Source organism: Nocardia acididurans (assembly GCF_016741815.1).
GTDB classification, from domain to species: domain Bacteria; phylum Actinomycetota; class Actinomycetes; order Mycobacteriales; family Mycobacteriaceae; genus Nocardia; species Nocardia acididurans.
Map to the genome: position 1 here is coordinate 1 of NZ_JAERRJ010000020.1, position 56,370 is coordinate 56,370.

A 56,370-nucleotide genomic window follows, 5' to 3' on the forward strand; every position below is an offset into this window, starting at 1 on the left:
GTCGGCCACACCGGAGGTGGCCAGGCGGAACGCGTCCACCGCCCATTCCAGGTAGGCGGCCTGGTCGGCCTTGCGCAACGGCAGCAGCTCGCGCAGCGCGGGCTCGTCCACCTGGATCACCGCGATACCGGCGGCCTCGAGGTCCACCGTCTCGTCCCGGATGGCCAGGGCGATCTGACGGGCGGAATCGGCCGGAGGCTGGTCGTCGCGGACGAAGGACCAGGCCAGGATGGTGACCGGGCCGGTGAGCATGCCCTTGACCGGCTTGCTGGTCAGCGACTGCGCGTAGGTGCTCCAGTCGACGGTCATGGCGACCGGGCGCACCACATCGCCGAACAGGATGGGCGGGCGCACGCAGCGGGTGCCGTAGGACTGCACCCAGCCGTTGACCGTCGCGGCGAAGCCGTCCAGTTGTTCGGCGAAGTACTGCACCATGTCGTTGCGCTCGGGCTCACCGTGCACCAGCACGTCCAGGCCGATTTCCTCTTGCAGCGCAATGACTTCGGCGATCTCGGCGCGCATCCTGTTGTCGTACTCGGCGGTATCGATCGCACCCTTGCGCAGCTCGGCGCGCGCCACCCGGATCCGGGAGGTCTGCGGGAACGAGCCGATGGTGGTGGTCGGCAGCAGCGGCAGATTCAGGCGCTCCTGCTGCACCACCCGACGCGCGTCGGCCGGGGTGCGGCGGATGGCGTCGGAGTCCAGGTCGGCCAGCCGCGACCGCACCGACTCCACCCGCAGACGCGGATCGGCCTTGCGATCCAGGACCGCGGTGCGGGCGATCTCCAACTGCTCGGCGACCGCGTCCTGCCCCTCATGCAGGGCGGTGGCGAGCATGCGGATCTCGGCGATCTTCTCCGCGCCGAAGGCCAGCCAGGACCGCAGACGCGGGTCCAACTCGGTCTCGGGCGCGAGGCTGTAGGGCACGTGCAGCAGCGAGCAGGAACTCGACACGGCCACCGGAGCGCCCGCGTCGCGCAGGGCCCGCAGGCGCGGCAGCGCGACATCGGGATCGACCCGCCAGATGTTGTGGCCGTTGACGATTCCGGCCACGATCAGCGTATTCCCGTGCGGCGCGGGCACTTCCACGTCACTACCCTCGGCCAGGTCGACGGCGATGCCCTCGACCCCGGCGTCCGCGAGGATCGGCAGCATTTCGTCCAGGGATCCGAAGTAGGAGGCCACCAGGAGCGCGGGCCGCGCCGGGACCGCGGCCAGGCGGCGATAAGTCGCGTAGACGGCCGCCTGCTCGGTCTCGTTCAGATCGGTGACGAGCGCGGGTTCGTCGAGCTGCATCCACCGCGCACCGGCGGCCGCGAGCTGTTCGAGCAGCTGCTCGTAGAGCGGCAGCAGATCAGGCAGCCGGTTGAGCAGGTCGCTGCCGTCGACGGATTTGGCCAGCTTCAGGAAGGTGACCGGCCCGACGATCACCGGTCGCGCCGGAACGCCCAGGGCCAGCGCCTCTTTCAGCTCGGCGAGCGGCTTCTCCGGATGCAGCGTGAACTCGGTGTCCACGGACAGCTCGGGCACCAGGTAGTGGTAGTTGGTGTCGAACCACTTGGTCATCTCGAGCGGTGCGATATCGGCGGTGCCGCGTGCGGCGGCGAAGTAGCGGTCCAGGTCGTCCTCGATGCCGCGCACCCGCTCCGGCAGCGCGCCGAGCAGCACGGCGGTGTCGAGCACCTGGTCGTAGTACGAGAAGGTGCCCACCGGGACGGAGTCCAGTCCGGCCGCGTGCACGGCGGTGAGCTGGTCGGTGCGCAGCCCCCGGGCGATCTCGTGCAGCGCGTCCGCGTCGATGCGCCCGGCCCAGTAGGACTCGACGGCCCTCTTGAGTTCCCGCGCGGGCCCGATGCGCGGTAGCCCGAGCACCGTTGCGGTGAAAGCGTTTTCAGGGTTCAGCATGGTTGAACTCCATGGTCGACAGCCAGATGGCCACCACCCATTCGAGTGCGCGCTGATCGGAGCCCACAGCATCATTCCCGTGCCCGGGTTCCACTCGGCGCGACGCCCGATCCACGAGGCGACGACCGCCGGATACGGCGTATCCGGCGCGACTGGCAGGTCTTCGGACTCGCGCGCATCGATCCGGTGTGGATCGACCCGGCACCATGTCCGGGCTCTGCCTACCGGCCGTCGCTTCCCAGGACAAATACATACCCAGTGCGTAGTTGACGGCTGTCGTTCACGCTCACCGCTGCGGGACAGTCCCGGATTCCCACCGGGTTCCCTCTCACCCGGTTACCCCCGCTCACGCGAGGTATCCGGACTTCGACGCCGTCGTGTGGGTCAGGGGCTCCTTCGACACCACCACGGCGAACCAGCTGCGAGGCAGGAATATATAGCACCGCGGCACCACCGCGAAATCCACCCCGCCCCGGCTGCCCGGAGCTGGGGCGAACTGCATATGCACAAAGCGATCGGACCGATTCCATCCGAACGTCAACCGGTGTGCTCGCAATTCTCTGAAACCATCCCGAACCATGAGGAACAAGCTGTGGGCGCAACGAAGCGTCCGACTGGCGACCGCGTTCGCGATCGCCGTCGGCGCGGGGTTTGCGGTCGATCCCGTGGTCGGGCACGCGGATCCGGAGCAGGCAAGCGCCGCGACGGATCGGCAGGAACAAGTACTGGAGACGCGAGACGGCGTCGCAGTCTCGTATGTGAGCTATCTGCTGCCGCTGCCGGCCAACGCTCCGGCGCATCCCGCGGCCTGTGATCGGGTCGGCTATCTGCGCTACCGCGCGATCGACGGACCCGCCGATTCGGCGGGGGCCGAACACGTCGTGATCCAGGAGCAGGGGCTCGGCGGCGGGGCCGTCAACTCCGACAGCGTGGGCGCGAACACCGTGCGCTCGGCGCGAAACATGGGGCAGCACATCGAGTTCTGGGCGCTGGCGCGGCGCAGCTCCTGCCTGGACGAGACCTTCGGTTTCGACTACGCGCTGCGCAGCGGCGACTACCTCGACGCGGTCGACTACTACTTCAACGGCAAAGTCCTCGACGGACAGCGGTTCCCCGGGTTCCGAACCAATGATCAGCTCGCGATCCTGGACTGGATGGGGATGGAGCGGGTGGTGTGGGACCAGTTCGAGGTCATGCGCCATGAGGTCCCGGAACGTGCTGTGCGGCAGCAGAAGTATGTGTGCACCGGGATCTCGCTGGGCGGTCTGGTCACCGGGTTCTTCGCCGATTGGGATTTCGGGGCGGCGGGTGCGGGGGCCGATCAGTGCGCGGCGTTCGCGGCGCAGGACTCCATGATCTCGTCGGATCCCGTGATGCTGCAGCACATTCCGGTGCTGCGCGATATCGCGAACGCGCTCGTCACGCCCACCGACGCCGTCCTGCAGGCCGGGCTCGGGGCGGGTGTGCTGCCGCGCACCCTCGGCGGGATCCCCGCGATCGGCACCGAGGCCTTCATGATCATGCGGCTGGCCGGGCTCGCCGCGCATCTGGATCCCGACGCGGAGAGTCGACTGCTGGCGCATCTGCCGCGCGAGTTCGTCATCGACGCGACGCTCAACTATCTCACCGCGCCGACCTGGACATCCTTCGCCACCAATGGCGCGGACGGGTCGGGCAGCATCCGCGACTTCCGGTTCACCAACACCGCGATGCTGGGCATGCTGATCGACAACAACTCCAACAACTTCTCGATCGAGCAGCAGGGTGCGGGCGCGCTCGACGGCGGTCCGGTGATGACCAAGTCGTTCCCCAATCCCGGTGAGGTGACCGAACTTCCGCTGTTCGGTTCGTTCCTGCGGATCAGCGCGGGCAACCAGCAGCGGGTCTACCCCACCGACCGCACCGTGCTCTACACCTGGCGCAACTACGACGAGGTGCGCGGCGTCCCGTTCACCACTCCGAATCACGAGGTCGCCGATATCCGCGACGCCGCCCGGCAGCTGGCCACCGGATCGCCGGGCGCGTACTGGGAGACCTACTTCCCGAACCGCCTGGTCATCGATATCGCCGCCGGTTACGGCGGTTCCCGCAGTGGTGAGATGGCCCCGCTACGCGGTCGCGGACTCGCCCGCACCAAGCCGTATTTCGTAGCGTTCGCCGGGGACAGCCCGGTGCAGGCCGGCATGGCCACCTTCTTCCCCGCCCCGTCCACCGCGCAGGTCGTCAGCCTGCCCGGCTATGCCCACATCGACACCATCGGCGCGGCCGCGGTGCAGAACGACGGGCAGCCCGACTACAGCGGCCAGCAGCTGGCGCTGTTCGTCAGGAGCCTGGGATGAACCGGGCCGCACGAACTCTGGCGGTCGTGATCGCGGCGCTGTGCGCGGCGGCGGTGCTGACGCCCCCGGCCCGGGTGGCGGCGGCCCCCGCGCTCGGCGCGCCCGATCGCGTGGAGACCACGCCGATCACCGGCGATCCGGGTCTGGGTGACGATGTGGAGGCCACCTATGTGCGCCTGCACTATCCGAGCCCGTACTCGACCATGGCGCATCCGGAAGCCTGCGACTGGATCGGTTTCGTGCGCTACCGCGCGAAGTCCGGTCCCGAGCACAGCGCCGACGCCGAGGCGGTGCTGACCGTTCAGCCCGGCACCTACTCCGGCGCGGCCAATCTGAACATCCAAGCGCCGCAGGTGGTTCGCAAGGCCGCCGCGAAGGGCAAGTCCGTCGAGTACATCTCGCTCGAGCGCCGCGCCAACTGCGCCGAGGACCGCACCGGATGGGAGGCCGCCCAGCGGGCGGGCGACTATCGCGTCGCGGCGGGCTACTACTTCCAGGGTGCGGCCGTCGACGGCCGCACCTACCGGTACCAGACGCCGCAGGATCTGACCTACCTCGGGGAGTACGGCCTCGCGCTCACCCTCGACGACTGGCGGGTGGTGATCGAGCATCTGCTGCCCGATCCCGCGCAGCGCGTCAAGAGCTTCTGCGGCGGCCACTCCCTGGGCGCGTTCCTCACCGGCCCGATGATGGCCTGGAACTTCGCCGGCGATCCCGGCGTCTCCGATGCCTCCGGATTCAACCTGTGCGGCGGCGGCATCATCCCCGAGGACGGATTCGCCATGACCGATCCGGCCGGTCTGTCCGGCACGGGGCTGATCGACCAGTTCGCGTCCGCGGCGGGCGGTCTGGTCAAGAACGCGATCAACCTGCTGCTGCAGAACGGCCTGGGCAGCGCCCAGTGGCCGGTGCTGGCCGCCTCGGAGATCATGAACACCTACCAGCTCGCCGCCATGGCCGCGGATCAGGATCCCGATGGTGACAGCGATATCGGCGCGCTGGTGCCCGCGGAATTGCGCACCGAACCGTGGATGCGCGCGTTCTACGGCAAGGACTATCTGGATCTGTTCACCGGCGCGAACCTGCCCCGCGATTTCACCCTGAGCAATACCGCCGCGCTGGGCATGCTGTTCGACCAGAACTCCGCCGAATACGTCTTGCAGGCGGGCCTGGGCTTCTACGACTGCCCGGTCTCCGGCAAAACCTACCCGGTTCCCAATGGCCTGGCCTCGGTGCCGATCCTCGGACCCACCCTGTTCGTCATTCCGCTGCGCGTCGGCTACGGCCAGAACTATGTCCCCGCCGACCACGCCGCCCGCTGTGGCTGGCGCAACTACGACCAGGTCTGGCCCAGTTCCATCGACGGCCCCGATCTCGGCCGCGGCGCACCCACCGACCGCGACCACGAGGTGACCGACATCGGCCAGTTCGCCCGCTCCATGAACCCCGGCTGGCAGCCGGTGGACTTCTTCGAGCAGTACACCCCGATCCGCCTGATCACCGACATGGTCTTCGCCATGGGCCTGGGCCGTGACGGCGACCTGTCGAATATGCAGTACCGCTCCGGCGGCATCCTGAATTTCCTGCTGCACGGCGACCGCTGGCAGTCCACCCCGGCGGGCCGCCGCAACCTCACCCTGCTCTCGGGTGATTCACCGGTCCAGAACGCGGGTCTGGGCGGGCTGCTCCCCTACAACGCGAAATTCATCGCGGGATACCGCCACTACGACATCGTGACCGCCGCCGAAACCCAGAACAGCGGCGTCCCCGAGTTGGCCAGCACCTATATCGCCAACTTCCTGATCGCCCCCGCATAACCCCACACGCGGTGGGCCGACGAGGCCGCCCGGTCGTTCATCCGCGCGTTCTCGGGCGTCGGCTGCTCGTCAGGCGGTGAGTGCCACGGCGGAGAGGACGAGAGCGGCTGCCGCGAGGAGTCCGGCGAACAGCCGGAGGTGGTCGGCCGCTCTCGTCAGCGACTTCTCCGCCCAGATCAGGCCGGTGAGGAAGAGCATCAGCGGGAGGGCGGCGGCGTGGGGCGCGAGGGCCATCGGGAGCATCATCGGGGCGCAGGAACCCATGCAGTGCAGGCCGTTTCGGAATCCTGCGCGCAGGCACGCCCGGTCGGCGCGCGGGCCGTCGGGTGGTATGGGCGGGATGCGGTGGCAGGCCCGCAGGAAGTGACGTTTCCAGCGGGTCGACTCCCAGAGCGCCGCGAGCAGCAGTGCGGCCGAAACCAGCAGTAGGTCAGGTGATTTCGGGCCTGCCACGCGTATCGCGTACAGCAGGACAGCTCCGAACGCGGTCCAGGTTGCCAGGTAGCCGAGGGCGAACAGGGCCGGGCCGCGGCGGCGGCGTTTCCATTTCCCGTTGCGGGCAATCGACCGTGCGGCAGGAAGCACGGTGGGGAGCATCATCGCCGTCGCCATCAGGAACCAGACCGTCACGGAGTACGGAAACGGCGGCGGGCCGATCGAATTCGCTGCTCCACGATGGTGTGTCGCAGGGGCGTGCGCCACCGGGTGTCCGGCCCGGAGGTGCAGGAGGACCACCGCGACCCACGCGGACGTTGCGAGGATCGCCAGGGACAGTTCGGGGTGATTCCACCGGAAGCGTTGCCGGAGGCCAGGTTTCGGCGCGAGCGCGGTCATTGCAGGAATACGCTCACGCGGCCGACGCGGACGTTGCCCGGGTCCTGGGTGGCCGGTTCCTCGTCGTCGGGCAGGTCGAAGGCCTCGTCGGGCGGGTCCACGCGCTGGGCCACGAAGGTGACGGTGATCCGGTCGGTCCAGCGGCCCTCGGCGACCAGGCGGTGGTAGAGGTCGGTGATGTCGAAGCCGAGACGCATTCCGGCGTGCGGAGTGTCGGGGTTCCGGGTTTCCTCGATGCCGAAGAAGGAGGCGACGCCGACATAGTGGGCGTCGTCGGTGGCGGGGTCGCCGTCGGGGGCGTCGAGGTACACGCCGTAGGTGACACCGGCGGGGGCGTCGGAGGTGACGTGCTCGAGTTGCAGGTAGGCGTGGGTGACGGGCAGGGCCGCCTCGGCGAGCGGGCCTTCCGGTGCGGAGATGCCGAGGCCGACGGTGGCGGTGTCGCCGACGAGCGCGAGCGCGGTGTCGGTGGCGCCGATCAGTTCGGGCGGATGCTCCGGTTCGGATGCGGGGGCCACGGCCGCCTCCAGGGCCTCGGGGGTGGAGATGTCCTCGTAGCGGTAGCGCAGCTGCGCGGGGGTTTCCAGGACGTGGCGGCTCTGCTCGGTGAGCGGGGTCGCGTTCTCGTCGTGGAAGTGGAAGGTCACGCCGGTGAGCCAGGCCGGTTCGGTGGTGTCGGCGCGGCCGGGCAGGGTGCGCCAGACCTCCCACAGGCGATCGATATTCGCGTGGTGCAACCAGAAGATCGGGTCGAGGGCGGCGGTGTTGAACGCGCCCATGAGGCCGCCGACCTGGACATGCACGGCGCCGTGCGGCGTGCCCTCCAGCGGCCCCATGGCCGAGCCCGGATCCTCGCCGGAGTGGCTGAATCCGGTACGGCCACCGGCGAATCCGCCGATCCCGGCGAACGGCACGGGGGCGAGCGCAGCGGCCGTCGCGACCGCCGACGCGGGCAGGGCCGCCCCGTTGTTGAGGGTTCTTCCGTTGACCCGCAACGGGTTCGGGGTCACGCCGTCGCGCAGGGTGGGGTCGAGGAAGGCCTGCGGCAGCCGACGGCGGGCGATGTCGTCGCTGCTGTAGTCCCAATACGGCAGCGCCCAGGTCAGTTTGGTGACGTCGTCCACATCGGCGGCCTCCTGGAGGGCGGCGCGGATGATCCGTTCGAACCAGCGCAGATACATCCGGTGCCAGGACAGGAAGAACCAGGACTGGTGCTGGCACCGGTTGCGGAAGTTGTCCGGGTTGACGGTGGTGCCGTGGATGGCGGCCTGGTAGATCCAGCCGGTCGGGTCGAACTGATCGGCGGCGGCGCGGTCCCGCATGATCGCCACTCCGCGCGCGTACGCGTGGATCACCGGATGCCAGGGGGCCGTGTCGTGCAGGGTCCAGATATTGCGCCGCACACGGGTGAACACGAAGGCGATGATCTGCCCGGGGAAGATCCGGTTCGGATTGCCGATCTGCGGGTTCGCCTCGTTCAGTTCGGCCGCGCGCACGCCGAACCGGGCGGCGATGGCGCCGAGCGTATCCCCCGACTGCACGACGTATTCCGGACCGGGCACGGCGGCCTTCCCCGGAATGACCAGGATCTGCCCGCGATGAATCACATTCGGATTCGAAATCTGTGGATTCGCGGCCGCCAGGGCTGCGGTGCCGAGGCCGAATCGAGACGCTATGGCATTCAACGTATCCCCGGATTGCACCACATACCGTGAACCGAACCGGCCGTTCGGCCCGGGAATCGATACGATCTGCCCGGCGAATATCAGATTCGGGTCGGTGAGTTGCGGATTGACCGCCACGAGTGCCGCGGTACCTACGCCGAAGCGAGACGCTATGGCGCTCACCGTATCCCCCGCCTGCACCACATATCCCGCCCCGGCTCCGGCGGTCTTCCCCGGAATTACCACGATCTGCCCGCGGTGCACGATGTTCGGATTCGACATCTGCGGATTCGCGGCCACCAGAGCCGCCAACCCCGTGCCGAGTCGGGAAGCGATAGCGCTCAGAGTGTCCCCCGAGCCGATGATGTACCTGGCCATGGGCCTGACGGTAGGACGCGCCCGGGTGCGGCGGCACGCGTAGCGCACTACCCGAATTCGGGTAGTCGAATACTCACGATGATCATGGGCGATCGGGCGCACACTGAACGTGCTCGCACAGGACATCGTGAAACGAGGTGCGCCATGCCTCCGAATACCGGCCCCTTCGATCATTTCCCGACGACCGGTGGCTTCCGCGCCCCGTTCTACACACTCCGATTCGATGCCGACGGCAGATCGACGAGCCCGCTGACGCAACAGCATCTGATCGACGCATTGCGCACCGGAACATTCACCGACGCCTTCGTTTTCAGCCACGGGTGGAACAACAGCTGGAACGAGGCACTCGGAAAGTACCGGGAATTCATCGCCGTGTTCCAGAAGCTGGTGCGCGACCATCACCTCGAACTCGACCGCGAATACCGACCAGTTCTGGTCGGAATCTTCTGGCCGTCGACAGCAATGGAGCTGCCGTGGGAGAAGGGGCCTGATATCGCCGGTGTCAACGACGCCATCGGTGAGCCGGGCATCGCGCTCGAGTCGGCCTTCGCGGGGCTCGTCGAGCCCGGCGAGCGCGCCGAGTTCTACCGGCTGGCGGAGCCCGCCACCGTGGACGAGGCGGACGGGCGGCGACTGGTCGGGTTGCTGCACGGGGTATTCGCGGGCGGCGACGCCGAGTTGCCCGGAGATGACAACCGCGACACCGACGATGTCCTCTCCGCCTGGGCCACCCTCGAGGCGCGGCTCGCCGACCGGCCGCCGTTACCCGCTTCACCGGGAGATTTCGGCCGCCCGCTCGCGAGGCCGCTCGGGACCGCCGAAGCCGCGGGATTCCTGGACAAACTCAATCCACGCACTCTGTTCCGGATGCTCACGGTGTTCCAGATGAAGGATCGCGCCGGCGCCGTCGGCGTGGCCGGGGTGGGCACGCTGCTGCGCGAGATGCTCGAAGCGACAAGCGCCGCAACGCGATTGCACCTGACCGGACATTCCTACGGTGCACGGGTGCTGCTCAATGCGGTGTCGCGGCCCGCGGGCGGTCCGCTGCCACGGCCGGTCGATTCCCTGCTGCTGCTCCAGCCCGCCGTGAACCATCTGTGCTTCTCCGCCGCGAATCCCGAGGGCGGCTATCGCAGGGCGGTCGAGTTCGTGCGACAGCCGATCATGAGCACCTTCAGCGTCCATGATTTCGCGCTGCACAAGACCTTCCACCTCGCGCTGCGGCGCGGGAAGGACCTCGGCGAGATCGGCATCGCGGCCGACGAGCCGCCGAACGAGTATGCCGCGCTGGGTGGTTACGGTCCGCGTGGCGCGGTGTCCTTCACCGAGGTCCCGATCAAGGATCCGGGTGACCCGTACCCGCTCGACGGGCCGGAGGTGCTGGCGATCAATGGATCCCGCACCATCCGCGGGCACGGCGATATCGCATCCCCGTCGACGGCATGGGCACTGTTCACCCTGGTGCGGGGGTGAGCGATGGCCTTCGAGATGCAGCGCGAGTACTCGCTACCGGTGGTGGCGGTGCGCCTGAGCATGGAGCACAGGACGCCGTGCGCCCAGCTGCGACTGCTCGTCAATGTGGACGGGCAGCCGGAGGTGCACGACGAACGCACCCTCTGGCTGTCCGAGTTCGGTTACGGCGCGACGACGAAGTCGGTGGCGTCGGGACTGTTCGTTCCGCCCGGCGTGGCCGCATGGATCGGCGGCTGGACGCGCGCGAAACTGGTCGACGGCGATCCGCTGTGGCTGCATCTGGTCAAGCCGTACGGCACGCTGGGCGCGATCCCGTGGGAGCATGCGCTGCAGCCCGCCACCGATCGGCCACTGCTTCGGCTGCCCGACGTCTTCCCGGATCCCGAACAGTCCACGACCACTTATGATCTGGTGTTCGTGGCCGCCGCGCCCGCCGGTGCGCTGCCCGGCGAGATACCGGATGCGCTGGCGGCGCTGGCCCGGGTGGAGCACATCCGCCTGCACGTCTTCTGCGATACGCGGGTGGGCGCGAGTCTGCGCGCCATCGTCGCCGCGGCCCCGAACGCCACGCTGTATCCCGTCGAGCCCACCGAAAGATTGTCCTACACAGGAGAATTGCGCAATCCGTGGTTCCGGTGGATCCGACGGGCGCTGGCCGGGCGGAGTGCCGACGCGGTGCATTTCGTCGTCCCGGGCGCGCAGCTGGGCGCGCAGGGCGCGCTCACCCTCCCCTATCGGCCCGACGACCCCGACACCGCACCGACCATGGTGCAGGCAGGCGAGATCGCCGCGTTCCTCACCCGGATGGGCGCGCTCACTGTCGGTTTCACCCGGCCGGCGGGCAACTACTCCGATTACGGATTGCGCCGTGTCGCGGACGATCTCGGCGCGATGCGGGCGGGCCCCGTGCTGCTGCACGAACCGGCGGACGCGACCGGGACCACCGAGCTGACCGAATGCTATGACTTCCTCGCCGACTTCCGCCCCGCCGCACCGCCCGCCAGCCCGCGGATCCTGCTGTACGCCCAGCCTCGCCGTGTCCGCAGACCGGCGGGGCGGGAACCGGCCGAACCGCTGTCCAACCGTGCGCCGATGACCAGATCCGCCGCTGTCAGCAAACATTTCGACCGCGACGCGACCCCCGCCTGGCTCGGGGCGGCACAGCGATACATCGAGCAGAAAGAGGGCGAACTGCGCCGGTTCCACGACTGGGCCGATAGTTCGAATCCCAACGAGGCCGCCTACTACGCCGGAATCGAATCCGGCCTGGAGAAGGTGCGTGCCGTGGTCGAACGACATGCCGAGCGTGAGCCATGAAGAAGATCGTCGTCAATATCCAGCCCTCGCTGGATGATGGTGAGCCACCCACCTATTTCGTCGAGGCCGACGGCGTCGACCGGGCTACCAAGCGTCTCGATCTGTCCGGGATCACACCGCTCGAGGGACCGCAGAGCATTCTGAAAGTCGGTGAGGCGCTGGCGGATCTGCTGGTGAAGCACGACCGAATCGAAAAGGCCTTCGACCGGGCGCTGGCGGTCGCCGTCGGCGAACCGAGTGTGCCGATCTATTTCTTCATCGGCGTCGACACCGCGGTGCCGCTCTCGTGGGAGGCGCTGCGGCGCTCCAAGCAGTTCCTGGCCTTGGATCCGCGCTGGCCGATCGCGCGCTTCCCCCGGAGCGGGAGTATCGATTCCGCCACCGAGGTGCCTTTCGCGCCGCCGTTGCGAATGGTCTCGGTCATCTCCGCGGTCGGCGTGGACGGAAAAGCCGAGTGGGACAGTATCTTCGGCGCGGTCCAGGCCGCACCCGCCGAGCTGCCGATCGAGCTGACCGTGATCACCGGCGACAGAAATGTGGTCGCCGCCGCGCGCGGGCACCTCCCGCCCGAGCGCATCATCCCGCTGCCCGGTCCGGACGATCCGATGCCGCTGGTGTCCCGCATCGACGCGTGCGGACCGCATCTACTGCACATCTTCTGTCACGGCGCGGTCCGCGAGGAACAGGCCGTACTGGAATTCGCCACCGCGTCGGACTTCAACGCGGGCACGAGCTCGGTCGTTCTGACCGCGATCGAAATCGCCCAGCAGGTGTCGCGGAACAACACCTGGATGGTCCACCTCAACGCGTGCAGGAGCGCGCAGGCGGGCAGCGAAGTGCTCACCCACGCCGAGGAATTCGTGAACACCGGAGTTCCCGTCGCCATCGGCATGAAGCGCCTGATCGACGTATCGGACGCGGTGGTGTTCTCGGCGGGGTTCTACCGCAGCGTCTTCGCGCGGATCGCGGAGATCCTGGCCCGGGGCGCGGGCAGGAGCGAAATCGCCTGGGCGGAGACAATGTTGAGCGCACGCCGGCAGCTACGCAACATCCACGTGCACAATCCCGCCGAGGGGGACGCCTGGACGGTGCCCGTCATGTACACCCGGCGCGGTCCGTTCACACTCGAGGTCGCCGCCGCCGGAGTCACCGAACCGCAAGTGCAGCAGGCCCTCAGCGAGACCCGGCTCATCGACGGACTGGCCGAGTTGATCGCCGCCGACGCACCGGAGGTCGCCGCGGATCTGCGGGCGGTGAGTGAGAAATGACGCCGCCGCCGGAGGTCGGGGTACCGCCCGAGACGCCGCCGCTGCCCGACGCACCGCTGCCCGCGACCATCACGCTCAACGCCTTCACCGGCGACAGTGCGGTGAGCGGCGATCTCGCGGCGGACGCGGCCGACTGGGGAACAGCGACGAGGCCACTGGCACAAAGGAAAACACTCGCGCCGAAAGCCGTCGACCCCGGCGACTGGCAGGATCCCGCCGTCGGGTGGGGCGTGGTGCTGGCGGAGAATGCGGAACTGTCCGCCGCGGACAAGGCCGCGGGCCTGGACGCTCCCCCGCCGATTCGCCGGTTACTCGCCGAGCGCGGTCGGATATTCGCCTCGCGCGGTGCGCAATTCGCGCCGCAGGGCATCGCGCCGGTGCTCCGCGCCGTGCCCGGCAACGACCAGTCGCTGATGCGGTACTACAGCGACGGCACCGACCAGCCGCTCACCATCGGTGTCAGCGAATTCGGTACGGAGCGGGGCCGGATTCCCAAGTTTCTGCTGATCGTCGGATCCCCCGCCGAGGTGCCGTGGCAGGTGCAGTTCTCGCTGAATCGCAGTCAGCACGTCGGCAGGCTCGATCTGCCGGAGGCCGAACTCGCCAACTATGTGGACGCGCTGCTCTCGCAGTGGGCGGATATGCCCGCCGAACCGGGCACACCGCTGATCTGGAGTACCAATGTCGACGCGATCACCGCCTCGATGCAGCGCCTGGTCGGCGACTTCCTCACTGTCAGAATGGCCACGGATCCGGAACTGGCCGTGACCCGGCGTATGGATGCGGCGGCCACCTGCGCGGCGCTCGTCGCCGATCTCGCGGCCACCCGGCCCGCGGTGATCGTCACGACGAGCCACGGTAAGACCGGCCCCCTCGGCAATGCCGACGCCATGCGCGCGACCCTGGGTTCACCGGTGGACGCCGACCACACGACGCTCGACATCGACGCGCTGCTCGCGGCCTGGCAACCCGCGGGCGCGGTGTGGTATTCGCAGGCGTGTTGTTCGGCGGGCAGCAATGACGGCACCTCGTATACCGGTCTGCTCCAATCGAATTCGACCGCCTTCAAGGTCGTGGACGCGGTCGGGAAGCTCGGGGCGGCTGTCGCGCCGCTACCGACCCGGCTGCTCGGCGCGCAGAAACCGTTGCGCGCCTTCATCGGTCATGTCGAGCCGACCTTCGATTGGACGCTCATCGAACCGACGAACGGGCAGCCCCTGACCATGCCGCTGGTCAACTCGATGTATCCGAATCTGTTCCTGCGCCAGCGGATCGGGCAGGCACTGGATTCGCACTATCGCGGCGTCGGTGAGCTCTACGCCCGATATGCCAAGGCGCGCAGGGAGGTCGACGCGTTCACACCGGGCGCGGGCGATCGCGCGACCTACGCGCTGCTCACCGCCATCGACCGGCAGAGTCTGGTCATTCTGGGCGATCCGACCGTCACGATCCCGCTACTGCCCAGCCAGCGGTAGCCACACAATCCGGAGGGGAACAATGGCTGTGCTCTATTTCGATATCGGCGGGACACTCGCCGAGGCCAGTGTGGGGGCGGACGGTTCGTTCCGGTTCCGGCCGCTGCCCCGGGTCCGCGAGGTGCTGGCGGCGGGCCCGCCGCATCGGCTGGGCATCATCTCGAATCCGGGCGCGGATCCGGCCGCTCCGGCACGGGCGGCGGCGGCACTCACCGCGACCTTCGGCGACATCTTCGAGGGCGCGCTCATCCATTGGGGCGCGAAAACTTCCCGCACGATCTTCGACGCGGCCGTGGCCGCGGCAGGCGGGGTCGCCGACGACTGCGTGTTCCTCGGTGAGGAACCCGCCGAGCGCGCCATGGCGCGCCGGGTGGGAATGCGGACGGCCCCACATCCGGTGTTCGCCCCGGCCGCCGTGCGCGGGGATACCGTGCTGTGGGCCAGGATTCATCTCGACGAGCAGCACACCTCGGCCCGGCTGCGCACAGTCGCCGACGCGAGCGAGATCGTGCCGGTGCATCTCGCGGCAGATCAGATGGTGCTCGCCATGGTGACCGAGCAGGGGGTGCGGGCCGCACAGGAGGCCGGGTTCACCGTCGATCCCGAGGCCGAAGTCGGCGACACCGCAGCATTTCTCGTGCGCGACGACCGCCCCGACAGCCCGCCCGCACGATCTGACAGCGGACCCGACCGCCCCGATGCCGGACCAGGCAGACCAGCCTCCACCGCGCGCGGCACGACCGGGGATGGGTCCGGCGGACGACCTGGCGAACCCCCTTCCACACCTGAGGGTTTCGCGGCGCGGACCGGCGGACCGGAGTCGGCCGGCGATGCGGCGCGGCGGCGTGCCGAGGCGGTTCTCGACTTCGTCGCGGGCGCGACCGACGGGCTGAAATCCGCTGTCACCCTGCTGGGACCGGCTGCCGGTGGCGCATATCTCTGCGCCGATGCGGAGACCGTGGTCGAGGATATCCACATCCCCGATACCGGGCACGGGCACACGGAACGGCTACTTGCCGACCCGAATCTGCTGCCGGGAGCGGAAGAAGCACCAATCATAGTGGGCGGCAGTGGTTTCGCGCTCGATGGCGCACTGGAGGCGATTCGCGAGGCGATCACCGCCCCGGCGCTGCGGGGGCATGTCGCACGACTGTCCGGCGCGGCGCCGCTGGTGGACGGTGCGCCGCTGACAGTACGTGGCCGCGATGCGGCGAGCGCCGACAACCCGCGGGTCACGACGGCGCTGGCCGGCCGGTTCACGAGCCTCGGGTTCGCGGTGCGGCTGCACCGGTTCTCGTGGCGGGGTCATCTGCTCGACAATGTGGAGGCCCAGCTCGAGGTACCCGGCACGGATGCGGTCCTGATCACCGCCCACCTCGATTCCACCGCGGCCAACGGCGATTTCGTCGACGACGCCGGGAATCCGCGGCGTTATCGGCCCGGAGTCGACCCCGCGCCCGGTGCGGACGACGACGGCAGCGGCACCGCCGGGGTGCTGTGCGCGGCCGAATGCCTGCGTGCGCTCGTATCCGCGGGGCGGCAACCGAATCGGACCATTCGCTTCGTGCTGTTCAATGCCGAGGAGCAGGGTCTCGTCGGCAGCAAGGCCTATGCGCGTGCCGCGGCCGCCGCCGGCGACCGCATCGCCGCCGTGTTCCAGATGGACATGATCGCCGGATTCCAGGGTGGCACAAGGAAAGTCGAGCTGCATGCGGGTTCGACCGTGCCCGGCCCCGCCGCCATCGGGTCCGCGGCGCTCGCGACCATGCTCGCCGAGGCTTTCGCCACTGCGGCCCCGGAGTTCGAGGTCGAAACGCTCACCGTGAACGATCCCGCCGCGGGCCGCAGCGATCACGCCAGTTTCCACGAGCGCGGCTGGGCGGCGGTGTGCGTCTCGGAGAACTTCTTCGCCGACACCGCACCCGCCACCGGCACCCGCCGATATCACCAACCCGGTGACACGGTGCACGACGCCGATCATGATGCCGAGTACGCGGCATCCATCGCGCGCGCTGTCACCGCCACCGCCCTGACCCTCGCCGGACTCTGATCACCCGCAGCAAAGGACCTTGCCATGACCGCCATCATCGATCGGCGCAATGCCGACTTCCGCGTCCCACGGCCGCCCGATATCGCCGGGGACGAGGTGCCCGCCGAACCCGATGCGCCGCAGACCAATCCGTACACCGGACATCGGGAATCGATCATCGCCGAGGACCGGGCGTTCGCCCGGCCCGCCGCCACCGACGCCGACTACATCGCCACGGCCCGCGAGTACGCCGCCTCCGTCGCCTCGGATCTCGGGTTCGCGCCCGGTGAGCCGGTCGAATTCGAGGCCGATCCGACGGTCACCGTGACCTCGGAGGGTATGCGCGTGGTCAGCCTCACCCAGACGGTGAACGGCATCGAGGTGTGGTCGATGTCGCCGAAGGTGTGGCTGCACGAGGGCGGTGAGGTCGATCGCCTCGTCGGGGATACGGTGAGCATCCCCGCGAACATCTCCGCGAAACCGACCGTGCCCGCGGAGGCCGCCGTGCGCGCGGCGGCGGTGGAGGCCGCGCGCACCCGCACCATTCACACCAATTTCGGTGCGGAAACCCTTCCTGCCGTCGATATTTCGGCGGATGTCTACGAGCGGACCTCGTTCCAGCCGCGCAATGACCAGCCGATGACCTTCAGCAGCGGATCCTTCGAGAAGGACATCACCGCGCGCCTGGTCTACCTGTACATGGGCGGGCATGTGCGGCTGGTCTGGCTCGTCGCGCTGTCCCGGGAGAATCTGACCGCGCAGTACCAGGCTTTCGTGGCCGCCGACCGGTCCGATCCGGAGACGCCGGAGATCCTGTACTTCTTCGACACCAACACCTATGCCATCGGCGGAATGGTCTTCCGGCACAATCCAGCCCAGGGCGCCCTCGTGCAGACGCCCTTCCCGCTGCCCGCCGATCAGTACCCGATGCCGGTCCCGCCGAACATGCCGTCCGGATTCCCATTGGCGTGGACCGAGATTCAGAACGGCAGACTGGCCACCGACGGCAACAACTGCCGCGCGATCAACGGCACGACCCGGCAGACCTTCGTGGTCGACGCCACCAACGGCGACGGCGTCTTCGCGCCCGCCGAGAACTCGCCCGAGCAGTTCGTCACCAATATCTTCTACTTCTGCAACTACATGCACGACTTCTTCATGATGCTGGGGTTCGACGAAGCGTCGGGGAACTTCCAGAAGGTGAATCGGCCGGGGCACGGGCGTGGGGCGGATCCCGTTATCGGACAGGCGCATCCGGGTGCGGTACAGGGTACCGCGAATATGTCGCGCTCGGCGGACGGCGTCAGCTCGGTCATGAACATGGGCATGGTCGTGCACTCCGGGCGGCACACCGCCAATGACGCCGACGTGGTGTTCCACGAGTACTGCCACGGCGTGACCATCCGGCTGGTGGGCGGCATGCTCGACGGGCTCGGTCTCACCGAGGATCAGTCGCGGTCCATGGGTGAGGGCTGGTCGGATTTCTTCGCACTCACCATCACCAACTTCGCCCGCTCCGAGGAGCGAACCGTGGTGGGCGACTGGGTGATCGACGATCCGGGCGGCATCCGCCAGCGGCCCTACACCGAGCAGTACCCGGGCGCGTTCGGTGATATCGGGAAACGGGCGGGCCAGGTGTCGGGCGCGGGCAATGCCGACCTGTCCTATCGGGCGGTGCACAATGTGGGCGAAATCTGGTGTGCCGCACTGATGCAGCTCACCCGCAATGTCAGCGGCGCGCTGGCCGACCGAACGCGCGGCTATCGGGTGACCTGGCAGGCGATCGTCGACGCGCTCAAATTGACGCCGAAGAATCCGACCCTGCTCATCGCACGGGACGCCATCCTGCGGGCGTTCGAGGCCATGCGCGGCGGCACGCTGACCGAAGACGAGTTCACGAGGGTGCGGCACGCGGCGTGGACGGCCTTCGCGCGCTACGAGATGGGCGTGGACGCCTTCTGCCCGAACGCGTCGTTCGTCGGCTGCGTCGGCGGCGTCGCCCTGCCGGACGACGTCGTGGTCTGAGCACAGAAGTGGTTCGGCGGCAGTCGATTTGCACCCCGACCGCCGCCGAAACCCCGCGAATCCATCACCGCGAATCGAGTCCCCGGGCCAGCACCGGCCAGGAATTGATCAGCGCGTCGTGCCAGTAGCCCCAGGAGTGGGTGCCGACCGGATGGAAGTCGTAGGTGGCGGGAATGCCCAGAGCGGTCAAGCGCGCCTGGAGATTTCGGCTGCAGTAGTCGGTGGCCGCCTCGAGGACGCCGCCGACCGTCAGCTGATGGGCCAGACCGTCGAAGCCGGGCAGCGAGTAGGGGCCGTCGAGCACATCGTGCGGTCCGGGCAGGCCGGAGCCGTTGGAGATGTAGAGATCGACCCCGCGCAGCCGGTCGGCGTGCACATAGGGGTCGTTCGCCGCCCACATCGGATCACCCAGGGGCCCATACATGTTCATGCTGTCGCCGGGGCCCTGCTCGAGCACCAGGTTCACGAAGGCGTAGCCGAGCGGGTCGCTGATCTGCGCGCAGCCGCTATAGGACGCCACCGACCGGTACAGGCCGGGTTTCGCGATCGCCAGCTGCAGCACCGAGGTGCCGGAGGTGGACAGGCCCGCGATGGCGTTGAAACCGTTCGCGCCCAGGGCCGAATCGATCAGCGGGGGTAGCTCCTCGGTCAGGAAGGTCTTCCACTTGATCACGCCCAGCGCCGGATCCGGTGCGCGCCAATCGGTGTAGTAGCTGGTGAATCCACCGATCGGCTGCACCACGTTGACGTCCTTGCCCGCCAGGAACTCCAGGGCCTGCGGCGCGCGGTGATCCCAATTCGCCGTGCCCTCACCGCCATCCGCGCCATTGAGCAGATACAGGACCGGGCGGGGCCGGGAGGTGTCGGCCGGGCGCTGCACCTCCACGGTGATCTCGCGGGCCATGGCCGCCGAGTACACCCGCAGGGTCAGATGGCGAGCGTCCACGGGATCGTACGCGGCGATACGGGATTCGTTCGGCGACACCGGTTCGGCGTGAACCGGCGCGCACGCCAGGGCCATCGTGAACGCCAGGGCCAGCCCGGCCATCCTTCGCATGATCAGGTATTCGGAGCCGAACACCGATCGGCGCTTCAACGACCCCGCGAGACCAGTTGGCAGCTGCCGTTCTCGCACGACTTCCGCAGGCGGCCAAGCGAAACCGTCTGCAGTAGCCCGATCACCCAGCAGGCCGGGCAGCCGCGCAGCGCCACCACCCCGAGGGGCAGCAGAAGCAGGCTGAACCAGCCGACCACTGGCGACAGCGCGAGAGCGCCCACGAGCGAACCGAATCCGAGGACTCCGCGCGTCAGATGCGCGGGCACGGACCTGCTGGCGAACCGAGTGTCCGGTGCTCCGTTCATTCCGGCACCCCCTCGATCGGCTCGCCGAGTTCGGTCCGCACCGCCGCACGGGCCCGGTGCAGCCTGGATTTCATGGCGGCCGTGCTCAATCCGACGGACGCGGCCACCACGCTCCCGGGCAGGCCCTGCACATCCCGCATGATCAGAACCCGGCGCTGATCGACGGGCAGTGCCGCGATCACCGCCGCCACCCGCTCGAGCTCCAGCCGGGCCAGCACATCCTCCTCGGCCGAGGACACCCACGCCTCGGCGGCGGCTTCGTCACGGCGCGCCAACTCCGCCACCCGCCGCAGGCATTCGTTGCGCACGATCCGGAACATCCACGAGGCCAGGGCCGCTGTCGCCCGCAATGTCCCGATCTTGCGATACAGGATGATCATCGCCTCCTGCGCCGCGTCCTCGGCATCCTGGCTGCTCGCGCACAGCGAATGCGCGAACCGCCGGACGTGCGGATGCGCCCCGGAGAGCAGCGCCGCGATCGACGCCTCATCCCCGCCCTGCGCCGCCGCGACCACCTGCGCCGCCGGCCACGACGCCGCTCCCCTACCCACGCGACCGCGCCTTCCGCCGCCGCAGCACCAGCACACAGCCGCACACCGAGACGGCCGCGACCACCGCGACCACGATTCCTACGATCATCGTGAACCCTTTCTCCGATATGCCGGACTCGATTGTCCGCACAGTCATAAGAGCCGCCATCCGCGAAAAGGATTCGCCCCCGCCGGAGTTCACATCTCACTATGCTGCCTCGGGATCAATCGGCTACAGAGAGAGTGGAGGCGTTACATGTCAGTCAAGACCGCACTGTCATCGCTCGCGGTGCTCAGTGCTCTTGCTGGTTTCTCGATGCTCGGCGGACCCGCCGCGGCGCACGCGGAAGCCCCGTCCGGGCTGTGCACCCCCGGATCGTTCGCCCTCGACCCGGACGACGACACCATGCTGTACCGGTGCGATATCGGCATGTGGATGGGGTCGAAGTGCCCCGACAACGAGTACGCCATGGAGATGACGCCGACGGAGTTCCACTGCATGGCCCGGCCGGACGAGAAGCAGGAAAAGGCCACGACGCAGCGCTAGGACCGCGACGGGGCAGACCCGGCGGAGGGGTGTCCGGCGGCCGCGAGCGCGGCCAGGGCGGACACCGAGTCCCGAACGATCCTCCGCTGGGTCTCCAGCCGGGCGGCCTCGGCCTCCGGCAGTTCGACGTGCACGTGGATGTCGGTGCCGGTGCGGGCGGGGACCAGCCGCCATTCGAAGAGCAGGTCCGAGACCAGGCAGGATATGGTCACGCGGCGGTCGTGGCGGTCGGTGCGCAGCGTCTGGGGCATCGGGAAGTCGGGGTAGCCGTCGGGGTACATGGTGTAGCGGTCCGGCTGCGATTCCGGTGCGGGATCGATGGATCCGATGCCCGCCCACCATTCGGGGAATCGGCCCGGGTCGTAGAGCAGCTGCCAGACATCCTCCGGGGCGGCGGCGCTGTGCGCGTGGTCATCGAAGCTCGGCATGGTCGCTCCCGGCGGGGTCGAGGGGTGACAGGTCCGCGAGCACGAGAGCGAGCTCACGGTCGGGTTCCACGAAAGCGGCCAGCGGTGGACGGCCCAGATCGACGATGGTGGCCGAATAGCGTTCTCCGGTAGGGCTTCCCGCGTCCACGCGCCGTCGCCAAGCCCGCTCCGCCTGCCGCAGGCGCGTCACGGCCAGCTCCCGATCATCGCGGGCGAGGGCGATCAGGCCCTGGACGCGCTGCATTCGCGCCACCAGGGTGTCGGGAAAGTCGCCCGCCGTCACCGGTTCCAAGGCGACTTCCCGGAGCTCCTCCTCCGCGGCCATGAGATCGCCTGTGCGGGTGAGCATTTCGGCGCAGTGCAGCCTGGTCAACGCTCGGCTGATCGGTGCGTCCGAACTCAGCGCACGCCGGAACTGGGCAATCGCCTCATCGGGATCCCCGCACGCCTGAGCCAGCAGGCCGCGATCATGCCGCACCAGCCCGGCCAGATCCGCACTGCCGAGACGTTCCGCGGCCGCCGCCGCGCCATCCAGGGCCGCACGCGCTTCGGGCAACCGCCCGAGCCGCCGCAGCAGCGCGCAGCGACCGGACTGCGTGTACACGATCAGTCGCAGCAGATCGTTCGGCACCACCAGCGACAGGCATCGATCAGCGAAATCCAGTGCCCGCTCGAACATTCCGGCACACGCCGCCGCACCCGCCGCATTGATCAAGCAGCTGTAGGCCAGATCGGGTCGCCCCGCCCGCCCGGCCGCTGCCGCCGCATCGAGCAGCGGCCCGAAACTCTCGGCGAATTGCCCGGCACGCAACAGCGCGTGCGCGCGTGCCATCTCCACATCATGGGAGAGCAGGTCGCCGAGAGGTCTGCCCTCGGTGAGTTCGCCTACCGCACCGAGCAATTCGGCGACCTCATCCGGATCACCGGCCACCGATTCGGCCCACGCCAATCCCGCCAGCACCGCGGCCCGGATAGTGGGATCCGAATCCGGTTCGCGCTCCAGCAGATCCAATGCCGCACGGTAGGAACGCCGTGACTCACGCGGATGACAGATCCCGCCGCGCAACCACATTCCGCGCCGCAACCAGGCGGCGACCAGAGCGCCCGTGTCCTGCGGGGAGATGAGTCGCAGTGCCCGATCGAACGCGGCGTCGGAGGCCTCCATCCGACCGCGCCACGCCTCCACCTCCCCCAATTCGATCAACGCGTCAGGGTTGTCCGGCTCCACCTCGAGTGCCTCACGGAGAAAGCCGGCAGCCTCGGCGAGCGCGGCCATCGCGCGCGCATCGGCGGCCGCATGGACAAGGTGGCCGACCGCCAGATCATCGCGACCAGCCCTGCGCAGATGTCCCGCGATCTCGGCAGCCCGCCGAGTGCCGTGCACGCCTCGCGCCCGCAACGCGGCGGCGAGATCCTCATGCATCCGAGCCCGCAGCGGCTCGGCGATATCCTCGTATACCGCCGCCCGCAGCCGCGCATGCCGAAACCCGATGGCCCCCTCACGAACTCGCAACAGCCCCGACCCCAGAGCCTCGGTGGCCGCGTGATCCGGATCGGCGAGAGCAGGCAAACGCACGATCTCCGCGCGACGCATATCGTGCCCGGCCACCGCCACCAACTCCACGAACAACCGGGCCGACCCACTCAACCGCGCCAACTCCGCCCGGGTGGCAGCACGCAGATCCGTGGCGAAACCTTCTTCGCCGAGGGCGAACTGCCGCGCGGCGGCCACCGCCAGCAGCGGGCTGCCACCCGCCACCGCGACGACCCCCGCCAGCTGCGCCGGGTTCAGCGCGCCTGCCGACGCTGCGGCGGCGAGGCCGATAGCGGTGATCGGTTCGACCCGAGCGCGGGTAGCGGATGCCCCGGTCGCGGTCCGGGCCGCGGTGAGCTGGGCGAGGGCGCGGATATCATCGGAATCCATTGGTCCCAGCTCGATTTCGGCCGCGAGGCTGCCCTTGGCGCGTAGTGCGCCCAGGACTGCTTCGGTGCGCGGGCTCGGCGGGAGGCGGCGGCGAGTGAGGACGAAAAGGATTGGGTGGCGGGCGATTCGACGGGTTACGTAGCCCAGGAGGTCCAGGCTGGAGGGGTCCGCGAGGTGCAGATCCTCCAGGGCGAGCGCCAGCGGGTGACGTGCGGACAGGGTGCTCAGCAGGGCGATCACGGCTTCGAAGAGGCGGATTCGATCGTGCTCCGGTCCGACGACGGGGGCGCGAGACGCCAGGGCAGGGACCAGCCGGGCCAGATCGGCGGACCACGGTGTGTCCGAGGGCAGCGGATCGGTGGCGGAGAGCAGGTCGGTCAGCAGTGCGGACCACACCTCGTACGGCATGCCGCCGGGTCCACCGGCCGCACCGCCGGCGGTCCGGGCACCGTGATGTGCTGCGGCGTCGAGGATTTCCTCGGTCAACGCTGTCTTGCCGATCCCGCCCTCGCCCGTAATGGTGGCGACGAGGCCGATGCCGGTGTCGGTGCGCGCCAGGCACTTTCGCAACTGCTCCAGTTCGCGGGCGCGGCCGATGAACTCCGGGCGTGGCTGTGCGGGCGGAGACCAAGGGGCGACCGCGGGTTCGTGCGGGCGGATCCGGTGCATGAGGGCCGTCGTCTCGGCGGAGGGCGACAGGCCCAGTTCCGTGCTCAGCACCCGTCGCAGACGTGCGTAGGCCGCAATCGCTTCCTGTTCGTCCCCTGCCAGGGAGAGCAGCCGGATCAGCTCACGCCCGGCGAGTTCGTTCGCCGGGTCGAGGTCGACACGCCGCCGGGCCCAACCGATCGCGGCCCGCACATCGCCGCCGGCATCATTCCCGGCCTCGGCGCGAGCGGCCAAGTCGCCCAGCGCTGCGGCCAACCGACGCGAGTGTTCGGCGCGCAGCTCGACAACCCAGTCCTCGTGCCAGCCGGCCAGCAGTTCACCGCGGCACAGCTCCACGGCCGCAACACGATCGCCGACGGCGGCCAGGCGCTCGAACTCCGCCAGGTCGACCCGGATTTCACCGCCGAGGCGCACGGTGTCGCGGTCCGCTTCGAGGCAGCCGCCCGCCGGGCCCAGGGCGGCGCGCAACGCCCACACCGCGCTGCGGAGGCTGGCTCGCGCATTGGCCTCCGGGACCTCCGGCCAGAACTCCCCCGCCAGGCGCGAACGGTGATGTGGGCCGGGGTGGACGGCCAGCCAGGCCAGTAGGGCGCACACGCGTTGCCGCCGATCCGGCAGTTCCACCGATCTTCCGTCGAGTTCGACCCGCAGGGGGCCGAGGACCTGTATCCGCAGCATCGCGCACCCTCTCCGCGAGACTTCAGTCTCTGCCCCCGGCACCGCGCTGGCAACCCCCTGTCCGCACGGCCGCAGCCGAGTTGACGGGCATTTGACGCACGCCGCGCACACTTCCTCCACCAGCGAAAACACCGAGGAAGGGGTAATCATGAGCAATACCGAAGCCGCCCGCGGATTCGACCTCGACGAATTCCGCCGCAGTATCGAGGAGCGCGATTCCGCGGGATTGCGCGCGCTCTACGCCGAGGACGCCGAGATCCGGCTCATCGATCAGAACAATCCGCCGAGCCACCCGCTCGTCCTGCGGGGCCGCGACCAGATCGGGGCCTACCTCGACGATGTGTGCGGGCGCGAGATGACACACGAGATCCAGCACGCCGTCACCGATGGCGTGACGGTGAATTTCTTCGAATCCTGTCGCTACCCCGACGGCACCCGGGTGCTGTGCGCGGCGACCCTGGATCTCGCCGACGGCCGCATCGTCCGGGAGACCGGCGTCCAAGCATGGGATCAGTGAGCGAGATGAATACCGAGCATCGTGACTTCGCGGCACCCGACGAGGTGCGCGCCTTCGAATACGGCCGGGCCGAGATCCTGAAGGTCGGCGACCGGGAGATCGGCAGGCTCGTCCTGCAACCCGGCTGGCGCTGGTCCGAGCACGTCAAGCCGATCGCGGGCACCGACTGGTGCCTGGCCCCGCATTTCCAGTACCACGTGGCGGGCACGATCCACATTCTGATGGCCGACGGCACCGAATTCGACGCCGGGCCCGGACAGGTCACCGCACTGCCGTCCGGGCACGACGCCTGGGTGGTCGGCGACGAGGAGGTGATCCTCGTCGACTGGTGGGGCGTGAGCGATTACGCCAAGTAGCTCAACCGATCTCGACGACCCGCGCACAGGCGGGCGGGCCGTCGGGAACATAGTCGGGATCGTAGGAGCGCCGGGTGTTGTTGCGCCGGAACAGGCCCACCACGGTCCGGCACGAGGGTTTGGCCGACGGCCACGGAGTCTGGCCGTCGGTCAGCACGACGAGCGCGTCCGGACGCGGGTGGGTGCGAAGGGCTTTGGCGAATCCGCTGCGCAGATCCGTGCCACCCCCACCCAGCAGCGGGATGCCCTCGGCCGCGCACAGCGGATGCGCGATCCGAGCGGCGGCATCACAGGACAGCACTGTGACCAGGTCTCGGCGACCGCCTATCGCACGGGAGATGGCAGCGACTTCCAGTAGGGCACTGCCCAATTCGGTATCGCTGACCGAGGCCGAGGTATCGATGACCACGGTCACGCGCGGGGGCGTGCGACGCAGGCTGGGCAGCACCACACCGGGGAGACTCGCCGAACGACGGGCCGGGCGGCGGTAGGTGTAGTCCTCGCCGACCCCGGGAGCCGAGACGGCGGCGCGCAACGCCGCGCCGAGCAGGTCGCGCCACGGCTGGGGCGGATGGAAGACCTCCTGCGCCCAGCGTCGCCAGCCCTCGGGGGTGTTGCCCGGCCGGCCGATGATGCCCTGCGCCACACGGAATCTCACACCGTCGCGCTCCTGCTCGCTGAGACCGTCCGCGCCGTCGGGCCCCAGCTCCCACTCGCGGTCCCAGCCGTCCGCACCGCTGCCGCAGTCGAGCCAGGCCATATCGTTGGTGTATGCGGTGAAACGGAATTCGCGCAGGTACTCCTCCATGAGCTTGCCCTCGGGCAGGCCGATATCGGCGGGCATGACCGCACCCGCAGGACGGACCAGCCCGTCGCCGAAGATGTCGTCGTTGATCTCGAAATCCGCGGCGATATTGCGGCGCAAGGCTTCCGCCGCTCCGGTCAGTTCGTGCTCGCGGGCGAAACGCTCACCACGCCCATGATGGTCGCGCAGCAGGTGCGATACCTCGTGTACGAGAACGCCCGCCAATTCCTCGACGGGCATGCGGTCGACGAACGCCGGTGCTGCATAGCAGCGCCAGTAGCGGTCCACGCCCATGGTCGGGACTCGACGGCACTCCACGATGTGCAGGGCGAACAGCGCGGTCGCCAAGTAGGGCCGGACGCGGACGGCGTACAGCCGGGCGGCGAAGAGTTTCTCCAGATCCAGGGTGGCCGGTGCTTCCACGGTCATCGGCCCGCCTCGACGAGGTCGGCGGCGCGATCGGCGCGCTGCGAGACCGACACCACGCCGGTGAGCCGGTCGATCGAGGCCGGGACCGCCCAATTGTCCTGTCGCAGTGTGGCAAGCGTGGTCGCGGGGACGACCACCAGATCCGGCGCTCCGGTATCCGCGGCCCGCACCAGCACCGCCCACGCGGCGTCCCAGCGCGCCCGGTCCGGACACTTGCGGACCGCCGCGACCACGCCGTCGAGGACCGCCTGCCGCAGATCCCCGCGCTCCGGCAGCGCCACGGACATCGGATCGGCAAGCAGCGCTTCAGGATCCGGCAGATCCATGCGGTCCATGCTGGCGAGCAGCTCGAATCCCGGACCGTCCCCCACGGTGCCACGGATCAACTGCGACAGCACATCCCGCGACGAGCCCGCCGCCGTGGCGAAGGCGATGAGCCGCATGGTCATATCCCAGCTGCGCGGCGAGGCCCAGGCCCCGCCCCGGCGGGTTTCGGTGGTGGGCAGCTGATGCACGAGTTTCGGGCGGGCAGCGAGCAGCACGCATACCGCGCGTCGAGCGAAAGCGACGGCCTCCGTGAGCTTTTCCGGATCGAGCCGGGGCATCCGCGCACGCGGCCACACCCCGCCGAGTCCGCGGACCACCACCTCGTGGTCGTGCGTCCACTGCAGGTGCACGAACCGGTTGGCCAGCGGCGGGCTCAGCTCCCAGCCGTCCGCCGCCGACGAGCGCGGATTGGCGGCGGCCACGATCCGCACACCGGGCGGCAGTGTCAGCGCGCCGACCCGCCGCTCCAGGACGACCCGGAGCAGCGCGGCCTGCACAGCCGGTGGCGCGGTGGACAGTTCGTCCAGGAACAGCAGCCCGCGACCCGCCCGGACGAGCCGGACCGCCCAGTCCGGCGGAGCCATCGGCACGCCCTGCTCGGCGGGATCGTCACCCACGATGGGCAGACCCGAGAAGTCGGACGGCTCATGGACACTCGCGATCACCGTCGTCAGCGGGAGCTCCAGGGACTCGGCCAGCTGGGTCAGCGCGGCGGTCTTGCCGATGCCCGGTTCGCCCCACAGCAGCACCGGCAGATCAGCGGCCACGGCCAGCGTGAGCGCCTCGAGCTGGGTGTCGGTGCGGGGTTCGGTGGTGGTGTCGGCCAGCAGGGCGAGCAGGTCGTCGGCGATGTCGAGCTGTGCGGCATCGGCGGAGCGAACGTGGGGCAGGATGTGGATCGACATGTATGAATCACCTTATGGGTAGCGGGGATTGACGAGTAGTGCGCATCGCCGCGCAAGCAGATGCGGTGGTCGCGGGATCAGCGGGTGGTCGCGTGGCGCGGATGTGCGCGCCGATCGCGCGGGCGGGGTTGGGCGGGGGCGCACGGTTCCAACCGAGTCAGCCCGGCCCGGTACAAGCCGTAGGTGACCCGTCGGTGCGCGGACGCTTCCAGTTCGTCGCGCAGCGCACCCGCGCGCAGGACGGCCTCGGGGCCGAGCAGTCCTTCGACGACGGCGAGCGCGCCCGCGGTATCACCGTGGTCGAGCCGTTCCCGAACACCCGTGAGACAGTCCGGATTTCGGTGCGCCTGATCGATGGCGCGCAGGCAGGGCAGCGGGGTACCGGTCAGCGCGACCAGCAGTTCCTCGCGGCGGATCTCGTCCGGGTCATGGTCCAGCGCCGTCAGCATGCCGTCGACCATTCCGATGCGGTGCTGTTCGCCCCGGCACCGGACCCAGCGTTCCCGATCCGAGGATGCTCCCGCCCAGCGGGATTCGCCCGCAGGCCGGTCCGGAACCAGTGCCGCGGCGACCAGCGGATGCAGCTGATCGGCCGAGAGCACACCGGCGCGCAACAGTTCCCGATCGGGCAGCGCCCAAGTCGCCGCGTCGGGCAGCACCGGCAGCGCGGTGATGCCGCCCGCGGGATCCACCGCCGCCCGTCGCACGAGCGGCGCGCCGTCATCGTCCTCGGTCAGCTCGGCGACCACTCGCCGCCGGGCGCCCAACCGGAGCAGGAACGTATCGGCCTGCCGCCCTTCGGCATCGAGCAGGATGCGCGCCTCGGCCGCCCACCGTTCGGCGGGCCCGTCCGCGTCGCTGCGCGGTCCGAGCTCGTCGGCGCGGCGCGCGTCCCACAGGTGGCGATGCAGATCCAGCCGGTACCGCCGATCGGGCCGGGGATGTGGATGCGGACCGTTCGCGGTGCGCGCTCCGTCCCACAGCGCCAGCGTGATCCGCTGCCCCGACTCCGCCCACGCGGGTGCGGTGCGCGCCACCAGATGAACGAAACCATTACCACCGGAAGGGTTTCCGGACGCCGCCGGATATCCGGCCAGCGCGATGGTCAGTCCCGGCCGTAGCAGCCCGTCCGGAGCGACTCGCGGCATATGCCATCGCAGCAGGTCGGGGGCCAGATTCCGCAGGTCGGCCCGCACCCGGTGGGCCAGTTCCCGCCCGTGGGTGCGCGCCAGTCGGCGGAGATCGATATCGACATCGAAACCCGCGGCGGCACAGGCCCCCGCCCAGTCTCCGGCGGTACGCCGGGCGGTCGCGGTCTCGATCATGGAGGGCGGCACGGCGAACTCGCGCACGCGCGGCCAGAAGGAAGGAAGCGGGAAATCCGCATTCGCGAGGTCAGTGAGCATCAGCACTCACCTGGCGCGAACGGGACCCCCAATCTGCGATCAGAAGAAGTCGTCATCGTGCCGATCGTAGCAACTTGGAGCGATCACGGCGAGCCGGGACGGCGCGCGACGGTACCCCGCCCCCGGTGAAAGACCGACCGGGTTGTCCGAATTGGGAATAGCCGAATCGCGTAATACATTGCGCCACAGGTAACTACCATCAATTGGGCCGAATATTGTTCCCTGGCACAGCATTTCATGATGTTGAAATAGTTGTGTCATGAATCGAATTGGGGTGCAAGAAAAATGGCCGATCCCATTCAGCATGTCACCGAAGAAACCCTGAACGACATCGCCCGCTACGGCGTACTGGCCGGCGGCCTGGACTACAGTCCGGCCGCACTCGCAGTCGCACGAGGACTACTGGCGGCGGCGCAGGGCACCGCGGGGGTCGAACTGCCCCCGGAATTTCGGCAGCTCGTCGACAGCGTGCGCGGCATCGCCACCGTCGAGATCGGCTACGTCCCCATGCCCGACGGGGTGCAGCTGTCGACCGTGCTGATCAACCAGAACGCCGGGGGGCAACGGCCGCTCGTGGTGGTCCCGGCCGGGTGGAGCCCCTACGGCTGGTTGCCGTTCGTGTGGACCTACCTCACCCTGGCCGCGGAGGGATATCACGTCCTCGCCTACACGCCCCGGGGCCTGGGCGACCCGGCGCTGCCGTCCACCTCGGGGGGATTCATCGATGTCGGCGGCCCGCAGGACCGCGCGGACGCCACCTATCTGCTCACCCACACGTACGGAAAGCTCGACATCAGCAAGGTCGGATTCCTGGGCGAATCGTACGGTTCGGGTATCAGCCAGCTGGTGGCGGCGCATGATTCGCGAGTGTCGGTCGTCGTCGCGCTCAGCACCTGGGGCAGCCTGGCCACCAGCCTCTACGACAACGGAACCCGGCATCTGGCCGCCCTGCGGGCGCTGGTCGGCTTCACCGGCGGCCCGGTCACCGAGAAATTCGATCCGGAAACCCGCGCACTCCTCGAGGATTTCGAGGCGGGCCGGAATATGGAGGCCGTGATCGAATGGGCGCTCGACCGCTCACCCGAGCACTTCCTCGCGCTCACCAATAAACTCGATGTGCCGACATTCATGTCCAACACCTGGCACGAGACCCTGTTCCCGGTCAATCAGCTGCTCGACACCTTCACCCACCTGACGGTGCCCAAACAGCTGAACCTGTGGATCGGCGACCACGGCGCACCCGAAGGCGCCGGCCTGGTCGGCGTCCCCACCGGCATCGCGTTCCCGGGCCTGCTGACGCCGATGCAGGAGGCGCGAAACTGGTTGCGGCACTACCTGACCGAGGACGGCGACGCACCCGAGACCGGCGTGCGCAACCAGATCATGTTCACCTACCGGACCCAGCCCGTACCCGGCGGCGGACAGCGAATCATCGAGCCCGCCACCCGGGAACGGCAATCCTGCTGGGGCGAGAACACCCGCACCGAACGCTGGTATCTGGCCGATGGCGTCCCCGACTGCGCGCTCGGCGACAAGGCCGACGCCGGCTGGGAGCGAAACTTCCGCGCGGGCAACGAAACCCAGGCCAGAGCCACCGACACGCCCCTGCTCCAGACCGGCCAGCGCGAGTGGTACGGCACGCCCAAGGTCTATCGCCTCGACGATTTCGAACGCGATCAGCTGCTGATCTGGCTGACCGACTCCCTGCCCGAAGGCCGTCGCCTGCGCGGTGCGCCCACGGTCAAGCTCACCGTCCGAAGCCCGGAAACCACAGCGAGTTTCGTCGCCTACCTGTTCGACGTGGCCGCCGACAACACCGCCCACCTCATCACCCACGAGCCGTACACCGTCGACCGCCTCACCCCGGAGGAGAACCGCACGATCGAGTGGCGGTTGCAGGCCGCCTGCTACGACCTGCCCGAAGGCCACCGCCTGGCCCTGGTCGTCAACAGCCGCGACCTGCTCTACTCGTACGCGGGTGGCGGCACCACGACCGTCGGTTCGCTCGCCACCGCCGAGTCGTACCTCGACCTCACCCTCGGCTGAACATTCCGGCGGGTTCCCGCTCGGTGATGCAGTGGATTCCGCCGTTTGACGGACGGGTCGGTCAGAGTCGGCCGAGTTCGGCGACGATCGACCCGGACAACAGTTCCCGTGCGCGTTCCACCGTGAGCGATCCGCTCAGCCAGCGCTCACTCAAGCCTTCGACGAGCGCGGTGAGCCGTCCCGCCGCGGCGGCCGGATCGATATCGCGGATGGTCAGCCCGGCTTCGCGCGCCCGCTCGATGAGCGTCGTGACATCCTCGACCCACGCCTCGGTCGAAGCCCGCAACTGTTCCCGCAGATCATCATTGAACACGGCGCTGGCCCGCAGCTCACCCCACGCGGTGCTGTTGTCGCGCACCTCGGGCACATCCTCGATCTCGAGCAGCAGCATCTCCTCCAGCGCGGCCCGCGGGCTGTCCTGTGCGAAAGCGCTGTCGGTATACCGCGCGGCCTGACTGCTGATGTGTTCGAGCGCGTGCTGCAGCACGCCCGCGCGATCCTTGAAGTGGTAGTAGATCAGCGCCGTGGACACCCCGGCCTCGGCGGCGAGCTTCTCGATACGCAATCCGCGGACGCCATCGTGGGCGATCACGCGAATAGCGGCTTCCAGGATCTGGGTCTGGCGGTCGGACACGACGTCCACTATATGCAGCCTGACCGAATAGCCAGTCAAGCCGATCCGAGCGCCCTCAGGCCGCCAGATATCCGGTGTAACCGCGTTCATCACCCTGACGTCCCAGGCGATCCAGCCGGTCGAGAGTACGCGGACCGACTGTCCGGAACCAGATGAATCCCGCGAGGCACAGGAATCCCGCCGCGGGGAGCTCGGCGCCCGGCGGATACGGGGCCGTCACCACCAGGTAAGCCCATATCGCCAGCGCGATGGCCCCGATCCCCAGCAGCATCCATGCCATGGCGCGGCTCTCCCGGCACCGGCGGCGCTCGGCGGCGATGAGGTCGTTCCATCGGACGACCTCATCGAAAGAGTCCAGCGCCGGCAGGGTTTCGGTGTGCAGCGCATCGTAGAACCGGCGCGCGCCCGCGCGCCCGCCGAAGCGGCGATACCGACCGACCGTCGAGACACCGGCCATCCCCCCGACCACCACGGCCAAGAACCAGGCACCAACCACGTCGAGGCCGACCACCACGCCGTACACCCATACGCCCACACCCGCGACCAGGGCGATCACCCACGGCGGCGCGACCTGCAGCTCACGAGTCCAGCTCATCGCCCCACCCTAGCTATCTTTCAGCAACATCGCTGGACGCGAAAAAGCCGGTCACCGACAGATTGTCGATGACCGGCTGCTTCGAGTGGTTCTAGCTGGGATCGAACCAGCGACCCCTCGCGTGTGAGGCGAGTGCTCTCCCGCTGAGCTATAGAACCGTGCGGGTGTTCTTCCTGGCGTTTTCGGCCGCTCCGAACGAGATAGAAGATTACAAGCACAACTGCCGTCACACCAAATCGCGTGCACAACGCCGTAAAACCGTCCTCCGACGGGCAGTCTGGCGTGTCGCCCGCCAACCTTCACCCACGCGACGCCCACCGTTGGCTTGACCCGCACCGCGAACTACACCCCTGTAGTTCACATTTACCGCCGCTCACCAGGCGATTTGGTCCGTGCGCAGATAGTCGGCTAATGTTCTCTCTCGTCACCGGGACAGCCGCAAGGCCCCGGGAACGAAATGCGGATGTAGCGCAGCTGGTAGCGCATCACCTTGCCAAGGTGAGGGTCGCGGGTTCGAATCCCGTCATCCGCTCGAAGGCCATAACCGGCCTTGCTTGGCGGTGTGGCCGAGTGGTGAGGCAACGGCCTGCAAAGCCGTGCACACGGGTTCGATTCCCGTCGCCGCCTCTTTGCAAGAAGAGGTACCAAGCTCGCGCGATTAGCTCAGCGGGAGAGCGCTTCCCTGACACGGAAGAGGTCACTGGTTCAATCCCAGTATCGCGCACCAAGTTTCATACAGATCAGGCCCGGCTTTCGCCGGGCCTTTCTGCATTTCCCGACCCCGCCGATCAGGTGAACAGGGATCCGGTGTGGGGGTTGATGGGGAGGGGGAGGCCGTTCACCAGGCAGGAGCTGCCGGCGTTGATTCCGGTGCGGCGGACGTCGATATCGAGGCGGCCGGTGAGGTCGGAGCCGTCGGGGGTGTACTGGTGTACCTCGATGGTGTGCCAGCCGAGTCGGGTCGGGGTCCACAGGGCGTGTGCGCCGTCGGTGGGGTTGTAGGAGACGCCTGCCAACGGGGTGCCGTCTACGGTGATGGCGAAGTCGCCTTCTACCGGGTTCGAGACTCCGGCCTCGATGGTTTGCGGGCAGCCCATGACGGGGCCTTCGCTGCCGGTGTTGTAGACGATGACGCCGACGATGCCTGCGGTGGAGGGCGGGGCGAGCGCGGTGATCGTGGCGATGGCGCAGGCTGCGCTGAGGATTCCGCGCCGGAGCAGAGTGCTTTTCATGGAGCCGTGTCCTTCCGGTGAGCTCGAAGAATTCGCGGTGTGCCGAGCGGGGTGCCGGTTGCGGCGGGAACTGATCGGTCGTGATGTGACCGAGGCACAGCCTAGCGGGGCGCGCAACGGTGGGCGCTGATGTGCCGGACAGCAGAAGGCGACCGGTGGCGTGGCCACCGATCGCCCTGTGGTGCTTGCGGAATTGTCAGCGTAAGAGGGAGTTTCGCAGGGTGGTGAGGCCGGCGCGGCGCTCGTAGGCGATCCAGGTGAAGATCGCGGCGAGGACCAGGGGGAAGATGGCCATGGCGGGCTTGTCGGCGATGAAGGCCTGGGTGGCGGCGGCGAGGATGGTGAGGATGGTCAGGCCCGCGGCGGCGAGGGAGGTGAGGCGGGGGACCATGAGGCCGATGCCGCCGGAGACTTCGGCGAGGCCGATGAAGATGAGCAGGGCCATGGGGATGGTGAGGTTCTCGGGAGCGTTGTCCGCGAGCAGGTGCGGGATGACGAGCTTGGGGCCGCCGGAGGCGATGATGAAGAAGAGGCCGAGCAGGATCTGCAGGGTCCACAGGACGCGGTTGCGGATCTTGCCGGGGGCGGCGGGGGCGGCGGTGGAGAAGGCGGGGGCGGTGGTGGCGGTCATTTCGGGTCCTTCTGGTCTGTCGCGCTGCGTTGGTGGCGCGTTCAACAGGTAGGACGGGACGCTCGCGTGGGATTCATCGCTGTGCGGGAAAGATTTTCGGGATCACCGTGCGAGCCGGTCTCGCGGGTCGCCGGATCGGTGGTTGTCGGACCCCACACCTAGTATCGAAAGTTTGTTCGACTCGAGGTAGGGTTCGGTGCCATGCCGGAATTGGGTCGCCTGGAGTGGGCGCGGATGAATCTCGATCAGGTGCGGCGGCAGTTGCTGGATGCCGCGGCCTGGGGGAAGTGGTTGACGCCGGAGCAGTTGGAGCATGCGGCGCGGAAGATCGCGGAGGGGATGCGGATCTACGCGGAGGAGACTGCGGGACGCGTTGCCGGGCAAGGGGATCCGGCCGGGGCGGAACCGACCGCTACGGAAAGATGAATCGCCTGGTCAGAGACCTATTTTGGGGGAAATGGGATTAGCGGGCGGGCCGCTGGGCACGTAATACGTGGGTCTGCACAACTTCATACAGGTCAGGAGTGTGTCTGTTTTCGCAGGTGATTCGCAGCAACGACAGCTGAGGAGTGATTGCCGTGAGCAGTACCGCGTTCCTATCCGAGCCGACGGTTTCCATTTCGGTGGCTTCGCGCAGGCGACTGCACGTTGTGTTGGTCGCGCCCCCTTACTTCGAGGTTCCGCCGGGTGGATACGGGGGTGTGGAGGCGGTGGTCGCACAGCTGGCGGATGCCCTGGTCGAGCGGGGGCACCGGGTCACTCTGCTGGGAGCGGGAAGCAATGGGACCAAGGCTCGGTTCATACCGATCTGGGATCGGACGCTGCCGGAGCTGCTGGGCAATCCGTTTCCGGAAGTGTTGCACGCGTTGAAGGTTCGCCGCGCCGTGGAGCATCTGGCCGAATCCGAGCGGATCGATGTGGTGCACGACCACACCTTCGCGGGGCCGCTCAACGCGCCGGCCTTCCGCGCGTTGGGAATTCCGACGGTGGTGACCGTGCACGGGCCGGTCGACGGCGACGAGGTCGAGTACTACCGGGCCATGCGCGACAGCGCGCACCTGGTGGCCATCAGTGATCGGCAGCGGTCGCTGGCCCCGGATCTGAATTGGAACAGCCGGGTGTACAACGCGATTCGGCCCAGCGAGTTCCCCTTCCGGACGGACAAGCAGAACTTCTGCCTGTTCCTGGGCCGGTACGCCGAGTACAAGGGCCCGCATCTGGCCTTGACGGCCGCGCACGAGGCGGGCCTGCCGCTGGTGCTGGCGGCCAAGTGCAACGAGGCTCCCGAGCAGCAGTTCTTCGAGGCGAAGGTGCGGCCGCTGCTCACCGACGACGACTGCGTCTTCGGTGAGGCCGATGCCCAGGCGAAGAAGCAGTTGCTGTCCGCGGCGCGCTGCCTGCTGTTCCCCATTCAGTGGGAGGAGCCGTTCGGCATGGTGATGATCGAGGCGATGGCATGTGGCACACCGGTTGTCGCCCTGCGCGGCGGCGCCGTGGAGGAGGTGGTGGAGGACGGCGTCACGGGCCTGATCTGTGATGATCCGTCCGAGCTGCCCGCCGCGATTCATGAAGCGCGGCACCTGGATCCGGCGCGCTGCCGACAGCGGGTGGAGCAGCGGTTCGCCATGGAGCATCTGGGCGCGGGCTATGAGGCCGCGTACCGCTCCGTCCTGGCGCGGGAGCCGAAAGTCGTTGTGCCGGGCCGTGATCCGTCGGCGCTGGCGTACGAGCGGGCGCTGGCCTTCCTCGGTCATGACGAGACGAGCCCGGCGTGAACGGGGAAGTCTTCAATGCGGGCCCGCCGATCGGTGTCGGCGGGTCCGGCCCCACCGTCACGCTGGTGGAGGCGAGTACGTTCTGCCTGTCCGATCAGCTCGGCGACATCCACCCGGGCACCGCGCAGGGGTTGTTCTTCCGTGACACACGAGTGTTGTCGCGCTGGGAATTACGTGTGGACGGGCAGCATCCGGATCAGTTGACGGTGCTCGCCCCGGAGGCGTTCGCGGCACGGTTCGTGCTGCGGGTGCCGCCGCGTCCGGGACTGGCCGACAGCACCGTGCTGGTGGTGCGCCGCCGCATGATCGGCGAGGGCATGAAGGAAACGATCAGCGTGCACAATCTCGGCCGCGAGGACACCGCGGTGACGGTGAGCCTGCACGTGGACGGCGATTTCGCGGATCTGTTCGCGGTCAAGGAGGGTCGCGGCCAGCCGGGCGCGGCCGATATGACGGTGGCGGGCGGCGAACTGCATATCGCCGATCACGGTGACACCGGCCGCGGCCTGGTGGTGTGCGGCAGCGAGGAACCGCTCGCCGCGCCCGGCACGCTGACCTGGCGGGCGGTGGTCCCCGCGCGCGGCGAGTGGCGCACCTCGGTGCTCGCCGAGCCGGTGATCGGCCATCGCCGGATCCCGATCGTCTGCGGCAACGACGACAATCCACGCCAGCGGATGAAGGCGTGGCGCGCCACTGCCACCGATCTCACCTCCAGCGATCCCGGTCTGGCGCATGTGCTGGCGCATACCGAAAGTGATTTGGGCGCACTGCGTATCGAGGATCACGGCGAGGGCATGCCCGCGTACGTGGCGGCGGGCGCGCCCTGGTTCATGACCCTGTTCGGCCGCGACAGCCTGCTCACCTCGTGGATGGCGCTGCCATTGGACAGCGATCTCGCGGTGGGCACGCTGCGGCAGCTGGCGAAACTGCAGGGCACCACGGTGGATCTGCTGACCGAGGAGGAGCCCGGCCGCATCATGCACGAGATGCGGCGGGGCCCGGCCGGGCACGAAATCCTCGGCGGCAGCGTGTATTACGGCACCGCCGACGCCACTCCCCTGTTCGTGATGCTGCTCGGCGAATGCCGCCGCTGGGGCGCGGACGAGCATGTGGTGCGGGAACTGCTGCCCGCCGCCGACGCCGCGCTGTCCTGGATCGATCACTTCGGTGACGCCGACGGCGACGGCCTGGTGGAATACCACCGCAAGACCGACCGCGGCCTGATGAATCAGGGCTGGAAGGACAGTTTCGACGGAATCAACGATGCCGCCGGGCATGTCGCGGAAGCCCCGATCACGCTGTGCGAGGTGCAGGGCTACGTGTACGCCGCGCGGCTGGCCCGCGCCGAACTGGCCGAGGCCGATGGCGACAGCGCGAGCGCCGAACGGCTCAGAGCCCTAGCGGCCGAGGGCAAAGCGCGTTTCACCGAGGCCTTCTGGATGCCCGAGCGCGGCTGGTTCGCCACCGCCCTCGACCGGGACAAGCGCCGCGTCGACGCGCTCACCAGCAATATGGCGCACTGCCTGTGGACCGGCATCGTCGACGACGAGCACGCGGCCCGCGTCGTGGAGCAGCTGGCGAGCCCGGAGATGGACTGCGGCTTCGGATTACGCACCCTCGCGGCGACGATGGGCGCGTTCAATCCGATGAGCTACCACAACGGCTCGGTGTGGCCGCACGACACCGCGATCGCCGTCGCGGGGTTGATGCGCTACCGGCATGTGCCGGGTGCGGCCGAGCTCGCCGAACGGCTGGCCGAGGGCCTGCTGGATGCCGCGCTGGCCTTCGACGGCCGTCCGCCGGAATTGTTCTGCGGCTTCTCCCGCAGCCAATTCCGTTCGCCCGTCCCGTATCCCACGTCCTGTTCGCCGCAGGCTTGGGCGAGTGCCGCTCCCCTGCTGCTGGTGCGCTCCATGCTCGGCCTCGACGTGGATGTCCCGCGCGGCCGGATCACCTTGAAACCGCGGCTACCCGAACGCTGGGGGCGGGTATCCCTCACCGATCTCCGCCTGGGTGCGCACACCCTGAGCATCGAAGCGGAGGGATCGTCCATGAAAGTGCAAGACCTGCCACCGGATTGGACGCTCATCGATTCCTGATCGGCTCGCCCCGGCGCGATCGGACGGCTCGGCGACCAGGCCGAGCCGTCCGATCGTGGTCGTCATCCGGCGCATTCGGTCAAGCGCTCGGTCTCGGCGACGAAGGCCGAGGCCCCGAGATACTCCCGGCAGGCCGGTCCGTGCCCGGCGTGCACGGCGAGCACGAATCTCGCCTTTTCCATGGTGAGACAGAGGGGTTCACAGCCGCAGTCACGGTACTGAGCCAGCCAGAGATCCGCCGTTTCGAAGGAAACGGCCGGTGAGAAGTAGGTCATCGCACTGCCCTCCACCGAGTGAGTACGGAACAGCGTGAAAAGACTCGAACTTCAACAGCTGATCATGGAATTCCCCGCTGCGCCGGATTCACACGTGCGCACCGGCGGTTTCCCGCGACGCCACCTCCGCGATCGGGGCCGGGCTGGTGTAGGTGTAGTCGTCGCGGTCGAAGCGGACGGCCTTGCGGTAGGTCTTCAGCAGCGACCACGGGCGCAGGTACGGCGAGCGGCCCTGGGAGTTGACGAAGTAGCTGTTGGACCCTTCGCAGCGGGTTTCCAAGTAGTAGGCCAGGTTTCGGCCGCTGCGCAGCATCTCCTGATGGAACCGCTCCTGGGCTTGCGGGCGCACCTCGACGGTGGTCTGCCCGCGGCGGCGGGTCTCGTCGATGACAGTGGCGATATGCCGCATGGCGTTCTCGACGAAGTAGTGGAACGCGGTGCCGGTCCAGGAGTAGGGCCCGATCATGATGAAGCGGTTGGGAATTCCGGCGACCGAGGTGCTGTAGTAGGCCTTGAGTTCCTCGGTGTTGTAGAAGTGCCCGAGGTCGAATCCGTTGCGGCCCAGCACTGTTCCGGGCGGATAGGTCTCCGGGTCGGAGAAGACCTGGTAGCCGGTCGCCAGCACCAGGGCGTCGATATCGCGCTGCACGCCGTCGGCGTCGCGGATGCCGTGCGGGGTGATCTCGGCGATGCCGGAGGTGATGAGCTCGACATTGTCGCGGTTGAGGGTCGGGAGGTAGTCGCCGCCCGCGCCGCCGCGGAGGCAGACGATGCCGAAGCCGGGACGCAGCTGCCGACGGGTCTCCTTGTCCCGCACCTTGATTCGCACCCAGCCCGCATAGGCGCGTTTCCCGGCGAAGTCGACCAGGCGCGCACCCGCCTTCCACGCCGGATGCGGCGTGTAGATGGCGATCCGCAGGCCGGTGTCGATCACCCCCTGGGCGATGCCGTTGACGAGCGCGGAGCCGCCGGGCAGGGCCAGGAACCGCTGCATCCACGGACGCAGTACGAAATCCGGTTTCGGCAGGTAGACCTGCGGGGTGCGCTGGTAGAGATCGAGGCGTTCGGCCTGCGGCGCGAGTTTCGGCGCGATCTGCATGGTGCTCGCGCCGACGCCGATGATGGCGACCCGCTTGCCGGTGAAGTCGTAGTCGTGGTTCCAGTCCGCCGGGTACATGCGCTCCCCGGTGAAGGAGTCCAAGCCTGGAATGTTCGGATTCGCCTTGGGATTGACGTACGCGCCGACGGCGCTGATCACGAAGCGGGCGGTGATCGGCGCGCCGGAGGCCAGATGCAGACGCCACAGGTGATGCGTGTCGTCCCATTCCTCGCGAACCACGGTGGTGTGGAACCGCATTCGGCGGGGCAGGTCGTAGTCGGCGGCCACCTGCTCGAGGTATTCCAGGATCTGGTCGCGTTTGGCGAAGAGCCTGTCCCAGTCGGGTTTTCGCGCGAACGAGAACTGGTAGGTGGTGCTGGGGATATCGCAGCCGGCGTCGGGGTAGCTGTGGGTGTACCAGGTGCCGCCGAGTCCGCCGACGCGGTCGATGATCAGGAAGTCGTCGATCCCGATCTCCTGGAGTTTCACCCCGGCGCAGATGCCGCCCAGGCCCGCGCCGATGACGACGACTTCGTACTGCGGCGCTTCGAGTTCGGTCATTTGGCGCCGCCCTTGGTTCGCTCGGCGCTCGGACGGGCCGCGGTGTGCCCGTTGCCGGTGATCGATTCCGGTGCGGGCGCGGAGTCGCGGGCGACCTGTGCGACGCGGCGGCGCATGAGCGGGCCGGTGCCGCCGATGTGATAGGCCAGCCGCCAGGCCGCCGGGAACCAGGTGCCGATGCGTAGGATGCCGCGCGGCGTCACGGCGACCGTCCAGGCCACCTTGGTGCGGTTGTCGCCGAGATCGGTGAAGACCATGTCCTCGGCGTACTGGCGGACTGCCAGGTACTGCATCCAATTGCCGCTCACCACACCGAAAGTGATGCGGCGCAGTGGCTCGTAGCGCCAGAAGCGTTCCCGCTCCACCCACAGGAAGCGCAATGGGTGGAAGACCGATCCCATATCGCGGACGACGCCGACGCCGCGGGCGGGCGAGTCGTATTTCACGCCGAGGCGCGGGAACGGCAGCCAGCTCCACGCGCGGTCGTCGTCGAGGGCGGTCCAAACCGCGTGCAGGGGCGCGTTGAAGGTCGGTTCGATGGTGAAGACCAGTGCGGCGGTGTCGAAGACGGAATCGTCCACGGGCTGCTGCGCCGCGTGTTGGGTGTGCAGGAACGAGGTGGCACTCATGGCTGCCTCCGGAATTGTCGCGATGTGACTGACCTGGCGATAATTAATCGACGTCGATGTCATCAAACTAAAGTGTCTGGGACGGATCCGCAAGGGTTACTCCGGAAAGCCGCCGCCACCAGCGGTGCAGGCCGGATCGCGAGCGCGGCCGCATACGATGTGCGTGATGACCGAACCAGCCAAACGCGGCCCCGGCAGGCCGCGCGACCAGCAGAACACCGAGCGGCGCCGGCGCGAGCTCATCGCCGCCGCGTACACGGTGTTCACCACGAAGGGGTATGCGGCGGCCTCGACCGCCGACATCACCGCCGAGGTCGGCGTCGGTTACGGCACCTTCTACCGCTACTTCGACAGCAAGCGCGCGATTCTCGACGAGGTGGTCGACTACGGGCTGGATCGGCTGCTCCACGAGATCGCCGGTGAGGTCTTCGAATCCGCCCCGGACACAACTGAATTCACGGTCGAGGGCCTCATGCGGACGTGGGTCACGGCCGTCGACCGGATGTGCCGGATCGCCGAATCCGATCCGGCGCTCATGCAGACGCTGATGTTCGAGCTGCCCGGTATCGACGAGGAACTCGACAGCCGGATCCTCGGCTTGGGCGGCATTCTCGCGGCGACGGTCGGGCGGTTCCTGTCCCGCGCGGTCGACGCCGGCGTGCTGCGCTCGGACGTGGATACCACCGAGGTCGCGTGGATGCTGCTGGCCATGACGATTCCGCCGGTCATGCGCACGCTGCGCGGCGACGGTCCGCTCGATCGCCAGACCTATGTGGCCACCGCGCTCGCCGTGCTCGAGCCGGGTTTGCGGGCCGCGCAACCCAATTAGTCGACGGATTTGTCTGCTAATCTCGGGCTGTCGCCGAGGAGGTCGTTCGATGGCGCAGGAGATTCCCACCTCACGGGTCCGGCGCGGGGCCGCCATGGGCAAACTGGTTGCGGCGCAGGCCGTGCGCGGCGCGGGCGTGACACTGTCGGCGGTGCGCGACAGCGACGCGGAACGCGATGCCCGGATCGAGCGCGCCCTCGCCGACGCCGCCGAGGACATCGTCACCGTGCTGGGCAGCATGAAGGGTCTGGCCATGAAGGCCGGACAGCTGCTCTCGACCTTCGACGTGCTCTCGGTGTTCGGCACGAATTCCCTGACGCCGCAACAGCGGGAGCGGTTCCAACGCAAGCTGTCGGCGCTCTACGACAGTGCGCCGCAGGTGCCGTTCGCCAAGATGCGGGCGGTGCTGGAGGCCGAGTACGGGCGGCCGCTCGAGCAGGTCTTCGCCGAATTCGACCCCGAGCCGATCGGGGCGGCGTCGATCGGGCAGGTGTATCGCGCGCAGCTCACCGACGGGCGGGCCGTCGCGGTCAAGGTGCAGTACCCGGGGGTCGCGGTCGCCGTGCGCGCGGATCTGAAGAACCTCAACCTGGTGGTGCGGCTGGTGCGGACCATCACGCCCGCGCTGTCCGACCACGCGCTGATGCGGGAACTCACCTCGCATCTGGCCGCCGAGACCGACTATCGGGTCGAGGCCGCGCATCATCAGGGGGCGGCCGAGATGTACCGGGGGCATCCGTTCATCCGGGTTCCCGAGGTGGTGACCGAGATGTGCACCGAACGGGTGCTGGTCACCGAACTGGCCGAGGGCAGCCGGTTCGACGATATCGCCGCGCTGGCCGCCGCCGAGCGCGACCGGGTGGGTGAGATCCTGTTCCGCTTCTTCGCCGGAACCATGTTGCGCGAGCGCCGTTTCACCGCCGACCCGCATCCGGGCAATGTGCTGCTCGCACCGGACGGGAAGGTGATCTTTCTCGATTTCGGCCTGTTCAAGCATATGGACGATGCCGCCGTCGACTTCGAAATCGCGTGCGCCCGAGCCGCTATCGAGTACCGCGCCACCGATCTGCGCGTGATGCTGGTCGAATACGGTGTGCTGGAACAGAATTCGCCGGTCACCTCCGAACTGTGCCTGCGGCTGTTCCGGGAGGCGTCCGGCTGGCTGCTGACCGACGCCGAGATCCGGATCGCCGAGAACACCGCGGCGAGGGCCATCCTCGCGTTCGCCGACCCGCGCCGCGGCTACTTCGAGCACTGGCGGCACGAGTACGCTCCCGCCGAGCATGCCATCGCGCGGCGCGTGGAGTACGGCACGCTCGCGCTGCTCGGCAAGCTGCGGGCCGCCGCGAATTGGCATCGCATCGCGCGGGAATGGTTCTACGGTGAGCCGCCGTGCACGGAACTCGGTGCGCTGGAACAGCAGTGGCTGGCACAGTGAGTGGATGCGTGGGAGTGCGAGGCCGTGGCGGGATGCGGGGCGCGCACGCGCCGCGCTGCTGGCGCTGTCGCTGCTCGCGCTCGCCGGGTGCGCGGCTCCGGTCACGCGGACCGACCCGGAGTGGACCGAACTGAGCGCGCCCGCGGCCGGGGCGCGGGTGCTGGCCGTGGTTCCGTTCGAGGGGAAACTGTTGCTGCTCGGATCCGTTCCCGGACCGGACGGGCGCTCCCCCGCCGCCTGGACGACCTCGGACGGCGATGGCTGGAACCCTGTGCGGATCCAGCCGGAGAGTGGATACGGCGCTGTCGCGGAACTGGTTTCGGCCGGGGTGGGCGATCGGATCGTCGCGCTGGGGCAGGCGTCGGGCGGCGCGCATTTCCATCCGCGTATGACGGTGTGGGCCGGGGATGCCGCGGCGCTCAGGGAGTCACCGCAGGTGGTCGAACAGTTCGGTGGGCCGCGCGCACTCGGGGTGTACGCGGCGGCGGCGCACGGCGGGACCGGGGTCCTGGTGGGCGGTTGGACCGGTGGCAGCGGGCGGCCCGGGGCCACGGTGTGGGTCACCGCAGATGGCCTGCGGTGGGATCGCCTCGCGGATGATCCGGCCCTGGCCGCGGGCTCCGGCGAGACGACGGGGGCGAGCGGTGGGGCGGCCACGCCGAGCGGATACCTCGTGGTGGGCAACAGCATTCGCGGGATGGAGTATCAACCACTGGAATGGATTTCAGCGGATGGCCGAGCCTGGGAGCGAAAAGTGCTGCCCGGCAGCGGCGTTGCCGATCGCGTCGGATGCGACGACCGAGGGTGCGTGGTGGTGGGCAAGACGGTCGGTGCGCGTCCCCAGCTGCAGTGCTGGCCCAGCCCCTCGACGGTCGTGACCGGGCCACAGGACGAGTCCCTCGACATCACCCAGGTCGTACTGCGAGCGGCCCGGGTGCTGATCACCATCCGGGCCGGTGGGACGGCGCGGCTGCTGTCCGCCGCGCGCGACTGCACCGGCCTGCGCGAGATCCCATTACCCGCCGTCGCGCCGAAGGCCTTCCTCGGTGCCCTCGGTGACGGAATCCTGCTGGCCACCACCGATCCCGCTGGTGACAGCCGAATCTGGTTGCACACCAACGCCTTCTGAGGGCGGGGCACTCAGCCGACGGTGAGTTCGACGCGCACCGGACTGCCCGGCGTCAACCCCTCCGCCGTGCGCACGGCCTTCTTGATCGGCAGCACATAGGTGCCCCGCTTCTTGTCGGGAAATACCGAGGTGCCCCAGCGGCTCGCGCCCACGACGACCCGCACCCGCACGGATCCGAATCCCCCGGCCCGCTGCCCGTACAGCTCCTCGATCTCATCGGCGGCGTCCTCGGGCAGGCTCACGAAGTACCAGGAGGCTTGGCTTTCCCACTCCCAGAGCTCGGCCGTGAATTCGTACCGCGATGTCGCCATGTCCAGACCGTAGCGGGAGGCACCGACATCGACGAGCATCGCGAGCGTGGGCGGATGCCCGTCCCGGCAGAGCGGAGGGCCGGCCAGGACGGGCTTCCTTGTGCCGCAGCGGTGTTGCGGAAACGGCACTCGTCAAACGGTAGCGGGGCAATCGCGCAGCCACCAGGACGGCCGGTGCCATCCGGGCGACGCGCCGTGCCAGCCTGCACCGCGCCGCGCGGGACCGGCTTCACACCTCCAGCTCTTCCTCGATGCCCTTGAGGCGGTGGCGGGCCATCGCGAGATTGGCGCGGGAACGGTCGAGTGCGAGGTAGAGGAACAGGCCCTTGGATTTGCGGCCGGTCATGGGGCGGATGATGTGGTACTGATTGCCGAGGGTGATGAGGATGTCCTCGATGTCTTCCTTCAGCGCGAGCTGGTCGATGGTGCGCATCTTGGCGCGGACCACCTCGGTGTTGCCGGCGGCGGCCACCTGCAGGTCGAGGGCCTTCGAGCTGCCGAGCATGCCGAGGGCCATGCCGCTGTTGTAGTCGACCACGCAGGCGCCGACGGCGCCGTCTATGACCATCATGTCCTTCAGCGCGAGGTCCATGTTTGTCATATTCGTTCCCTTCTTCTGGTGTTCGTCACCGGAGGCTTGGTGAGTTCGTGTTTGCCTGCCGGTTCCGGGGCTCGGACTTCCTTGCCGAGGGCTTTGAGGTGATCGGCGATGGCGCGGGCGAGAGGACGGGACTCCAGGTGCAGACGGCCGACATTGACTGTGGGAGCGGCCAATACGGTGAGCGCGGCCGTCCAGCCCGCCGCGTAGATGACGACGTGGCCGCCGCTGCCCCGCACCACCACCTCGTGGAATCCGCCGCCGTGGGCGGTGGTGACGAGGCGGTGTGACAGCGAGAGCTGGGAGGCGGTGAGGGCGGCCATACCGTTGGGTTCGATATGGGCGGGGAGATCATGGGTGATGAGCAGCCCGTCGATCGAGGCCACCAGCGAACCGGTCAGCTGCGGGACCCGCTCGCGCAGGCCGTGTAGTTCCGGCAGCAGCACCGTATTCGGGTCGGGGTCGGAATTCGCCACCTTGGTCAACCTCCCTATCAGTTCGCCGAGACGTGTCTTTCTCCCGGTCACGCCAGCTCCTGCAGGGCCGCCCGCAGCCGGATGAGCATGTCGCGGTCGGCGGGCTCCCAGCTCTCGGGCGCGGGGGTGAGCGCGGCCTGCCGGACGCGGCGGCGCGGCAGCGGGGCCGGGCCGCCGGGCGTCGGCGCCTGGATCTCCGGGTCGCCGTGCTGGATGGAAGCCGGTGCGGCGGCGGGCGGTTCGATGAGACCGGCGGCGGTCATATCGCGCACGGCCTGCAGGCAGCCGTAGGCGGTGCGGTCGAGGGTGCGCGCGATGGCGGTGACGCTGCGGCGCGCGTCGGCGGCGGCCAGCACCTCGGCCTGGCCGGCGGTGAGAACCACCCGGCGGTGCGCGATGCGGCGCGCGGGGACCACGGCGGCGCGGTCCACCAGCTCGGTATGCCACGGGCCGGGGTCGAGCGCGCCGCGGCGATCGCATTCGTGGATCACCACGCGCGGGGTGACGGCGCACAGGTCCGACAGCCAGTGCGCGGGCGCGGATTCGAACTCGACCGGGCCGGGCGCGGCCAGCAGCAGATACGCGGCATCGAAAATCGACAGCAGCACAAGGGTTTCCAGGCGCGGGCGGGATACGACGGCGAGGCGCGGTGCGGTGGCAGAGCTCTGCCCCGGGGTATCGGCGGTGCCGAGCTCGGGCAGTGCGGCCGCGGGCCCGAGTCCGCGCGGGGCCGACCACTGCCCGGCGGGATCGCGGACGGGTGCGGTGGACAACTGCCCGGCGCGATCGCGTTCGGACGCCGTGCCGAACCGGGCGGGATCGAGCAGGCCGGAGGCCGTGCGCTGTTCGGCCGGGCGCTGCTGGCGCAGGGCGCCCAGCGCACCGGCCGCGCGGGCGTGCTTCGCGGCGTCGGTGGTCGTCAGCGGTTGCGCCACAGCGGTGGACGCGGCGGTCTGCCGGAGCGGGACGGCTGCCCGCCGGGCCGCGGGCGTCCCCGTGATTGCGCTCGGGTCGCCGGTGGCGGCGCGCTGCCAGGCGTCGGCGCTGGCGGCACCGGCGGCGATGACGAGGCGGTCCAGGGCGGTGGTGCGGCGGCAGTCGACGCAGGCGATGGCGCCGTCGGTGAGGTGGAATGCGCCGTCGGCGGTGCGTAATACGCCGGTGCGCCTTTCCTTTTCCAGGCGTTGCAGTTCGGTCGCCAGTTCAACGCCCATGATCGGCTCCGGCCAATTCGGCGAGGATGGTGCGGATCTGAAATCTCGCCATGGCGAGATTGCCGGGGTCGTCGTCGAATACGGTGTGGATGAATAGGCGGCCTTCGAAGTCGCCGTCGAGCAAATTCAGGAGGTGGAATCCACGGGTGCCGTCGATGATGATCTCGCTGATGTCGTCGCCGTCGGCACCGGTGGTGAGCGCTGGGCACGCGAGGATTACGCGGACCACATCGGTGGTCACCGCCGCGTCGGCGTGCTGGTCGACGCCCTCGTAGACGCCGGCGGAGGCGATGGCCAAACCGCTCGCTCCGTCCACGAGGGTCACGCTGCGCGCACCCGGGATATCCATGATGCGTTCGAGGCAGCCATCAATTCCGATCACCGAACACCGGCCTTGTCATGCGAGGGTTTTCGAGTTCCAGACGCTACACAGGGTTTGCGGGCGGCGTGCGGGGATTGTGCGAGATTTCTTGACGGCCATCATATTTGGCCGAAAATCCGATAATAATACTTCGCGGTATTCGTTAACTGGCGTGGCTGATATCCGCCGAGGAATTCGATCGGTGACTCAATTCGGCCCGAAGTGGGGACCAAATACCCTGGCGCGCCTTCGGCGGATCGTCGGCACGTTCGCCGGCGGCGGCCGGACACCCGATGTCGGGCACCGGAGACCTCGGCCGCGCGCGGCTTTTGGGAGAGTTGCGGGGATGCAGCTGACCTGCAGCGTGTCGGGATTGTGAAGGTTTCCCGGCTTCTCTAGTGTCCGGTTCGGGCCCGCATCTCTTCGGCCCGCGCTCGGACGTGGAGACCTCACCCCTCTCGATAAGGAGCATCCGATGCGGGTCCGGACCTGTGCGGCCGTCACCGCCGCGCTCGTGCTGCTCGGTGGCGCACCGGTGTCCTACGCGGCCCCGGTGGGCATGCTCTCCGACAGCGTCGACAGCGACGGTGACGCACTGCCCGACAGCTGGGAGCAGTACGGGCTCGATGTGGACGGCGACGGGAATCCGGAGGTGGATCTGCCCGGACTGGGCGCCGACCCGCGGCACAAGGACATCTTCGTCGAGATGGACTACATGCCGGGGCGGGAGCCGTCGGACGCGGTACTCGCCCGGATCGCGGAGGTGTTCGGGACCAGTCCGGTACCCAATCCGGACGGCAGCACGGGCATCGCAATTCATCTGGATCTCGGGACACGTGGGGCGGCCGTGCCGCCCGCCCAGCAGGATCCGGGCACCGGGTCCGCGACGGGATCGACGGGATCGGCGGGTTCCGCCCAGCCGCAGCGTCCGAAAGCCGGTGCGGGTCGATACGATCTGGGCGGCGGCAATCCGGTGCCGGACGACCCCGATCTGAATCCCTCGCTGACCGAGGTCGGGCAGCTGCGCCAGCGGTACTTCGCGCCCGAGCGCGCCTACGTCTTCCACTACATGGTCTGGGGCGATCGGATCGACGGCTCGTGCAGCAGCGGGCAGGGGTTCGCGATCCCCAACGACACCTTCGTCGTGGCGCTGGGTCCGGCGTGCTTTCCGGAGGTCGCCGAGGATCAGCAGGTGGGCACGTTCATCCACGAACTCGGCCACAACCTCGGCCTGCAGCACGGCGGGACGGACGGCGTGAACTACAAGCCGAACTACCTGAGCGTCATGAACTACTCCTTCCAGATGTTCGGCGTGCCACGATCCGACGGCACCTGGTACTTCGGCTACTCCGATGCCGACCCGGGTCCGCTCGACGAGAATCGGCTCGACGAGCAGCGCGGGCTCGGCCCGCTCGGCGCGGGATGGCGGACGGCGTATTCCTGCGGGTTCGCCGCCACCCCGAACCGGTACACCGACCGTTCCGCCGATCAGCCCATCGACTGGAACTGCGACGGCGAGCACGGTCTCGCCGCGAGCAGCATCAACTCCGACTGGTTACTGAATAACCTTACGGCGCAGAATAATTGGGCCTCACTCCAGTTCAACGGCGGGGATATCGGCTCGACGTCGAAGTACACCGGCACGCCGCTGCCCGCGCCGGTGGAGCTCGACAGCGTCACCGCGAACGAGCTGGCCCGGTCACTGCACCGGCACTAGGCGCCGGTCGCCCGGCGCAGCACGATCCGCGCGGCCGCCTCCGCGCCGTCGGTGACGATGCGCGGCCCCAGGGCGCGGGCCGCCGCCACGGTGTCCGGCGCGAGCGCGTGTTCCAGTGCGGCGGTGAGGGTTTCGACGGTGGGCACGGCCGGTGCGTGCGCCGCGCCGATACCGAGCGCGGCAATGCGCTCGGCCCAGTAGAACTGGTCGTAGCGCTGCGGCACGATCACCTGCGGCGCGCCGGAGCGGGCGGCCGCGGTGGTGGCGCCCGCGCCGCCGTGATGCACGACGGCGGCCAGGCGCGGGAACAGCGCCTGCTGATTGACCTCGCCGAGGGACAGGCAGTCCGGCGCGGCGTCGATCAGCGCCAGGTCCGTCCAGCCGCGCGAGACGATGGCACGACGGCCCAGCGCGCGGGCGGTGTCGATGACCACGCGGCTGAATTCCGGTGCGACGTGCATACTTCCGAAGCCGAAGTAGAGCGGCGGGTCGCCGGCGGCGAGGAAGTCCTCGAGTTCGGCGGACAGCGGCCGGTCGTCGGGGACGAGCCACGCGCCGGTCTGGGTCACCTCCAGTTCCGGATTGCCCGGCCACGGGCCGAGCAGTGGATCGGCGGCCAGCAGCGGTGTGGCGCTGAAGATGTGGTCGCGCACGCCGGTGATCGGTTTCAGGCCGAGCTCCACGCGATGGGCGTTGATGGGGTCGGCGAAGCGGGCGTCCCAGCGCTGCGCGTCCTGCTCCCACTGGGTGCGCGGGTCGGCGGCCGGGTCCACGTCGGGCTGGCCCGGGACCGGCGGCATGAACGGCGGCGCGAGCTGATCCGAGGGCAGCGTCACCGGGCAGAAGGAGATGTACGCGTAGGGCAGTCCCCGATACTCGGCGATCGAATTCGAGGCGGGCTGCAGGGCCCCGCACGCGACGATGGCGTCGCACTCCGCGGCCGCCGCACCGACCGCCTCGAATTGTTCGGCGACGGTGTTCCCGATCATCTGCCGCATGACGGTGACCATGTCCTGCGCCCCGGTGCTCCGCTGCGGCGTGAACTTGCGCACCTCCGGACCCACGGGAACGAACGGAATCCCGTAACCGCTGATCAACTCCCCGAAATCCGGCGGCGCGACCAGCCGGACCGCACTGCCCCGCCCCCGCAATGCCAGCGCCAGCGCCAGCATGGGCTGCACCTCTCCCCGCGATCCAATTGTCGACAGCAGTACTCGCATGTGAACTCCTCTCGATAGCCAGACCAGCGATTGTGCGGGCTCCCCCGGGCCTTGCGGCAAGGCCCCACCTGCGATATACAGTGAAATGGGAAGAAGCCCGGCGGCAGCCGGGCTTCTCGTATTTTCCGGGTGTCAGGCCACTCGTTTGCCGAGGTTGATGAAGAACAGGATCAGGCCGACGGTGAGCACGATGTGGCCCAGGCCCGCGAGTCCGGCGGTGGCCGCACCGGTTTCGACACCGCGCACCTGCTGGATCCCGTGCAGGATCATGATGCCGACGGTGAGGGCCACGCCCGCGTTGTAGGTCCGGAAGGACCAGGCGAACAGCGGGCTCGCGGTGAGCCGGAAGGATTTCTCCAGCGCCAGCAGGATCAGGTGGAACAGCATGCCGAGGGCGAGCAGGTGGGTGTGCACCACCGACAGCTGGGTCTCGCCGTCGAAATCGTTGAGGCTGGTGAACTCCCGGTAGAACAGCCCGGAGATCAGGCCCGCGATCATGTAGACGTGGGCGGCGTTGTAGATCATGCGCATGCCGCCGCCTCAGGCCGCGAACAGCAGGGCCGCGCTGATCAGCACGACCACCGCGGTGGCGAAGTGGATGCCGAAGGCCGCCGCCCTGGTGCCGCCGTGCCGCAGCACGATCACGGTGTCGCCGAACGGAGTGAGCGACACGGCCACCAGGTACCAGGCGACCGCGTCGGCGTCGGCGAAGGCGAGCAGCGCCAGGCCGATGACGCCCGAGGTGATATCCCGCAGGCCCTTGATCGACAGGTACGCGCTGTCCCCGTCGGGCCACGTGGGCACGCCGAACCCCGCCGCCGCGCCCTGTGGATCGAGGAGGAACCGGGTGCCGATCGCGATGATGAAGACGGCCAGGAATATCGCCAGGCCGTAGGCGATTGGGGTGAGCATGATCGGACGAAGCCCTCCGGAACGTGGAACGAATATCTACCTCGAGAGGTAATCAGCGCATCCGCGCGGGAACAACGACGAATAGGGCAACCTCGGTTGCCTCCCGCACAACGATCCGGAAAGGGACTCCGCCGTGGAACGGTACGAACTGGAGGCGCTGCTGGCCCTGGCCGACGAGCTGCATTTCGCGCGGGCGGCCGAACGCCTGCGGGTGTCCCCGAGCCGGATCAGCCGGATCGTGCAGACGGTCGAACGTCGCCTGGGCGCAACGCTTTTCGAACGCACCAGCCGCCAGGTGACGCTGACCCCCATCGGCAAGCAGTTCCTCGACGAGCTGCGGCCGGGCCACGATCAGATCCAGCGTGCCGTCGCCCGCGCCACCCAGGCCGGGCGCGGCATCGACGGCGTGCTCACCGTCGGCTTCCTCGGCCCGGCGGCCGGGCGGGTAATCCTCACGCTGGCAGCGGATTTCCGGGCCGAGCACCCGGGCGTCGACGTCCGCATCCGGGAGATCCACATGTCCGAGGGCGTCGCCGCCTGGCGCTCCGACCGCTTCGACATGATGCTGCTCGAACGTCCTGTCGGTGAACCGGATTTCGTCACCGGCCCGACCCTGTTCCGCGAGGCCCGGGTGCTGGCGGTCTCCGACCGGCATCCGCTCGCCACCCGCGCCGCGATCACCTCGGAGGATCTCGCCCAGGTGGCGCTGATCCGGATGCCGAGCGCCCTGCCCGCCGAATGGGTGGCGGCGCGGGCCCCGCACCGTACGCCCGGCGGGCTGCCCATCCCGGTGTTCGGTGAAGCCCACAGCTGTGCGGAGATCTTGTCGCGGGTCGGCGCGGGCGAGGGTGCGTTCGTGGTGGGCGAACAGGCGGTGCGCTACGACCCGCGCCCCGATATCGTCTACCTCCCGATCACCGACGCGCCGCCCATCGAATGGGGCTTCGTCTGGCACGCCACCCGCGAGACAGCCCGGGTGCGTGCCTTCAACGCCGCCGCCGTCGCATCGGTTGCCCAGGGGCATACGGGTTTTCAGCCTGCGCTCGCGGGTCGCCGGGATGCGGGTGTCCGCGGGGCGTGAGGGCCGGTGACGCGGCGAGACCCGGTCGAAACCGGGCCTCGCTGTCGAACTGTGGTGCGCGATACTGGGATTGAACCAGTGACCTCTTCCGTGTCAGGGAAGCGCTCTCCCGCTGAGCTAATCGCGCGGGGTACTTCTCGAGCGGATGACGAGATTCGAACTCGCGACCCTCACCTTGGCAAGGTGATGCGCTACCAGCTGCGCTACATCCGCATTCGCTCACCGGGCCCGTGTGCTGCTCGGCTTGCGGGACAGAACATTAGCGTACTACCCGGCATAGTTTGCAAATCGGCACGAAAACGGCGGTTTCGGAGCGGGCCCGCGGACCCCGCCGGGTGGGTCAGAGCTGTTGCGGCGGCAGGATTTCGGGGAGGGGGGCGGCGAGATCGGGGATGCGGCAGGTGCGGGTGGCGAGGGCGTGGGCGAGGTCGGCGTAGGCGAGGGAGAGTTCGGCGAGGCGTTTCCAGGATTGGTGGTCGGGGCAGCCGGGGGTGGTGGTGTGCGGGGAGGAGTGGGCGGCGATGGTGAGGTGGGCCAGGCGGTCGACGACCATGCCGAGCGTTTCGGTGTGCAGCGGGGCGGCGGCGTGCGGGCGCGGGAGTTCGCGGGCGGTCCAGGAGTCGATGTCGTGGATGAGGCGGGCGCGGGTGCGGTCGATATCGGGATGGGCGGTGGGGTCGGCGGTGCGGCGGGCCTCGTGCAGGCTGGCCAGTTCGTAGGCGGCCTGCAGGATGGGGTGTGGATGCGGGACGGTGCCCGCGCAGGCGTCCACAAGCATTTCCTTCGAGGGCAATTCGGCTGGCACAGGTGCTCCTTCGATACCGGAGGGGCGAGTTGCGGATGCATCGCGCCGACGTGGCTAGTAGACACCCATAATCGGCAAACAGGAATACTGCGGGCAGTAAATCAATAGAATTGCCTTGCGTTCCAATCCGGGGAGATCCAGATAGCGAGGCTCACTAATGGTTGGGTCGACACTTCCACAGCGCGCATTCGGGCGGGTCCTGCGCGAGCATCGAATTCGCAGCGGCAAAAGCCAATTGACAGCCGGTATGCATATCGACCTGTCACCGCAGTCGATCGGCCGGCTCGAAGACGGTCAGCGCGTGCGACTTTCGACCGTGCAACTGGCGGCCCTGCTCGACTGCTACGGCCTCGCCGATCCGAGCGCCGCACGCGCCGAGGTGTTCGGACTGTGGGAGGAGGTGCGCCAGGAGTTGCGCACCGCGCGGCTGCACCAGACCGGTTACGGCTGGTGGCGGGTGTACGCCGACCAGTACGCCACCCACTTCGACCACTACATGTCGCTCGAGTCGAGTGCCGTGCGGCTCACCACTTTCCAGCTCGCACTGGTGCCGGGCATCGTGCAGCACGACGAGTACCGGCGGGCCATGATCCTCGCCGCGGAACCCGATATTCCACCCGGGGATATCACGCGCCGACTCGAACTGGCGGCGCGCAGACAACGGCTACTCGCCGACCGAACGGACAATTGCGAAGTGCGCGTGCTGCTGTCGGAAGCGGCCCTGCGGCATCGCCCCTGCGACCGCGCCGCGATGGCCGCACAACTGCGGTATCTCGCCGAATCGGCTGTGCACCGGAATATCTCGGTGCGGGTCGTCCCCTGGGATACCGACCGGCAGCCCGGGACGGTGACGCAGTCGTTCACCCTGCTCGAATTCCCGCGCCTGCCGAGCCGTGACCTGATCGAGCCGCCGGTGGTCTACATCGAGACGCCCGAGGGGGCGCTGTTCCTGGAACAGGATGCCGCGATCGCCCGGCATCGCAAGGCTGTCAACGATATCGAGCACGTAGCATTGAGCGAGAGCGATACCCAGGATCTGGTGCTCAGGATCGCAGAGGAGTACTCGACGTGATCGATCTGCCGAATGCCCGGTGGTTCAAATCCAGCGGCAGCCCCAATGCCGATACCTGCGTGGAGGTCGCCTTCCTGGCGGCGGGCCGGGTCGGCGTGCGCGACTCCACGGACCCCGCGGGCCCGGCGCTGGTGTTCACCGGGGAGCAGTGGGATCGCTTCATTGCGGGTGTTCGAGTCGCACCACGTCGAACGGAATGAACGAGACCGCCTGCACCGTCTGGACTTTGGCGGCCGGGTCGGGAATGAGCAGACGCCAGTCGTCGGAGAGCCAGACCACGGTGGCGGTGTTGGCGGTGATGCTGGCGTCCGGGTAGGTGGAGTAGATGACTATCTCGGCGCGGGCGTCGGCGTAGGTGTTCACCTTGTAGGCGGTGATGGTGGGGGCCGTCGCCGGATCCGCGGGAGTGGTGATGGACAGCAGGGCGCGGGCGATGACCCAGCTGTCCTTGCCGGGTCCGGGCATGAGCGACTGCGCCGCCATGCGGGGCCAGGAGCCGTCCGGAGACAGGGAGACGCGGAGCGTGTGGTGGATGGCCGCCAGCACCGCGCCCTGCGGGGAGTGGCTGTAGCCGAGGGCGGATTCGGCGATCTTGGTGGGGCCCTCCTGGGCGAAGGGGAGCTGCACGCCCTGCCATGCCTCCCAGCGGAGTTCGGCCGGCGGGCGAGTGGGGTCGGGGGGTGTCGTGGAGGTGGTGGTGGGCGTGGCGACCACGGCGGGGTCGGGGGCGCCGCAGGCCGCGGTGGCCAGCAGGGCGGCCAACGCGCAGGTCAGCAGGAGTGCCGCACGTGGCCGGAGGGCTCGGACCGGGCGCGGCCGGGAGGACGGGGCCGAGAGCGGCTCCGGTCGCGGAATGATTGCTGGTGTGCGCATGTGGACCCCTCCTGCAAACCCACCGCTATCGAAAGCCGTTGCCGGGGCGGGGCTGTCGGGCGGTCGGAATGATCCTAGGGGGTGGGATTGGGAAAGGGGTGGTCGAACAAGGGAATTCGAACCTACTCGTCCGTATCCAGTTGCCTGCCCGGAGATTCGGGTACCATCATGCGCGGCAACAACATCATCGCAGGTGACGGGGACTCATCGCGAGGTTTTGGCAGGGATTCCTGAAGTCATCTGCGGCGGTGTCGCCGGTAGCGGTGGGCGCTCGCTGGGTCGGGGGCGCGCGACCGGCGAAAACAGCCGGGGAAAACAAGGGGTTCCGGAAATGACCGTCAGACGTAAATTGACCGCTCTATCGGTGTTACCGGTAATGCTCGCCGCGGGCCAGGGGGTGGCAGCGGCGGCGCCGGGACAGCCGGGGCTTGCGGTTCCAGGGGAAGGGCAACCGGGGTTGAGCGAAGCGCCACAGGCGCCCGCACAACCCGCTCCGCCGAGTCTTGCTGATTACATCCCTGATCCGCCTGTCGCGCCGCCCAATCGGCCGCGACCGCAGCAGCAGACTCAGCCGGACACGAATACGCTGGTACAGCCGAGAGTGACGGAGCCCGATACGTCGGGCGGTGACGGCGGGGGCGAAGCGACTGTTGAAGAGCCGCAAGCGCCTCCGAGCGATGGGCAGGCGGTTATGCCGTCGGACCCGCACAAGCTGCGAGTTGGCAACGGCACCGTCCAACTACCGGACTTTGTCGATGAGAAGACGCGAAACAAGGCGCAGGCATACCTTGACATGGCGGAGTGGCAGACCGCCGCTTTCTATGACAGCCTCGGGTTCTCGCGTGAGGACTCCGACCGTATGGCTGCTTCCGGCCAACTTGGGGCCATCGCCGCAAGTGCGGTTGGAGTCGGTGCGGCGGTTGCGGGTTGCGGTGTTGGCGCTGTTGTCGGCGCTGTGGCTGGAGCCGCGATAGCCGGAATCCCGACAGCGGGAATCATGGCACCGGCGGGCGCGATTGTCGGTGGTACCGCAGGGTGCATCGGTGGCGGCGCTCTGGTCGGCTTCCCGCTTGTGATTGCGGGTGGTGCTGTAGCCATCCTCGCGGGCCAACTGTTCAGCGGCGGCGACGCCACCCAGCCGCCGCCGACTATCCCAGCGGCACTCGAAATCTCGGCGGCAGCTCCGGTTTCGGACGCCGCTCCGGGGACCGGTGCACCCGCACTCCCCCTCGTGAATGTCAGCGCCCCTGTCGCCGAGATCGCCGCGCCCATCATCGAGGCGGCCGCGCCCATCGTGGAGGCGGCCGCGCCGATCATCGAGCAGGCGAACACCGTGGTGGAGCAGTTCACC

The 56,370-nt window shown here is 68.7% G+C and carries 51 protein-coding genes, 6 tRNA genes and 1 riboswitch (1 of these 58 only partly in view); of the genes, 26 read left to right on the top strand and 31 right to left on the bottom strand.

Going from position 1 to position 56,370, the window contains the following annotated elements; all coding sequences use genetic code 11:
* A partial coding sequence (gene metE / locus JK358_RS35980; protein WP_201957622.1) for a 5-methyltetrahydropteroyltriglutamate--homocysteine S-methyltransferase occupies window positions 1–1,905 on the bottom strand: 1,905 nt, incomplete at its 3' end.
* Between the two features lie 136 nt (window positions 1,906–2,041).
* Window positions 2,042–2,264: riboswitch (cobalamin riboswitch) on the bottom strand.
* Between the two features lie 219 nt (window positions 2,265–2,483).
* Here metE and JK358_RS35985 point away from each other — a divergent pair.
* Together JK358_RS35985 and JK358_RS35990 are read left to right on the top strand one after the other, a co-directional pair.
* The gene (locus tag JK358_RS35985) at window positions 2,484–4,244 is read left to right on the top strand and encodes a hypothetical protein (protein WP_232852496.1); all 1,761 of its coding nucleotides are present in this window, start codon (window positions 2,484–2,486) and stop codon (window positions 4,242–4,244) included.
* Window positions 4,241–6,061, top strand: a complete 1,821-nt coding sequence (locus JK358_RS35990; RefSeq protein WP_201957624.1) for a hypothetical protein — start codon at window positions 4,241–4,243, stop codon at window positions 6,059–6,061. The genes JK358_RS35985 and JK358_RS35990 overlap by 4 nt, the downstream gene beginning before the upstream one ends.
* A gap of 69 nt (window positions 6,062–6,130) precedes the next feature.
* Here the strand turns inward: JK358_RS35990 and JK358_RS35995 are convergent, their stop codons facing one another.
* Window positions 6,131–6,895, bottom strand: coding sequence for a copper chaperone (locus tag JK358_RS35995; RefSeq protein ID WP_201957626.1), 765 nt, complete (start codon window positions 6,893–6,895; stop codon window positions 6,131–6,133).
* A complete protein-coding gene (locus JK358_RS36000; RefSeq protein ID WP_201957633.1) occupies window positions 6,892–8,937 on the bottom strand; it encodes a LysM peptidoglycan-binding domain-containing protein in 2,046 nt (681 codons plus the stop codon). Before JK358_RS36000 ends, JK358_RS35995 begins: the two co-directional genes overlap by 4 nt.
* Window positions 8,938–9,081: 144 nt before the next feature.
* Between JK358_RS36000 and JK358_RS36005 the strand changes: the two genes are divergently transcribed.
* Genes JK358_RS36005 through JK358_RS36030 form a run of 6 tightly spaced genes read left to right on the top strand, consistent with a single transcriptional unit; the run spans window position 9,082 to window position 18,524 of the window.
* On the top strand, window positions 9,082–10,410 hold the full coding sequence (locus JK358_RS36005; RefSeq protein WP_201957635.1) for a hypothetical protein: 1,329 nt from the start codon (window positions 9,082–9,084) through the stop codon (window positions 10,408–10,410).
* A 3-nt stretch (window positions 10,411–10,413) separates the two neighbouring features.
* A complete protein-coding gene (locus JK358_RS36010) occupies window positions 10,414–11,727 on the top strand; it encodes a hypothetical protein (RefSeq protein WP_201957637.1) in 1,314 nt (437 codons plus the stop codon).
* Window positions 11,724–12,995 (top strand): CHAT domain-containing protein, encoded by a 1,272-nt coding sequence (locus tag JK358_RS36015; protein WP_201957639.1) that lies wholly within the window; start codon window positions 11,724–11,726, stop codon window positions 12,993–12,995. The genes JK358_RS36010 and JK358_RS36015 overlap by 4 nt, the downstream gene beginning before the upstream one ends.
* A complete protein-coding gene (locus JK358_RS36020) occupies window positions 12,992–14,470 on the top strand; it encodes a hypothetical protein (protein ID WP_201957641.1) in 1,479 nt (492 codons plus the stop codon). Before JK358_RS36015 ends, JK358_RS36020 begins: the two co-directional genes overlap by 4 nt.
* A gap of 22 nt (window positions 14,471–14,492) precedes the next feature.
* Entirely contained in the window at window positions 14,493–16,520 is a 2,028-nt protein-coding gene (locus JK358_RS36025) for a M20/M25/M40 family metallo-hydrolase (protein WP_201957642.1), read from the top strand.
* Between the two features lie 24 nt (window positions 16,521–16,544).
* A complete protein-coding gene (locus JK358_RS36030) occupies window positions 16,545–18,524 on the top strand; it encodes a M36 family metallopeptidase (protein ID WP_201957645.1) in 1,980 nt (659 codons plus the stop codon).
* 64 nt (window positions 18,525–18,588) lie between these two features.
* Here JK358_RS36030 and JK358_RS36035 read toward each other — a convergent pair whose 3' ends face one another.
* Genes JK358_RS36035 through JK358_RS36045 form a run of 3 tightly spaced genes read right to left on the bottom strand, consistent with a single transcriptional unit; the run spans window position 18,589 to window position 20,437 of the window.
* On the bottom strand, window positions 18,589–19,572 hold the full coding sequence (locus JK358_RS36035) for an alpha/beta hydrolase (protein ID WP_232852499.1): 984 nt from the start codon (window positions 19,570–19,572) through the stop codon (window positions 18,589–18,591).
* Window positions 19,573–19,616: 44 nt separating this feature from the next.
* Entirely contained in the window at window positions 19,617–19,886 is a 270-nt protein-coding gene (locus tag JK358_RS36040; RefSeq protein WP_201957647.1) for a hypothetical protein, read from the bottom strand.
* Entirely contained in the window at window positions 19,883–20,437 is a 555-nt protein-coding gene (locus JK358_RS36045) for an RNA polymerase sigma factor (protein ID WP_201957648.1), read from the bottom strand. Before JK358_RS36045 ends, JK358_RS36040 begins: the two co-directional genes overlap by 4 nt.
* A 235-nt stretch (window positions 20,438–20,672) precedes the next feature.
* Here JK358_RS36045 and JK358_RS36050 point away from each other — a divergent pair, with 235 nt between their 5' ends.
* On the top strand, window positions 20,673–20,963 hold the full coding sequence (locus tag JK358_RS36050; protein ID WP_201957649.1) for a hypothetical protein: 291 nt from the start codon (window positions 20,673–20,675) through the stop codon (window positions 20,961–20,963).
* Here the strand turns inward: JK358_RS36050 and JK358_RS36055 are convergent.
* Together JK358_RS36055 and JK358_RS36060 are read right to left on the bottom strand one after the other, a co-directional pair.
* Entirely contained in the window at window positions 20,960–21,391 is a 432-nt protein-coding gene (locus JK358_RS36055) for an SRPBCC family protein (protein ID WP_201957650.1), read from the bottom strand. The two genes, JK358_RS36050 and JK358_RS36055, sit on opposite strands and share 4 nt — an antisense overlap.
* The gene (locus tag JK358_RS36060) at window positions 21,375–24,662 is read right to left on the bottom strand and encodes an ATP-binding protein (RefSeq protein ID WP_201957651.1); all 3,288 of its coding nucleotides are present in this window, start codon (window positions 24,660–24,662) and stop codon (window positions 21,375–21,377) included. Before JK358_RS36060 ends, JK358_RS36055 begins: the two co-directional genes overlap by 17 nt.
* A 148-nt stretch (window positions 24,663–24,810) precedes the next feature.
* Between JK358_RS36060 and JK358_RS36065 the strand changes: the two genes are divergently transcribed.
* Both JK358_RS36065 and JK358_RS36070 read left to right on the top strand, forming a co-directional pair.
* Window positions 24,811–25,179 (top strand): nuclear transport factor 2 family protein, encoded by a 369-nt coding sequence (locus JK358_RS36065; protein WP_201957652.1) that lies wholly within the window; start codon window positions 24,811–24,813, stop codon window positions 25,177–25,179.
* A gap of 5 nt (window positions 25,180–25,184) precedes the next feature.
* Window positions 25,185–25,535 (top strand): cupin domain-containing protein, encoded by a 351-nt coding sequence (locus tag JK358_RS36070; RefSeq protein WP_372440802.1) that lies wholly within the window; start codon window positions 25,185–25,187, stop codon window positions 25,533–25,535.
* Between the two features lies 1 nt (window position 25,536).
* Here the strand turns inward: JK358_RS36070 and JK358_RS36075 are convergent, their stop codons facing one another.
* The 3 genes from JK358_RS36075 to JK358_RS36085 all read right to left on the bottom strand — a co-directional run bounded on the left by JK358_RS36075 (window position 25,537) and on the right by JK358_RS36085 (window position 29,407).
* Window positions 25,537–26,769, bottom strand: coding sequence for a vWA domain-containing protein (locus tag JK358_RS36075; RefSeq protein WP_201957660.1), 1,233 nt, complete (start codon window positions 26,767–26,769; stop codon window positions 25,537–25,539).
* On the bottom strand, window positions 26,766–28,001 hold the full coding sequence (locus tag JK358_RS36080) for an AAA family ATPase (protein WP_201957663.1): 1,236 nt from the start codon (window positions 27,999–28,001) through the stop codon (window positions 26,766–26,768). The genes JK358_RS36075 and JK358_RS36080 overlap by 4 nt, the downstream gene beginning before the upstream one ends.
* A 77-nt stretch (window positions 28,002–28,078) precedes the next feature.
* Window positions 28,079–29,407, bottom strand: a complete 1,329-nt coding sequence (locus JK358_RS36085; protein ID WP_232852497.1) for a hypothetical protein — start codon at window positions 29,405–29,407, stop codon at window positions 28,079–28,081.
* 285 nt (window positions 29,408–29,692) lie between these two features.
* Between JK358_RS36085 and JK358_RS36090 the strand changes: the two genes are divergently transcribed.
* Window positions 29,693–31,453, top strand: coding sequence for a CocE/NonD family hydrolase C-terminal non-catalytic domain-containing protein (locus JK358_RS36090; RefSeq protein WP_201957665.1), 1,761 nt, complete (start codon window positions 29,693–29,695; stop codon window positions 31,451–31,453).
* A gap of 61 nt (window positions 31,454–31,514) precedes the next feature.
* Here the strand turns inward: JK358_RS36090 and JK358_RS36095 are convergent, their stop codons facing one another.
* From JK358_RS36095 to JK358_RS36105, 3 genes are all read right to left on the bottom strand, one after another.
* Window positions 31,515–32,087, bottom strand: coding sequence for a TetR/AcrR family transcriptional regulator (locus JK358_RS36095; protein WP_201957666.1), 573 nt, complete (start codon window positions 32,085–32,087; stop codon window positions 31,515–31,517).
* A 55-nt stretch (window positions 32,088–32,142) separates the two neighbouring features.
* Window positions 32,143–32,682, bottom strand: a complete 540-nt coding sequence (locus tag JK358_RS36100) for a hypothetical protein (protein ID WP_201957668.1) — start codon at window positions 32,680–32,682, stop codon at window positions 32,143–32,145.
* An 86-nt stretch (window positions 32,683–32,768) separates the two neighbouring features.
* A tRNA-Val gene (locus JK358_RS36105) sits at window positions 32,769–32,840 on the bottom strand.
* Window positions 32,841–33,141: 301 nt separating this feature from the next.
* Here JK358_RS36105 and JK358_RS36110 point away from each other — a divergent pair.
* The 3 genes from JK358_RS36110 (at window position 33,142) to JK358_RS36120 (ending at window position 33,409) form a co-directional block, all read left to right on the top strand.
* Window positions 33,142–33,214 (top strand) — tRNA-Gly (locus JK358_RS36110).
* 24 nt (window positions 33,215–33,238) lie between these two features.
* A tRNA-Cys gene (locus JK358_RS36115) sits at window positions 33,239–33,309 on the top strand.
* A gap of 25 nt (window positions 33,310–33,334) precedes the next feature.
* Window positions 33,335–33,409 (top strand) — tRNA-Val (locus JK358_RS36120).
* A gap of 61 nt (window positions 33,410–33,470) precedes the next feature.
* On the opposite strand, the gene JK358_RS36125 is transcribed toward JK358_RS36120, so the two are convergent.
* Together JK358_RS36125 and JK358_RS36130 are read right to left on the bottom strand one after the other, a co-directional pair.
* Window positions 33,471–33,914, bottom strand: coding sequence for a hypothetical protein (locus JK358_RS36125; RefSeq protein WP_201957669.1), 444 nt, complete (start codon window positions 33,912–33,914; stop codon window positions 33,471–33,473).
* A gap of 196 nt (window positions 33,915–34,110) precedes the next feature.
* The gene (locus tag JK358_RS36130) at window positions 34,111–34,545 is read right to left on the bottom strand and encodes a DoxX family protein (RefSeq protein ID WP_201957671.1); all 435 of its coding nucleotides are present in this window, start codon (window positions 34,543–34,545) and stop codon (window positions 34,111–34,113) included.
* A 201-nt stretch (window positions 34,546–34,746) separates the two neighbouring features.
* Between JK358_RS36130 and JK358_RS36135 the strand changes: the two genes are divergently transcribed.
* The 3 genes from JK358_RS36135 to JK358_RS36145 all read left to right on the top strand — a co-directional run bounded on the left by JK358_RS36135 (window position 34,747) and on the right by JK358_RS36145 (window position 38,419).
* The gene (locus JK358_RS36135) at window positions 34,747–34,971 is read left to right on the top strand and encodes a DUF6374 family protein (RefSeq protein WP_201957673.1); all 225 of its coding nucleotides are present in this window, start codon (window positions 34,747–34,749) and stop codon (window positions 34,969–34,971) included.
* Between the two features lie 191 nt (window positions 34,972–35,162).
* Window positions 35,163–36,320, top strand: a complete 1,158-nt coding sequence (locus tag JK358_RS36140; RefSeq protein WP_307817903.1) for a glycosyltransferase family 4 protein — start codon at window positions 35,163–35,165, stop codon at window positions 36,318–36,320.
* Window positions 36,317–38,419 (top strand): amylo-alpha-1,6-glucosidase, encoded by a 2,103-nt coding sequence (locus JK358_RS36145; protein ID WP_201957674.1) that lies wholly within the window; start codon window positions 36,317–36,319, stop codon window positions 38,417–38,419. The genes JK358_RS36140 and JK358_RS36145 overlap by 4 nt, the downstream gene beginning before the upstream one ends.
* Before the next feature lie 62 nt (window positions 38,420–38,481).
* Here the strand turns inward: JK358_RS36145 and JK358_RS36150 are convergent, their stop codons facing one another.
* The 3 genes from JK358_RS36150 to JK358_RS36160 form a co-directional block, all read right to left on the bottom strand.
* Entirely contained in the window at window positions 38,482–38,694 is a 213-nt protein-coding gene (locus JK358_RS36150) for a hypothetical protein (RefSeq protein ID WP_201957676.1), read from the bottom strand.
* A gap of 88 nt (window positions 38,695–38,782) precedes the next feature.
* Window positions 38,783–40,354, bottom strand: coding sequence for a flavin-containing monooxygenase (locus tag JK358_RS36155; protein WP_201957678.1), 1,572 nt, complete (start codon window positions 40,352–40,354; stop codon window positions 38,783–38,785).
* On the bottom strand, window positions 40,351–40,983 hold the full coding sequence (locus JK358_RS36160) for an SRPBCC family protein (RefSeq protein WP_201957687.1): 633 nt from the start codon (window positions 40,981–40,983) through the stop codon (window positions 40,351–40,353). The genes JK358_RS36155 and JK358_RS36160 overlap by 4 nt, the downstream gene beginning before the upstream one ends.
* A gap of 166 nt (window positions 40,984–41,149) precedes the next feature.
* On the opposite strand from JK358_RS36160, the gene JK358_RS36165 reads away from it, so the two are divergent.
* The 3 genes from JK358_RS36165 to JK358_RS36175 are packed head-to-tail and all read left to right on the top strand — an operon-like array spanning window position 41,150 to window position 44,379.
* The gene (locus tag JK358_RS36165; RefSeq protein ID WP_201957689.1) at window positions 41,150–41,812 is read left to right on the top strand and encodes a TetR/AcrR family transcriptional regulator; all 663 of its coding nucleotides are present in this window, start codon (window positions 41,150–41,152) and stop codon (window positions 41,810–41,812) included.
* Window positions 41,813–41,861: 49 nt separating this feature from the next.
* On the top strand, window positions 41,862–43,250 hold the full coding sequence (locus tag JK358_RS36170) for an ABC1 kinase family protein (protein ID WP_201957691.1): 1,389 nt from the start codon (window positions 41,862–41,864) through the stop codon (window positions 43,248–43,250).
* A gap of 4 nt (window positions 43,251–43,254) precedes the next feature.
* Window positions 43,255–44,379, top strand: coding sequence for a hypothetical protein (locus JK358_RS36175; RefSeq protein ID WP_201957693.1), 1,125 nt, complete (start codon window positions 43,255–43,257; stop codon window positions 44,377–44,379).
* Window positions 44,380–44,390: 11 nt separating this feature from the next.
* Here the strand turns inward: JK358_RS36175 and JK358_RS36180 are convergent, their stop codons facing one another.
* The 5 genes from JK358_RS36180 to JK358_RS36200 form a co-directional block, all read right to left on the bottom strand.
* Window positions 44,391–44,690, bottom strand: coding sequence for a DUF1905 domain-containing protein (locus JK358_RS36180; RefSeq protein WP_201957695.1), 300 nt, complete (start codon window positions 44,688–44,690; stop codon window positions 44,391–44,393).
* Between the two features lie 229 nt (window positions 44,691–44,919).
* Window positions 44,920–45,291, bottom strand: a complete 372-nt coding sequence (locus JK358_RS36185) for a hypothetical protein (RefSeq protein WP_201957697.1) — start codon at window positions 45,289–45,291, stop codon at window positions 44,920–44,922.
* A complete protein-coding gene (locus JK358_RS36190) occupies window positions 45,288–45,764 on the bottom strand; it encodes a roadblock/LC7 domain-containing protein (RefSeq protein WP_307817900.1) in 477 nt (158 codons plus the stop codon). The genes JK358_RS36185 and JK358_RS36190 overlap by 4 nt, the downstream gene beginning before the upstream one ends.
* Before the next feature lie 47 nt (window positions 45,765–45,811).
* A complete protein-coding gene (locus tag JK358_RS36195) occupies window positions 45,812–46,978 on the bottom strand; it encodes a hypothetical protein (protein ID WP_201957699.1) in 1,167 nt (388 codons plus the stop codon).
* Entirely contained in the window at window positions 46,968–47,360 is a 393-nt protein-coding gene (locus JK358_RS36200) for a hypothetical protein (protein WP_201957701.1), read from the bottom strand. Before JK358_RS36200 ends, JK358_RS36195 begins: the two co-directional genes overlap by 11 nt.
* A 454-nt stretch (window positions 47,361–47,814) precedes the next feature.
* Here JK358_RS36200 and JK358_RS36205 point away from each other — a divergent pair, with 454 nt between their 5' ends.
* Window positions 47,815–49,056: a zinc metalloprotease gene (locus JK358_RS36205; RefSeq protein ID WP_201957702.1), complete on the top strand. Its 1,242-nt coding sequence runs from the start codon at window positions 47,815–47,817 to the stop codon at window positions 49,054–49,056.
* On the opposite strand, the gene JK358_RS36210 is transcribed toward JK358_RS36205, so the two are convergent.
* The 3 genes from JK358_RS36210 to JK358_RS36220 form a co-directional block, all read right to left on the bottom strand.
* Window positions 49,053–50,276 (bottom strand): glycosyltransferase, encoded by a 1,224-nt coding sequence (locus JK358_RS36210; RefSeq protein ID WP_201957703.1) that lies wholly within the window; start codon window positions 50,274–50,276, stop codon window positions 49,053–49,055. The genes JK358_RS36205 and JK358_RS36210 overlap by 4 nt on opposite strands.
* 132 nt (window positions 50,277–50,408) lie before the next feature.
* Window positions 50,409–50,807 carry a DUF2871 domain-containing protein gene (locus JK358_RS36215; RefSeq protein ID WP_201957704.1) on the bottom strand — a complete coding sequence of 133 codons (399 nt, stop codon included), beginning with the start codon at window positions 50,805–50,807 and terminating at the stop codon, window positions 50,409–50,411.
* 9 nt (window positions 50,808–50,816) lie between these two features.
* On the bottom strand, window positions 50,817–51,188 hold the full coding sequence (locus tag JK358_RS36220) for a DUF4267 domain-containing protein (protein WP_201957705.1): 372 nt from the start codon (window positions 51,186–51,188) through the stop codon (window positions 50,817–50,819).
* Window positions 51,189–51,321: 133 nt separating this feature from the next.
* Between JK358_RS36220 and JK358_RS36225 the strand changes: the two genes are divergently transcribed.
* Window positions 51,322–52,269 (top strand): LysR family transcriptional regulator, encoded by a 948-nt coding sequence (locus JK358_RS36225; RefSeq protein ID WP_201957707.1) that lies wholly within the window; start codon window positions 51,322–51,324, stop codon window positions 52,267–52,269.
* 52 nt (window positions 52,270–52,321) lie between these two features.
* On the opposite strand, the gene JK358_RS36230 is transcribed toward JK358_RS36225, so the two are convergent.
* The 3 genes from JK358_RS36230 to JK358_RS36240 all read right to left on the bottom strand — a co-directional run bounded on the left by JK358_RS36230 (window position 52,322) and on the right by JK358_RS36240 (window position 53,074).
* Window positions 52,322–52,396 (bottom strand) — tRNA-Val (locus tag JK358_RS36230).
* Between the two features lie 13 nt (window positions 52,397–52,409).
* Window positions 52,410–52,482 (bottom strand) — tRNA-Gly (locus JK358_RS36235).
* A gap of 127 nt (window positions 52,483–52,609) precedes the next feature.
* Window positions 52,610–53,074, bottom strand: coding sequence for a DUF4254 domain-containing protein (locus tag JK358_RS36240; RefSeq protein ID WP_201957708.1), 465 nt, complete (start codon window positions 53,072–53,074; stop codon window positions 52,610–52,612).
* Window positions 53,075–53,231: 157 nt separating this feature from the next.
* Between JK358_RS36240 and JK358_RS36245 the strand changes: the two genes are divergently transcribed.
* Entirely contained in the window at window positions 53,232–54,146 is a 915-nt protein-coding gene (locus JK358_RS36245) for a helix-turn-helix domain-containing protein (protein ID WP_201957709.1), read from the top strand.
* Window positions 54,143–54,346, top strand: coding sequence for a DUF397 domain-containing protein (locus JK358_RS36250; RefSeq protein WP_201957711.1), 204 nt, complete (start codon window positions 54,143–54,145; stop codon window positions 54,344–54,346). The genes JK358_RS36245 and JK358_RS36250 overlap by 4 nt, the downstream gene beginning before the upstream one ends.
* Here JK358_RS36250 and JK358_RS36255 read toward each other — a convergent pair.
* Entirely contained in the window at window positions 54,306–55,019 is a 714-nt protein-coding gene (locus JK358_RS36255; protein WP_201957713.1) for a DUF8175 domain-containg protein, read from the bottom strand. The two genes, JK358_RS36250 and JK358_RS36255, sit on opposite strands and share 41 nt — an antisense overlap.
* A gap of 601 nt (window positions 55,020–55,620) precedes the next feature.
* Here JK358_RS36255 and JK358_RS36260 point away from each other — a divergent pair.
* Window positions 55,621–56,370 carry the 5' portion of a hypothetical protein gene (locus JK358_RS36260; RefSeq protein WP_201957715.1) on the top strand. It continues 198 nt past the right edge of the window, so 750 of the gene's 948 nt are visible here — the first part of the coding sequence; the start codon lies at window positions 55,621–55,623; its stop codon lies beyond the right edge, outside the window.

Coding starts and splice junctions, on each gene's coding strand:
- JK358_RS36180 (WP_201957695.1), bottom strand. CDS start 44,690: ATGGCGACATCGCGGTACGAATTCACGGCCGAGCTCTGGGAGTGGGAA.
- JK358_RS35995 (WP_201957626.1), bottom strand. CDS start 6,895: ATGACCGCGCTCGCGCCGAAACCTGGCCTCCGGCAACGCTTCCGGTGG.
- JK358_RS36080 (WP_201957663.1), bottom strand. CDS start 28,001: ATGTCGATCCACATCCTGCCCCACGTTCGCTCCGCCGATGCCGCACAG.
- JK358_RS36010 (WP_201957637.1), top strand. CDS start 10,414: ATGGCCTTCGAGATGCAGCGCGAGTACTCGCTACCGGTGGTGGCGGTG.
- JK358_RS36255 (WP_201957713.1), bottom strand. CDS start 55,019: ATGCGCACACCAGCAATCATTCCGCGACCGGAGCCGCTCTCGGCCCCG.
- JK358_RS36170 (WP_201957691.1), top strand. CDS start 41,862: ATGGCGCAGGAGATTCCCACCTCACGGGTCCGGCGCGGGGCCGCCATG.
- JK358_RS36210 (WP_201957703.1), bottom strand. CDS start 50,276: ATGCGAGTACTGCTGTCGACAATTGGATCGCGGGGAGAGGTGCAGCCC.
- JK358_RS36030 (WP_201957645.1), top strand. CDS start 16,545: ATGACCGCCATCATCGATCGGCGCAATGCCGACTTCCGCGTCCCACGG.
- JK358_RS36090 (WP_201957665.1), top strand. CDS start 29,693: ATGGCCGATCCCATTCAGCATGTCACCGAAGAAACCCTGAACGACATC.
- JK358_RS36155 (WP_201957678.1), bottom strand. CDS start 40,354: ATGACCGAACTCGAAGCGCCGCAGTACGAAGTCGTCGTCATCGGCGCG.
- JK358_RS36075 (WP_201957660.1), bottom strand. CDS start 26,769: ATGACCGTGGAAGCACCGGCCACCCTGGATCTGGAGAAACTCTTCGCC.
- JK358_RS35985 (WP_232852496.1), top strand. CDS start 2,484: ATGAGGAACAAGCTGTGGGCGCAACGAAGCGTCCGACTGGCGACCGCG.
- JK358_RS36035 (WP_232852499.1), bottom strand. CDS start 19,572: ATGGCCGGGCTGGCCCTGGCGTTCACGATGGCCCTGGCGTGCGCGCCG.
- JK358_RS36175 (WP_201957693.1), top strand. CDS start 43,255: ATGCGTGGGAGTGCGAGGCCGTGGCGGGATGCGGGGCGCGCACGCGCC.
- JK358_RS36040 (WP_201957647.1), bottom strand. CDS start 19,886: ATGAACGGAGCACCGGACACTCGGTTCGCCAGCAGGTCCGTGCCCGCG.
- JK358_RS36160 (WP_201957687.1), bottom strand. CDS start 40,983: ATGAGTGCCACCTCGTTCCTGCACACCCAACACGCGGCGCAGCAGCCC.
- JK358_RS36065 (WP_201957652.1), top strand. CDS start 24,811: ATGAGCAATACCGAAGCCGCCCGCGGATTCGACCTCGACGAATTCCGC.
- JK358_RS36025 (WP_201957642.1), top strand. CDS start 14,493: ATGGCTGTGCTCTATTTCGATATCGGCGGGACACTCGCCGAGGCCAGT.
- JK358_RS36205 (WP_201957702.1), top strand. CDS start 47,815: ATGCGGGTCCGGACCTGTGCGGCCGTCACCGCCGCGCTCGTGCTGCTC.
- JK358_RS36135 (WP_201957673.1), top strand. CDS start 34,747: ATGCCGGAATTGGGTCGCCTGGAGTGGGCGCGGATGAATCTCGATCAG.
- JK358_RS36125 (WP_201957669.1), bottom strand. CDS start 33,914: ATGAAAAGCACTCTGCTCCGGCGCGGAATCCTCAGCGCAGCCTGCGCC.
- JK358_RS36150 (WP_201957676.1), bottom strand. CDS start 38,694: ATGACCTACTTCTCACCGGCCGTTTCCTTCGAAACGGCGGATCTCTGG.
- JK358_RS36195 (WP_201957699.1), bottom strand. CDS start 46,978: ATGGGCGTTGAACTGGCGACCGAACTGCAACGCCTGGAAAAGGAAAGG.
- JK358_RS36015 (WP_201957639.1), top strand. CDS start 11,724: ATGAAGAAGATCGTCGTCAATATCCAGCCCTCGCTGGATGATGGTGAG.
- JK358_RS36245 (WP_201957709.1), top strand. CDS start 53,232: ATGGTTGGGTCGACACTTCCACAGCGCGCATTCGGGCGGGTCCTGCGC.
- JK358_RS36055 (WP_201957650.1), bottom strand. CDS start 21,391: ATGCCGAGCTTCGATGACCACGCGCACAGCGCCGCCGCCCCGGAGGAT.
- JK358_RS36005 (WP_201957635.1), top strand. CDS start 9,082: ATGCCTCCGAATACCGGCCCCTTCGATCATTTCCCGACGACCGGTGGC.
- JK358_RS36050 (WP_201957649.1), top strand. CDS start 20,673: ATGTCAGTCAAGACCGCACTGTCATCGCTCGCGGTGCTCAGTGCTCTT.
- JK358_RS35990 (WP_201957624.1), top strand. CDS start 4,241: ATGAACCGGGCCGCACGAACTCTGGCGGTCGTGATCGCGGCGCTGTGC.
- JK358_RS36165 (WP_201957689.1), top strand. CDS start 41,150: ATGACCGAACCAGCCAAACGCGGCCCCGGCAGGCCGCGCGACCAGCAG.
- JK358_RS36220 (WP_201957705.1), bottom strand. CDS start 51,188: ATGCTCACCCCAATCGCCTACGGCCTGGCGATATTCCTGGCCGTCTTC.
- JK358_RS36185 (WP_201957697.1), bottom strand. CDS start 45,291: ATGACAAACATGGACCTCGCGCTGAAGGACATGATGGTCATAGACGGC.
- JK358_RS36215 (WP_201957704.1), bottom strand. CDS start 50,807: ATGCGCATGATCTACAACGCCGCCCACGTCTACATGATCGCGGGCCTG.
- JK358_RS36130 (WP_201957671.1), bottom strand. CDS start 34,545: ATGACCGCCACCACCGCCCCCGCCTTCTCCACCGCCGCCCCCGCCGCC.
- JK358_RS36060 (WP_201957651.1), bottom strand. CDS start 24,662: ATGCTGCGGATACAGGTCCTCGGCCCCCTGCGGGTCGAACTCGACGGA.
- JK358_RS36100 (WP_201957668.1), bottom strand. CDS start 32,682: ATGAGCTGGACTCGTGAGCTGCAGGTCGCGCCGCCGTGGGTGATCGCC.
- JK358_RS36020 (WP_201957641.1), top strand. CDS start 12,992: ATGACGCCGCCGCCGGAGGTCGGGGTACCGCCCGAGACGCCGCCGCTG.
- JK358_RS36070 (WP_372440802.1), top strand. CDS start 25,185: ATGAATACCGAGCATCGTGACTTCGCGGCACCCGACGAGGTGCGCGCC.
- JK358_RS36000 (WP_201957633.1), bottom strand. CDS start 8,937: ATGGCCAGGTACATCATCGGCTCGGGGGACACTCTGAGCGCTATCGCT.
- JK358_RS36085 (WP_232852497.1), bottom strand. CDS start 29,407: ATGCTCACTGACCTCGCGAATGCGGATTTCCCGCTTCCTTCCTTCTGG.